Genomic DNA, 56,382 nt, shown 5'->3' with positions numbered 1-56,382 from the left:
TCGCCGTGAGGGGCATCGTGCCGCTGCTGATTCGCCGGGGATTGCATTGGTATCCAAAGCGAAGCAGAGGTCGCCGACCTGGCGGCTAGCTCGATCACTACGGCTGAGCGAAATCAACCACGAACTGTGTCACGCCCTGCGCCAACATGGCCTCGTAGCCGGCGTAGGCTCCGTTCAAATTCTCGACGTGCCCTGCTCCGCCGTCGATCGCATTGATGATCTGCTCGACCGTAATCAGGTGCCAGGCATCGTCCGTTCCTTTGAGCGGTTTGATATCGGTCGACGAAATCTCAGGTGGGTCTTTGGCTATCTGCCGCAGCAGTCGCTGCTGGTAGTCGAACAAAACCCGTTGATCTTCTTCACTTAACTTCAGCGAAAACCCGAGGCCTGTGTCGTACCCGGCCGCGATCGCATCGGCATAGCCGTCCACCACTTCTTGCCGTTTCGCTTTCACGGCGGCAAGGTTCGTGCCGTGGGTGGTGTCGTAAACTGCCAAGGCTTCGTCGGCGGTGTCGGCTTCGATGAGTTCATCTCCGGCCACCACCGGCGAAGGTTCCGGCAGGTCGCCGGCGAACAGCATCACCAGAGTGCCTTCACGAAAAATAGCGGTACCCATTAAGACGGACTCCAATAGTAGCCAAAGATGGTCAGTAAAGATTCGGTGGGAATGCGCGTCAGCGTGCCGGAACCGGTGTTGTAGCACCAGTGATAGACTTGCCCGCTGGCATTGGTCAAAAGGGTCACCGGCAGGTTCGTGTAGCTGAACGAACCGAGGACCGGATGGTAATGTTTACGCGGTCCATTGTTGGCCGTCGCCGATCCGTAGTTACCGTTGGCCATGTTGATGATGCAGCCGTTGGTGGCGTTGCCGACGATCGACTGGCAATCGACCGCCAGATCGGCCAGGCGTGGCGACTGCGTATCGACCAGCGTGCCCGAGGTCGGCGTGTTCGAGGCCAGGTAACTGGCCGCCGTGATCGCCGTTTGATACGTCACAAACCGATCGTGCGAACGCATCGACGTTTCGCGTAGTTGCGAAGAACTGTTCGTGCGATACAGGCCGATCGCTCGAAAACAGTCCCAACCGGTCGGCAGGCTGTTCACCTTGGAAAAGCCGGCGACGAACGAACCACCGTCCATCCCTGCCAGCACGTAGTAATCGGTACTCGCATCGAGCGAACTGCTGTCGACGCGATCCCCGGAATCGTCGATGGCAATCACCGTGGTTGATCCATTGGTGATAATCGCGGCCCCATCCGACGAAGCACAACTGCCTGCCCCAATCTGTAAATCGTGGGCCGTATCGGTATCGGAATGGATCAGCAGGCCGTCGATAAAATTGCCATGCACGCCAGCCGCGAAAAGCGTTTGCAGGTCGTCGATATCGCTGGTGTTGTTAGCCGTGACCAGGCCGACCGAATTCATGTAGCCGATGACGTTGACCCCGCTCACCGTCATCGTGCCGTCAATCGTCGCGTTGCCGGCCAGGTACAAGTGACGCGGCTTGATCGATGTCGTTCCGATGTCGCGAACGTTGTTGGTTTCCGGTACCAGATGTCCGCTGCCATTGACCAGCCAGCTACCGCTGACCGCTTTGGCCCAGGCCGTGGTGCCGTTGCCGTTGGTTTGCAGAAAGTAGGTGTTCGTCCCAGCGGTACCAGGCAACGTGACCGGCCCTGGCGTGAAGTCGGTGACGATCCCACCGGCAATGGCAACCTGGTCGCCGGTCGCGGTCGTGATCGTTCCGTCAGCGATCGCTTCGGCGAATGCGGCTTGCGTTGTGGTTTGAAACGTCTGCAGGTCGCCGATCTCCGCGGAATTCACCGCAATCGCAGCGGCGCTGCTGGCAATGTCGTCCGAGTTGCCCGAGATGGCGGACGTGTTCGCAGAAATCGCCGCCGTTGCAGAAGTCTCGAAGGCTTCCAGGCCACCGATCCGCGTCTCGTGACTTACGATGGCGGCGCTGTGGTTACCAATGTCGTCTGCATTGCCACTGATCGCGGAAGCATTCGCCGCGATGCTGGTCGCGAGGGACGATAGCGCCGCCGTATGCGAACTGATCGTCGTGCCGTGCGTGGTGACCGTGGCCTGAAGCGTGTCGACATTCGCTGCGACGGTCGTTACGCGGTTGTCCAGTGCCGTGGTAACCGCCGCATCAAATCCGCTGTCGGTGCTACTCGCTGAACTGGAAGCGTGGGAGACGCCACCACCGCCGCTGCTGGCCCCAGACAACAGCACCAGCGTTCCAGAAACGCCAGAAACCTCGATCTCGTGCAGCGTCGAGTTGTACATGAAGAAGAGTTCCCCCTCGGTCATGCGTAGCACGGTTGATCCGCTGACGGTCTGCCAGTGGCGATGCACTTCCACCGTTTCCCCTTCCACCAACTGCGTATCGGCTGGCTGGTCTTCCGCCCCAACGTCCAAAGCGTGGAAGTTGTAGTCGGAACCAACTTCGCTCAGGTCGTCCGTTGCCGCTAGTGCCTCGACCTGGTCCACCGTGTAGAACGCATCGGTATTGTTGATGCGGTTAGTGCGGCAGGTCAGCGTCAGGTTGCTGGGGATGTTGACGTTGGCATCCGCTTCGGTCGCACGAATGCGGGCCGTGAAGCATAACAGGTAATGCCCCGTGGTGTGGATGCGATGAAAGCCGCGCGTCAACAGACTTTGCGTTTCGCTCGAATAGGGCAGGCTCTCGCTCAGGCCGAACGGAACAAGCTCGGGGTTATCGCGGCCTCTGAGGGAAAGCATTGCACCCGGAGAAAGCGTCGCGAGCGTCTGACTATCCTTGATGATCGCACCATCGAGCACCCCACTTGGCGAAGCAGGCACAATCCAACCAACGCGAAACTGGTAGCCTGGCCGAGCCGCGTCTTTGAAGGTCGTTTGGGGGCAGCCGTCGAAGTCGATGAACTTGAAAGCCCCCGCGCCAGGAACAAGGTAGAACGGCGTCTGCGCCGGCGCGGCATCGATCGACAACCCATCGCCCCAGACTGGCGGTTGGTCCGTTGGGTAACCAATCAGGGCCTGCATCATGCCGGTTTGCGTACAGCGTCCCCGGCTCTTCGGTGAAATGGCCTGCGAGCCGTTCACGTAAAACAGACCCGCGTCGTGTTGATGCCGCGCCTCGGCGCGTGGTCGGCCCAGCCGCAGGGCGAAGTCGAGCTTGCTGCTGGAGTGGATCGCGTCGACCGTGTCGTCTTCGCCTGGCTGCGAACCGATCACGGCGAATGGGGGAATGACTTCGCTTGCCACGTTTTGAAATCGCAGCCAGCGCTGCGCGTCGGTGGCGCGACTAGGGCTGTCCATGTTGTACCCCCTTGGCTTGTTGGGCTTGCTGCTGTCGGTGCAGGTTCTGACGCACCCGTTCCAGGAAGCGTTTCTCTTGGTAGCTGGCATCCAGCAGAAGCTGCTCGCAGTTGAGCGAAGCGGTCGTCTTCGCGGCCAGCGAACCTTCGCTATCGATCCGCCACGTAACCTGGCGAATCGCCCCGTCTGGCTCGATCGGTTGCAGGCCCACGTACTGCGCGCTGGCAATTGGCTGCGATCGCATCTGGGCGAGCGTCTGATCAAGGTAATACCGCGCCTGACGCGTGAGCTCGTCTACGTTGTCGCGTACGCGCGAAGTCTTCTCGTCGTGCTTTACTTCCAAAGCAATATCGCTGCGATGCACGACCAGCGGGTTCTCGCGAGCCGACTTCCGCCCTCGCAAGAGGCTCCAGTGTTCGAGCCCGCGGGTCTCGCTGCGTCGCCAACAAGTGGCGACCCGCAAGCGAAGATCGGCCGCTTTGCGCAGCTGCTGGGTGCCGTTGTCGATGTACTGAAAGACCGGCTCGGCGAAACGCACGATGCCGCGGCGATAGTCGACCGTGAACGCGCGCTGGTAGCGCTGCTCGGGATACGATGCCAAGTTGGGGCTGGGGGGCTGCATGCTTGGCTTGGACGAGCCGAGTTCCCCCTTGGCATACGTGCCGTATACCCACGGCGGTCTTCGCTTACGGGTATCGTCCGGCAGCAGGTCGTCGTCGAGCTGATGCGACAGGAGCGGCAAGACTTCGTCGATGCTTCGCACACGATTGCCGCGCGTCTTGGCCACGCCAGGCAGGTAGTCAGGCACCTTGATGCGGTACATCTTGAAGATCGATTGCTGAGAAAGTTCCTGGCACCGCGGGTCGACGTTGTCGGTCCAGGCCGTTTCAAACGCCCATCCCTGCTTCGGCTTGTAACTGAGCTCGTCGATCGGTTTGATCTCGCCGTCGATGTCTTCGCCGACCGCTTCCAATTCAAAGTCGACCTGATAACGCGTGGGACCGGCCACCAGTTCGATCCCCAGCGGCAGCTCAGGCGGATCGTAGCTGGTGCGTCCTTGCAGCAGAAAGCCATTGATTGGCAGCGACTTGCCTTGCCCGGTTGGCTCGAGCGAGACGCGGCCGTTGGTCTTGAGCACCACCGTGCAGCCGACCGTTTCGGCCAAAGCTGCCAGCGCCGCGGCCGGGTTGGTAATGTCCCAGTCGACATAGGGGCGGGCATGGTTGGGCATTCGCGATAGATCCTCATGCGTCACGCCCATCGCGGTCAGACAAAGTTGGGCCAGTTCGCGCGGCGACTTTTGCGTGCCGGGCACGATCTGCGAGGCAGCTTCGGTACGCAGATTGTACTGCCCCGAGATGTACCCCAGCCGCCAGCGCCAACGCTGATCGAGGATCTCGAAGCGAATCACCTGCTCTCCGCTGGGCGAAAGCTCGACGTGCGCCGAATCGACGCGGCAGTCTGGCAGTTGAACCGTAACGCCGGTGCCGGGATCGAACAGCCGAGCCGTTCCCTGCATCGCAGGGGAGGCCATGCCGGCCACGCAGCGTACATGGATCTTGCCTGGCTGCGTGCCATGCGACAGCGTATAGCTGACCGAGAGGTAATCGGTGATGCCGGGGTAGGTGAACATTGGTTGGCTGATCATGTTACGACCTCGCTGCGGTGAAGTTCGTTCCCAGCTCCGGGAAGCGGGACGTCGATTGATAGTGAACGGTCAGGTCGGCGACGACTCCTTGCGGATCAAGCACATTGGCCGCATCGCCGCGACAGGTAATCGCATTGGTAACCGTCTTGTCGCGCAGATCGCCTTCGAAGCTGAGCGTGCCAGAGCCCCCAACCACCGTATTGCCGCCAAGCGTGCCGGTTGTGTGGTAGAAGACGTTCCCTCCTTCGATGTCGAGCTGTGCGATCCCATCGGTTCCGCCGATCACCACGCTTCCTGCCGTTACCAGCAGCGAGGTAATATCGCTTCCGCTGTTGGCAAAGCATGTGATCTGACCGCCGTGAGCGATCAGACTTCCCACCGCCGCGTTGTCTCCCAACAGCAACTCGACATCGCCTGCCGGATCGTCGGCGTAACCGACTTGCACGCTTGCCCACACGGCAGCTTGCCCGGCGTATTGAGCCGACGAAACGCTACCGCGATAGATGCGAAGCACGTTGGCCGCATGCGTGCCGAGAACATTCACTGCATACTCATCCAACGCCGCGGGCGACGCGCTGCCGGCTACCGTTACATCGGTTTGCCCGCTGCCGAGATCAAGCCGAATTCGCTCGCTACCACTGCCGGCTCCTTCACCGATCCGCACGCTGCTCGCGCTGATGCGCAGATGCGTGTCGCGGTATTCGAGGTAACCGGCCTGATTCCCATGCGGAAGGCCGATCGTACCGACGAAGCTGCCCCGCACCAGTAGCGCGGCGAGCGTTACCGACGATTGATTCAGCCCATACAGTACCGGGCGATCGCTTGCTTCCAGAATAGCCGTGTCGCCGTCGGTCGGCACGCTGCTGGTCGACCAGTTCGCGGCGTTGTCCCAAAACGCGGGGCCGGTGGGTGTGATCAGCGGGGAGATCGTCAGAGACTGGGTACCCGCTCCTACGAGATTCGTGCCGTTGGACGTGATCGCGGTAACGTTCTGTCCGGCAAGACTTCCGATGAACTCGACCAGCCACGGACCACCGGCCGGGCCGCTGACGTTGACGTCGCCACTGCCGATGCTGGCCGTCGACTGAAGCGCGCTCTTCACGCTGGCCGAAGTGGCGTTGTAGGGGATGTTGGTCGATTCGCTTTCGTCGTAGGTCAGCGTGAACGTGCCGCTGGTGACGCTGGCCGACATGGTCAGCAGAGCCTGTTCGTTTTGATTGGCCACGGCGGCTTGCACGGTGCTGATGGTGACGGTGCCTCCGGTCAGGTTCGCGCCGCTGGCGGTCATCTGCCCGACGTCCGTACCGGCCAGCGTTCCGGTGAACTCGATCGTCCATGGTCCGCCGTCGTCGCCGGTGACCGAGACCGCGCCGCTGGCGATGTTCGAGAGTGCTTCGAGCGCGGCTTCGACATCCGCGGCCGACTCGTCGAAGGTCAGGTTGCCGGTCGTCTGCCCTTGAAAACTCAGCGTGAACGTGCCTCCCGAAGGATTGCCAGGCAGCGTGACGGCCTGCACTTCGTTTGTCGAGTTGCCACCGTTGCTGACGATGGTGTGGCTCACGACGGCATCGAGGTCGTAAGTGATAATCGTCGAACGGGCGACCGTCGGCGCGAGCACGGCATGGCCTGCTTTCTCGGCGACGATCTCGACTTCGATCGTGTAAGTGCGGGTCGTGGCGGTTGTGGAACTGGTGCGAACCAACGACAGCGACGAACTGCTGGCCAGCCCGTACACATGCGCAAGAAGGCTCAGCCACTGGGCATCGGTTTGGGCGGAATGGACCGTGCCGGAAGCGGTCGCGTCGGGCTCGTTGGGCATCAGCGAGAACCCGATGGGAACGGTTTCGCTGAGGGCCTGGGTGCCGACGATCTTCAGCCGATGATTATCCCCTGGCTGCCCGGTGGTGGTGGTCGTGACGCTGACCGATTGCCCAGCCAGGCTCGCTCCGTTGCCGGTCAGCAGCGTCTGCGTGGTGGCGGCCAGGGTGCCGGTGAACTCGACCAGCCACGGGCCACCATTGGGGCCACTGACAGTGACATCGCTGCTACCGATGTTCGATAACGCTTTGAGTGCGGTCTCGATATCGGCGGCCGATTCATCGAGCGTCAGATTGCCGGTCGTTTGTCCTTCGAAGCTGAGGGTGAATGTTCCACTGGCCAGGCCTGCCGGCAGACTGACCTGCTGAATCATGTTCACGCCGTTTCCGCCGGATCGCAAGACTTCGACCGCTACCTCGGCGGTGCCGCCGTTGTTGGTTGTGCCGGTAACGACAAACGGGGTGCCGTCGGCCAGGCCCGTCAAGCGAAGATGGGCCGCGACACTGTCGGTGGCCGCTACGGCCGCGGCGGAAGGGAACTCGGCAATTGCCGCCGCTGCGATTGCCGCAGAGAGCCCTTGATAAACACTTTCCGGCGTGCCGGCGGTTGCCGTGAACGAAACTGTTTTGCGATTGATCGTCAGCGTGAACGTGTCGCCGACCTCGACATTGTCGACGGTCACCTTGTCGACCTGGGCCACGCCCTGCGCGTCGCCGCGCCAGATACAAATTGCCATGGTGGTTTCCTGGGGTTGTGCTTTTGTGTTGTGGTTAATGAGAAGAGAGGGAGGAACCGTGGATGAAGCGGATGAGGATCAGTCAAAACCAATCCCGGGTACCACGCTCAAGTCTGCTTGGGGGTGTCTCGAAAACGAAATCAATCACACGCGGTCGTAGGATGGCTACCAGTGTCTTCACCGGATAGCCATCTTGAACCCGGAAAGATGGCTATCGCCTAAGAAGGCGTAGCCATCCTACGACGATCGTTCGTGCTGAAAGCCACGCCCTAGCAGACTTGAGCGCGGCACCCGGATTCGTTTGATTCCGTCTTCTCTTATCCGCGGTTAGATTTCTCTCTTCGATCATGGTGCGATGCTGGGCAAACCAAACATCGGCAAGGCCGATTCGAACTGGTACTGCCAGCTGACGGTGAAGTTGCGGGTCGCGTTACCGACCCACTCCGGCGATCGCCGTGTGATGTGGGGTGCCTTGGCAAGGTTCGCCTCGCCGAAAATGGGTGGCGGCACGCTGGGGTACAACGCGTAACCGGTAGCGGTGCCGGACTGCGTGGCATGATAGGTCGTGGCGCGGCGCAACTGCTGCTTGATCGGAAAGCCGAGGGCCGTTTCGACGTGCGAGTAACGTGGCCCGCCGCCGGAGGTGCTAAGCGTTTCGGTGAAGTTCATCAACGCGCCGGTGCTTCCCGCGATCGGCACTTCCGCCGAGATCTGCACGGCGAATGAACGCCGCGTGGCATACTCAGGCCCGGCACCTTGGGGGAAGTCAGGCCCTTGCGTCACGTAGACTCCGCCGCGGGTATCACGCACTTTGAGCGTATGCTGCGACTCGGTCACGCCGTCGGAAAGCAGCAGCACAACGTCTTCGTTTTGCCGAGCGTAGGCCGCAGTGAACGCCGCGATCTGGGCATCGAGATCGGCCTGGCCACTGCCCAGCAGCATCCCTTGAATGGCCCACGTGACCGCGTGTGCCACCGGGACGCCGCCGCTGCTTACGATCGGCCGCTTGCTGATCGCAATTTGCGGTTCGCCGATGGGGTGCGTATACTCCCCTTTTCTTAGATACATGGTCTTTCCTTGGGTGTGAGTGTTGTTGTGGAGTATTTCGTTCAGCTCACCAGTCGCGTCACTGGCAAGATTCAGTTCTTAGAATCCGACGCGTCTTCCGAAGAAGAAGCGATCGGTCGTTTCGATTCATCGAAGTACGACGTGAAGGTCATCCCACCTGATCAGATCGAACAGGCCAGGCAGGCGTACTATGATCAGCTCCAGCAGGAGTTGGACGCTTTGAAGCAGAGAGCGAAGCAGCCGCTGCAGGTGTTTTTGGTCATGGTGGGGGTGATCGCGCTGCTATTCTTGGTCATGGTCGCGGTACTGATGAACGTGAACTCGAACCATTCAAACAGTGCCCCGAAGGATTCCGAAATGATCGACACCGAGAAAGCCCTGTCGATCAAGGTACTGCTGGACGATTGAAGCGGTCGTAGGATGGCTACCAGTGTCTTCGTTGGATAGCCATCTTGGACGCTGGAAGCTGGCTATCGCCTCGGAAGGCGTAGCCATCCTGCGGTGATCGTTCGTCCTGAAGGTACGCCCAAGAAGGCTTGAGCGCGGAACCCGGCGAAGAGCATTTCATCCGCCGTCGCAGATTGCGGCACCTGATGGGATGCGTATAATCTTTTAGTTTCCTTGGGTAAGGCAGTCATGGCTAAATACAAAGTTCGTCTTACTGACGTGGCTACTGGCGAAGTCCGCGATATGGATGTTGAGGCTCCTACGCCTGAAGGTGCCGTAGCGATGTACGATGCGTCGAAGTTCAAGGCAACGGTTATATTTGCTGAATCGAAGCCTCAGGCAACCTCGGCGATTAGTACTGCTGAAGGAAACCGAAACGCTGCAATCATGCTTGGAACCTTCGTGTTTCTTGTGGTGTCAGTTATTGTCATTGGTTCGGTTCCTCCGTCATCTGTACCCTTTGTAATTGGTGGCGGCATGGTAGGCTTATTTGGATTGGCTGTTCTCTATCTCCTTTGGAAGATATCAACCAAATAATAACAATCTCTACTATCTGTTCTTGTCCTCCTCAAAAGTTTCCACTTTCGTTGTTGTACTTCTGCTCCAGAATGGCGATGAATCGCTGAAGTAGACGCTCGTCACGTTCTTTGATTTGAGCCGCCGTCTCTTCTGCCAGACGCGAGGCCAACGTCTCCATTCGCTCGAGGTCGTCATTTAGTTGGACTTCGATCTCTCGTTTGTCATCCAATTCCAATTTAAGCTTGGTGGAATCACGGATGAGCTGCTCGACAGTATCATTTTCAGCGGCACCAAAGACCTGCGTAAAGCCAGCCGCGTCGGCTCGTGCGAGGTCTGCCTTCTGAGCGAATTCCGATGCCTGTTGGGTACCGACATTGCGAAGGAGAGAGCTTTCATCGCGAGTGAGTGCTCCACCGTTCTGGGCTTTGCGAAAGGCGGCAATTGTTTGTTGCTGAACACCTTCGTCCATCTGTCCGAACCGCTGGCGGGCCGAAAGCAACTGTAACTCGATTCGCTCTTGCTCGGACTTCTTCATTGCCAACTGGTGTTCGATTTCTTTGGTTTCCTCCTTCGCCGTTTCAAGGTGCTTCTCGTGTTGCTCTTGCAGGCGGCGGAGAGAATCTCTTTCTGCTTCTTCACGAGCACGGTTAGCGTCTTCGAGAATCCGTGTTTGTTCGGTCTGCTGAAGTTCGACTAACTCAGTCGCTTGCTTTTGAATGTCTTCCAGAAGATCCAACTGCTTTAATCGATCTTGCTGGTGAATATCGGCGGCCGTTTTTTCTATTTGGGCTCGCTCTTCGATGGCATCTTTCAGGATCTGCGTCGTTTCCGCTTGCGTTTGTTTCATCAACTCCGTGAAATGACGGGCGTTCTGTTCGGCGACGGGGGTTACATCAACGCTAATCGTGTAGTTGAGAAGAACCTGCACGTCAGGGTTACTCATCGAACGTATCCTTTCGGGGGTGAAATCGCGGCTAGTTGCAGAATCTGGAGTTGTTGCGACTGTTCAATCAGGCGGAAGACTTGATCCAGCTCGGCAAAATTGCGAGCCAGGATCGGATCGCTCTTCAAGCGGTCTGGTACACAGTGGAAATGGGTTGCCCGGGCCCGCCGCCACAGTTGGTAGGTGCGCCAGTTCTTATCCGTGAGCTTTAATCGCTCGGCGTGTTGGGGATTCTGTTTGGGGCACGATGAGCAAGGGGTTGGCACGCCTGAAGGACGGGGTTGGGGAACTTCCTGGCGGCTGGCACCCGTGCGAACCGTTTGCCGCTTGCCCGTCTTCAGGTCGTAAAGCCATTTCGCGCAGTCGCTGCAATCGATCGATGCCGCGCCGGGGTGCAGCAGCTGAAGCGCCACACCCTCGACTAGTTTTTTAGGTCGTCACCTTCACGGTAGGATTCCGGTTGCTGACCGGAATGGGGCAAGGGATCGGAAGGACGCGAGCCACAGATCGTTGCGTATAGCTTGTCGAACAAACTGGGCATCAATTTCTTTACATTCTGCGTCTTGATTTCCAACGGTATGTTCCACGTGGAAAGATGCGAGGCGATGGCCTGGGCCAGCACGTCGGTTGCCGATTTGCCGCTCGTTTCGCGGACAAGAGATTGCGCCACCTGGTCCCGTTCTTCGTGCGTCATGGGGCGGTAGGTTATGCACAAAGTGCCGTGAATACCTGAAACTTCAGCGATACAGGCTTCGTGGGTGTAGCCGTCGTCAATGAAAATTAGATTGTTCATGGTGTACTATTCCTTGAAAAAAAATTTGCGTCGTAGGATGGCTGCCGAAAGTTGGCAATCGCCTGAGAAGGCGTAGCCATGCTACGCAGTTGTGTTCGTGTTGGTGAACTGAATCAGCGGCACGGCATTGGCGAGATCCGTAAATGCTTGCAGTGTTACCTGGGGGCGGATGGACTGCATGCCGCTAATATCGACCGGCGTTTGCGGTTTTTGCAGAAGGCCGAAGTCGACCGTCATGCTGTCGGTGCCGTTGTTGTAGACCAACTGCGCGGCGCTGACGCCACGCGCGGCAATTTCGCGAAGGTGATCGTCGAAGACCGCGTTATGTTCGGTGGTGAAGGCTAGTGTGACGTTTTGCTCTCCTTCAGGCAGACTTGTTCGTGTCTGACTATTGTTGAAGTGCTCTAACTCCAGGCCGTTGTTGATCGTCAGCACCAGGTCGTTGATCTGGATGTCGGTATCGTCGAACGTCCAACTGGCGTGATGGTGGACGTACGGCAGCTTTTCGGAAAGAGTAGCGGAAATGGAAGGAAAGGTGCCAGCCGCGGCGGGATTATCTTGGATTCTGCCTTCTAATTGCAGTTCCAATTGCAACGGCTGCCCTTGGCTGCTGCGGAAGATGGCCTGGGCAACTTTCAGGCCTCGGTAGGTCTCTACGTAGAGGTCCTTGTCGATGGTTGCGACCAAGTCTGGCAGCGACTCGGCAAGATCGAAGACGTCGGCAACTTCCGTACCCCCGAGGATATACGGTAGCAGAAAATCGAGATCGTCCGGCCGCGGTAAGAGCACCACGTTGCCATTGACCGTGTAGGTCCCTTTCTGTGTGTGGTCGCCGATCGGTGCCCGCTGGCCGCGAATGCCGTTGGTGCGAATCAAGTTGTCCCGTTTGTTGAGTGTGCACGATTGGAACTCAAACTGCCGTGTGGCCAATTCGGTTGCGTGCTGTGGTCCCAGACCCAGTTGGGTGACATGTCCCATTGTTACCATGGTTTAGTTTCCTTGTTCGAGGACCCAGCACCGAATGGTGAGGGCCGAGGCGTCGATGTGATGTTTCCATGCGTCCGGCAAAACGACCGGGGCGTGTTCGACCGTGCACAGGTAGCATCCGTGTGCGGCCAAGGGGGATTGATGGTGAAAGTGCTGCCGAATCGCTGCCCTCCACGGCAGTAGCGTTTGCTGAGCCGTTTTGGTGAGCGCCCCGTTGCTGACTTTCAGTAGCGTGATTTGAAAGCCGTAGCCGATGTCGCGACTGCGGTTGGTGCCGTTGGTGCCTTCGGTTTCGGTGACCGGCGAAACGATCGCCCCGGCGGTCAGTTGGTTGTCGGCGGGGTTCAGCGGCACCGGCTGTTGGCGAATGTTGGCGGTGGTGAGGCCATCGAGTTCCAGTCCATTGATCTGGCCGACGATGGCATCCCACAGGGTTTCGCTGGTGGCTGGCATGCGTGTTCCTTTACTTGTCGCGGCGGCAGAAGCAGCGCCACTGGGTTTCGAAATGTGCCTGCCGCGTGCTGACGATCGTCCAGGTGCCGCCGCCTGGCCAGGTGATCTTGCCTCCTGGTTTGGGCCGAGCACCATCGAGCGAAACGTCCCACAGCACGAACGTGGCGAGTGTCGATTGCAGGACGACTTCATTGCCGACGCAGGCAAATTCGTCGGCGCGCGGGACGCACTTACGCGCCTTCACGCCGTTTGCCGTGGCGGTGGCATCTTGATAGGTGGCCTCGTCGACGTCGGCGAACGCGGTGTAGCCGTTTTTGTAAAGCTGGTACATCTGCGCGAGGGTCATATGAGTCGCCCTCGCGAGATCGTTTCGCGCGGTCCGGCGATGCGCTCCAGCGCGGCGTCGATGTCGGCCAGTTCCTGGTACAGACTTCGCCGCAGGCCGACATGGTCGACGTGATCGCCGGTACCGGCTGTATTGGGCAGGGCACCAACGCTGGTCGAAGTGAGCCCTGCCAACTGCGAAAGCACCGCATCGCGCCGCGTGAGCAGATCGGAAATAACTTCCGCTGGCGATTTGGTCATGGGGTTACCTGTTGTGAGTGGGAATGGTATTTTTGTCCCCTCTCCCCTGACGAGAGAGAGGACTAAGAATTGTTAGATGCGTACGACGATCGCGTTAAAGCCTTCAGTGCGCTGGGGGATGCCGGCTTGTTGGTAGGCCTGGCGGCGGGCATCGGTTTCGTCGACGGCTTGTAGGGTGAATGTGCGGTCGTCGCTGTTTCGCTTCTTGAGGGTGACGCGATAGGTCTTTAGCGGCGTGTGGCCTGGGTGGTTTTCGCGGAGCCACTTGCCGTACGCTTGGCGCTGGCTGGGCGAGGCGGTGGGTGCCCTGCCCTGCTGGACGTCTTCGCTGGCGGTGGAAAGATCGAGGTCGGTTTCGCTCAGGGCGATTGGTGGCACGGCGGCCGGTGGCGCGGCAGTGAGCAGCGCGGCTTCTTTTTCGGCTACGGCCTTTTCCCGCGCGGCGACTTTGTTTTCGCGATCAAGGAGATAGGCGTCGAGGTCGTTGTGTGCTTCGTGGTTGGTGTTTTTGTTTCTTGTCATGGTGATTGGTTCGCTTGGTGTTGGTTGACTTCCCCTCCGGTCCCTTCTCCCCTGAGGGGAGAGGGTTAGGGTAAGGGGTTGAAGATTGGTTTGGGACGTGAACCGGAAGTAATCTTTCGGTCGCCCTTCCAGGGCTAAGAGTTCATTGGTTTGAAGGACGCTCAGTGTTCTCTGTGCGCTCTGTGGCTTAACTTTTTTGATGTTGGGTAAGCACGCCCAAGAAGACTTGGGCGTGGCACCCGGGGATTTGAGGTGAAGGTTAGGCTGCGGTGTTCTTTTGCACGCAGCGGGGCTCGACGACGGCGACCTGGCCCATTTCGCTGCTCTTGGCTTTGAAGGCGATGTCGCGTTCGAAGTCGTCTTCGTTACCGGCCGGGGCGGTGACCGTTTCCGGGGCCCAGTTCTGCATGTACTTGAACGCCTTGGGGAAGTCGCCGTAGTACCAACTGCTGCTGGATGAAGTGCGGGCCTTCACGTAAGGGCTGGTGATCGGCGCGAGCATGCCGCGGTACGGGTTGTCGTAGGTGCGGGCAGCCTGGTAGCCGACATCGGTAGTGGGCTGCGTTAGCTGCTGCACCTGGGTTGCGTTTACGATCGACAGCGCCGTGTGGAACAACGCCCCAGGGACCACCAGTTGCCGTTTGCCGACGATGATCGGTTCGCCCGTGTCGGGGTCGACCATGTCTTCGAACAGCAGGTCGGCCGCTTCGATCGACTCGTAATCGACCAGCGGGTTCACCTGGAGGTTGTTCCAGTTGTGATCTCCGCTGTTGTTGCCGTAGGTGGCCACCATGCCGCGTCCCTTGCGGTGATAGCGATCGACCAGCCCGAAGATGGTGTCGAGAATTCGCTTCTCCCAGTTGACGGCCAGCCACTCGCTGCCGCGGTCGGCCATGCGGAGGACTTCGCCTGTCTTGTCAAAGAAGATCGCCTCTTTGGTCACCTCGACGATGAAGCCGCGCTTCTCGGTCGGTTGGGTTTCGATCCAATCTTCGCTCAGGCTGACGCGTGGGTAGCTGTCCCCTTCGTGCACGTGCTGGGCTCCGTCTCCCAATTGGCCGACGCCGGGCAGGCGTTCCCACTTGTCGCCGGTCGGTTCGATGGTCACCAGATGCCGCGCGATCATTTCGGGGCGGGTGAAGTGATTCATCAGCTTCTTGTGCATGAAGGTCTGATTGATGTTGGCGAACGCGCTGGTGTTGATGCTTTCGCGAACGAGGTTCACGCCGGTCGGTCGGCCGGCCATCGAACCGTCCCAACTGTGGACGATCTCGTGACCGTTGGATACCAGCGCACAGAAGGCGCGGCGAATCGAGTACTGCGACTCGGTGACTTCCCCTTGGATAATCGCCGTGCAGAGGTCACGTTCGGCACGGTTAGGGGCATGCGATTCATGCACGCCTTGGCGTCGTGCGTTCCGCTTGCGATCGCGCTCGGCCGCCGCGTATTCCCGGCCGAAGGCTTGCCAGTTCAGAAGTCCGTTGAGTGATAGCATGGTGTTTCTTTCTTGTTTTGTGATGTGTGTGTTGTGAACAATCCTGTCCCCTCTTTCCTGAGGGGAATGTTTGGGCTTAGCTGGACAGGCCCAACGCCCAGCCGATGGCGTTGATGTCGACGATCAACTCCGAGGCAGCGCCCGTCTTGTGGCCGACGATCGCTTTCATTTCGGTCGCGCCGCTCAGACTGATTTCAGGGGCGAACACTTCGCGGGCAAAGGTGCCTGGTCGGCGAACGATTTCTCCGCCGATACGGAAGACAACCTGGCCGTAGGCTGCGTCGCCGCCGGAGGGGAGGTACTCGATCTCGAAGGTCGTTTCGCTGCCATCGGCGGCAATCCCCGTATCGAGCGTCTGCTGCGTGGTACCAGCCGAGACTTCGCAGATCCAGGTGGTTCCGCCGTCGATCTTGTAGATGCCCGCGCCCCAGTAGTCGGCCCGCGGACCGGCACCGTCGTCGGCCAGGAAGTTGTCTTCGGTGGGTGCGTTCTGCACGCCGATCGCCAGGACGTTGTCGGTGTTTCCGCCACTGGGGGTGAACTTCAATTGCGATCGCAGAGCGAAGCCATGCTGCGAATCGAACTTGAAGATCTCTCCTTGCGTCGCGAGGAACACACCGTTGTTGTCGGCAGGCGTGGTGCTGCCGGTGGTCAGACGACCGTACCCGCCCCCAGCGGCGTCGGCGATGGTGAGCGCGGCGCTGGCGTTGGTTTTGGTAAGGTCGAGTTCGTTAGGAATTCCGAGAAAGTGCGTGAAGAACTCGGCAACGTTGCGCCAACCGCTAAGCGCGGAATTGGCAGACGTGGTGTAGGTGGTCATGGTGGTTTCTTTCTTGCAGATAACTTGTGAATGGGTTGAACGTCAGAAGCTTTCATCCGGAGCCCCAACGGGGCGACATCGATGCAGCGTGTTGTGAAGCAGGTGTATTGGTGTGTCTGCTATGTCGCCCCGTTGGGGCTACCGATTCCTGTTGGCTTGTCACCAGGGGCTTACACCCCTGGCTATTACATGCCGCCCTTTCAGGGCTAAGACGCGATTTTCCTTACCCTGGTAGGGTCGTAGGATGGCTACCGGCGTCTTCGTCGGATAGCCATCTTGGGCGCTGGAAGCTGGCTATCACCTAAGAAGGCGTAGCCATCCTGCGAGCATTGAGAAAGCACCCTCAAGAAGACTTGGCGTGGTACCCGAGGTTTGATGCGTTACCCTGGCAGATGCAGGCGGGCCAGGAAGTCGTGCTCGTCTTTGGGGGGCTGGTACTCGTCGGCCTCGTAGCTAGTGGCGGCGTGGATGGGGTGGGTGGTGCTTTCGAGAACCGCGGCCACTTCGCCGCCGTCGAGGTACTCGAGCATCGCCTCGCGCTGCTTTAAGGGACGCAGCATGCGGCGAAGCGAATCGCTGGGCGTGATGCGCAGTTCGCGGCAGACCGAGTCGATCAGCTGATCGTGCAGCGATTGAGTCTGTGGGCTGTACGATTCAGTCAGCGGCTGGTCGTCTTTCTCTTCAGGCGAAAGATCGAGCAGCTGCTTTTGCTGCGTGACGATCCGCTGAAGCTCGGCCACGATCGTGGGAAGATCGCTGTCCACGTCGTCGATTGCGTCGAGCACGATTTGCCGCAACGCATCGCGCAGCGAAGCCTCTTCGGATGCTTCAATCTCGCGATCCAGGAGTGGATCGCTGGCCCGTTCGGCGGCTTCCAGCACGCGGAACTTGCCGGGGAATTCTTGCAAAGGAAGTTCGCTCAGCACGCGGCGATACGTTTGCTTGGATCTGGTGTGTGCTGCTTGCTGCTGTTCGAACAGTCCTTCGCTGGTCGCCGGCCGCGTGACGAGGTCGACACTGTTGACCGCGGTGATCCGCTGCACCTGCTGCAGATCGCCGCTGGGGATCGCTTCGACCTGGGCATCGTGGGAAAGGCCGAAGTTGCGGGGGAACTTCTGGGCGCGTTCGACGATCGAAGCGGCCAGCTGGTGGGTGGTGACGTAGTGCAGATCGGCGAACAGTTCGCCATTTTGCATCCGCACGTTCTGCAGGTTGCCGAAGTGAACGTCGATCTCGCGCTCGTCGCCAGGCATCAGGCCGTGATTCAGATAGACGGTCACCCCTTCGTACAACGGCGCGGCCGTAGCGAGGACTTCTGGCGGGTAGATCCGCCCGTTCTTCGATCGATTGCCGCAGATCTTCACGTCGTGAATGATGCCGTTTTCGGTATCAACACGTAGCGGCTGCGTAGTGCTGGCATGGGACATGCGCAGGGGACTCCTTAGGAAAGGTATGGGATTGTGTGTTGGGAAACTCTTGTCCCCTCTCCCCCCAAGGGGCGAGAGGACAGGAAAGTGTCGTAGGATGGCTACCGTCGTCTTTGTCGGATAGCCATCTTGGGTGCTGGAAGCTGGCTATCGCCTAAGAGGGCGTAGCCATCCTACGAGCATTGGAAAAGCACGCCCAAGCAGACTTGAGCGTGGCATCCGGGCTAGGGAGCCTGACGGTCGCGTTTCTCGCGTTCTTCTTCGGGGTCGAGGTCGTACTTGGCGGCTAAGGTGTCTGCCGACATGAGGCCTCGGTCGTACAACTGGGCGTCGACCTCGAACGATTCGCGGCGCTGGCCGATCATCGGGCTGGTGCCGGTGACGATCAGGTTCACGCATTGCCGCAGGTCGTTCCAAGCCAGACCGTAGCGACGAAGGTTCAATCGCCCCAACTCGAAATGGATTCGCAGGACGCTCCACAGCATCCGCTCGTACGCTTTGCACAGCTTCTCTTGCTCGGCTTCAATGCGGCACACGAACGGGCTGCCTGCTTCCAAAATCGAGGCGTAGTTGTTGTTCGAAGCGTCGCCAGAGATCAAATACTCAGGCATGTTCCAGCGAACACCCACGCTCCGCAGGCCGGCTTGCAGCACTTTGACGAAGCCGTCGGACTGAGCGCCCCCCATCGGGCCGGCCTGGAACTTTTTGCCTTTCGTGTCGATGATCATCCCTTCGTGCCAATCGCTACGACGCTCGCTGGCGTAGCGGCCGCTGGCCGAAATGGATTGGCCTGCCGTACCATTAGGCCGCGCGAGACTTGCGCCGATGTGCGTGGGATCGCCAATCCCCAGTCCGCTGCCAGCGCCTTGGACCGCTTCGATGATCATGGCGATGGAAGCCTGAATCGCGGCCCCACGGCTCATGCGGTGGTTGAGTGCGACGGCGTCGGCCAGTTCGGTGACGACCGGGTAAAAGTCGGTCAGCCCGCGCTTCACATGCCGGGGCGTGTTGCTTTTGATATGCACCACGCGGGCAGGCGAATAGAACCGCCACGCACTCGGGTCGGCATTCCACTGAATAAAATAGCCGCGCGGTCGCGAGGCGTCGTGCGGATCGGTGGCGATGCCGTACTTCCAGTTGAGGGGCGTGGTCGTTTCCAATCGACGCTCGAGGTACGCCTTGTCGGCGGGTTCGGTGAGCCAGGCCGGCTCGGCGCGGCGAATGCGAACGCTGCCGGCGTCTTCTTCGAGTACCAGAATGATCTCGCCGTCGACATGCTGCGCGGCACACAGTTGCTGCTCGAAATCGAGTTGCCACTGGTTGTCGTCCAGCAGGTTGCGAATGATTCGCTGCACGTCGGCGATCAATGGTTGCGGCGTATTATGTCCACGGATCGGGGTGGCCTGGTAATCGAACCCGGTCCGCACGATGTAGCTGGTCAGCCCATCGACGATACCGGTTCCGTACGAGCTGTTGGCCAGCGAGCGAGCCGCCCCACGGAGTTCGGCCAGCTGCCACTCGGTACTGAACACCGGCCGCAAATCGCCGTCGGCCCGGTCGGTTGCGATGTCTGGCAGCACCGGCCCCGCTTGCCCGAAGGGAAGTTCCGCGAAGCCCTGCCGCACAGGGGCAGGCTCGGGAAACGATTCTTGAATGACGCGCGGCGGAGAGTGGGAAGTGTTCTCGACCAGCGCTAGTTCCTGACGCAAAAAGTGCGTCTCTAACCGTGCTCGAAGCTGGCTGGCCTCGTGCACGTAATCGGTAGAAGAATGGTTTGCGTGTGTCATGGGAGTGAATATCTTCGGAAAGCGCTTCCGTTAAAAAGTACCACCGGGAAATAAATTGGAAAAAAGTTGAGTGAGCCACCGAGAGGACGGAGGAAGTCGGAAATCTAACCGCGGACCTAGGCGGATGGGGAAAGGGATTGAAATTGTGTTGCCACAGTAATCGCCGTAGGATGTGACGGTGGAATACGAATGGCTGTCCGTGATGGAGAACTCAGAACGATGTCCACGAACAAAGTTTTTCCGCGTCTTGGGACGATGCTCGTTTCCGCGTCGCTGGTTGTTGGATTCTTAACGATTGTTGGAATGGCGCAGGACAAGGGCGTTCCTGACCGACGTGAGTCTGATGAAAGTCAGTTCACTTTACTGAAAGAGCTAGACCGTCGAGCGGCGGAGGCCATTCGCCATGCTGAAATGCCTGACGATCCCAAGAGTGCCTACCAGCTCTCAGGCGACTTGACCTACCAAGTTGTTAAGCAATACCTCGCGGGTAAGCAGTACGATCGAGCGATCGTGTTACAGGAATTGGGACACGAGCCCTTCCCGGATCAATATTTGCGTCTTCGCAATGATTTCATTTTTGGTTTCCTGCGAACAAAGGACGTCGAAAGTCTGCCCCATGTCTTGGCGGTGAACTGTCCGGCGGACCGGATGGGGTTAGGAGAATCGATCGAAAGTGCGTTAACGCTTCATCCCGCCGATTCAACGAAGGGAAAAGGCGTGCGAGTTCTCTGCGATGCTTATGCGATTTCCAAGTCGAAGGAGAATCGCAAGCGGTTGGCCACGGCACTACGGCGCGGAATGGAGCCGCTGGGTATTGCTGCCGAGGATGACGATCAGTTTGTCGCAATGGCTACGAAGTGGCTCGACGAACATAAAACCACGCACGAAGCCAATCCGGACTACCGACTCAAGGCCGGAGGTCCATACACCTTCCGAACTGATATTCCCTTGTTTGTCCCCATCGGTAGCGTCAAAAAGTGGGACGGGAAGACGGTAACTCCACCACTGTGAAGTGACTTGTTGTGGCTCAACTCTTCTTGATCGACGAGCACTAACCGGGCGACGGAAGCTTTGATGTGTTGTTTTGGTCGCCCTTCCAGGGCTTGCGATTTGTGTGGGCGGTCTACCAGGGGCTCACGCCCCTGGCTATTTTCTGCCGCCCTTTCAGGGCTAAGAGGCACGTGGAGACAACGACTCTCGGTGTTCTCTGTGAACTCTGTGAACTCTGTGAACTCTGTGGCTTAACTCTTCTCGATCGTTGAAAGCACGCGCAAGAAGACTTGGGCGTGGTACCCGGCTTAACGTTTCTCGATCGGTGTCGGTTTCGGCACGAAGAGAATTCGAATGACTAATGAGATCAACGCAAGCGGAAAAACAAGATACGAACTGGCCTCAACGCCAATGAGCAAACTTGAGACGCCCACGATGGAGGGTATTGGTGCTAACAATAGAAGGTCCCAGCGTGTGAATCGGCAGATTCCGCGATATTGCAGATAACACACGAGTGGGAGCAATCCAATTGTAAACCATGTGAGGTGAAGCCAACTTTGGTCAGGCGTTACTGTATTCTCAACAAACACGGCGAAATAGTTTGCCACTTGGAAAAGTACGTAGCCAACTCCGACGTCGATCATCAGTTGCAGGGCCGGGAATTCTTTCTCAATGCTCATAGGATGGAGAACTAAGGTGTTCGAGAACGTGGTTTGGATTCGTAAAGTTACTGTTCTTGCACCGCGGATGGCATGAGCCAATCTTTGGCCCACCGGGAGAGGAAAATCAACAGCATCATGACGAACATGATGTATTGATCGCCATAGAAGTAAACGACCACGGCGAGGACGATCGGGATCGGCAAGGCGAACAGTGCGTCCCACTTGTCGAAGTTGCCCACGCCGCGTAATTGCATGTAGCATAGAACAGGCACCATTCCGATCGTTCCCCAGATGGGATACATCCAGCGGGCGCTGGGCGTTACCGATTCTTGGATGACGCCTGCGATCGATAATCCGACGACGGCCAATAGCGTCGCGAACAGGGCATCCAAAAATAGTGTCCCGATTGGATATTTCTGCTGAAAGTTCATGGGGATGATGTCAGAGGCAAACAGGATGATATGCGGCGCTGCCAGTGGGCAACGAGTGCGTCCTCTAACATAGGGATCGCGCTGCCAGCTTTCAAATACATTTTCAGCAAGGAATTCTTCTTTCGGTGTTCTCTTTGAACACTGTGGCTTGTTCTTCCTTCTGTGTTGAAAGCACGCCCAAGCAGTCTTGGGAGTGGCTCCCGGATTCGTTTGATTCTTTCTTCTCTTATCCACGCCTATCTGCGCAGGTCCGCGGTTCTTAGTTCTTGGTCGCTGGTACCTGGTTCGCCCCTCACCCTAGCCCTCTCCCCTGAGGGGCGAGGGGACAGGAATTGGTTGCATCGAGTCGCCGTTTGTAGCGCGCGACGGTGTTGTAGCTGGTGCCGACGATGCGGGCGATGTTTCTCAGGGCGTAGCCTTCGCGTAACAGTCGTTCGATGCGCATTGCTTTGGCGTGTTCCAGGTTTCTGCGGTTCATAGGGTCGGTCCTCCTCCGTTGTTGATGTGGGCTAGTAGACGCAATCCGAGTTCCAGGGCGTCGGGGCCGTCGTCGTGGGGGCCGCAGGGGAACTCGCGGAGTTGCTCGACGAGTAGCTTTGCGCCGCGGCTGTTTTGTTTGAAGTGCAGTTCGCCGCGGGCCAGGTACGGCGTGAGCATCGCCCGGATGCGGGACGTTTTGTTTTCGGTGTTGGTCGAAGGGAAGATGTTCAGGTCGAGCCCGCGGTCGAAGGCCAGCGGTTTGATCATGTGCACGAGCAGCTCTTGAAACTGGTTGGCTTCAATGATCAGCCCGATCGGCCGCGTGGCGACGGCGACATCGGTGATACGCTGGGCAATGCGGCTGAGGTCGAGCCGTTCGATGTGGGCGTCGATGTAAACGTGCCCTGGGCGGCTCACGCACAAATCGACGATCGCGGTGTAGTCCGCCTTTTCGTTCCTTCCCTTGGAGGGATCGACGGCCAGCACGCGAAACCGGATTTCGTTTTGCGGCGGCCAATCATGGAACCAGAAGTTCGGGTACTGAAAGTAGTAGCCAGCGAACTCGGCCCCTTCGCTATCAAGGAACTGGGCGAGCATCTCCTGCTGATAGGCCCGGTCTCCCACCTCTCGGCGTAATCGTTCCATCTCGGCCGCCGTCACCAGCGGGTTGTCGGTCGAGGGACATTGCCACGAGCGATAGTTGACCGGATCGACCAGGGCCAGATCGAAGCGATCTTTCACCCAGTTCGGTCCGTTGGGAGACGTGAGGAACAGGGACCAGCCTTGCTTGTCGACCAACGCCGGCCGCAGCGCTTCGCGCCACGTATCGACCGAGCCGAACGCCGCTTCGTCGTACACGACGCCATCGAGACCATCGCCGCGGAGGCTGGCCGGCGAAGCGGCCGTGCGAACGGTCACGCTGCCTCCGGTGCTTAGCTGGATGCGGTGATCGGTTTTGTGGTATTCGAAGCCGGAACGCGCGAAGCACTTGATCAAGTCGCGCTCGATCTTCTGCGTGATGACAAACGTCGGCGCGACCCACCAGATGTTGCCTCCGTCGAGCGCCCCCTTGAGGTGCTGTGGATGCTGCGGATCGGGGTGCCCGTGACCCTTGACGCAGGCCGGCAAGCCAGCACCCGTTTTGCCCCAGCGTCTTCCACAGATGGCCGTTTTGTGGCGATGCGGATCGCGGATCAGTTGCTGTTGGTGCGGTAGTGGTTTAGGAAGTCGGATCAGCCGGGTCTGGTCGCGGATACTGTTCTTCTTCGCAGCTTGAACCTTCGTGATGCGACTGCTGAGCTTGTTCATGGGCCTTGTTATCAAAAAAGGTTTCGTCTTCGCGGACAATCACCGCGTTGGTGGTGTTGTCGTTGTTTTCCAGGGCTTTACGCTGCAGCGCGATCAGTTCGAGCTCGTGCGCGTGATCGATGACGGCGCGAATCTCTTTGGCGGCCGTCAGGCGAACTTTCGGGTCGACGTCGTCGTCATCGGCGATCTGCTGGGGAACGTTAAGGGCCAAGTCGTATGCTTTCTGGGTGATGTGGTAGCCGGGTTTCTTGGTGATGGCCGTAGTTGGGGGGGAATCGAGTGGCGCGAAACAGATCATGGGAAGTCTCCTGTTTGTCGGGTTGAGTTGCGAGTACGTGCCGATGGGGATTAGACACCGAGTTCACCGAGAGAATGAAAGTCGTAGGATGTCTACCGGCGTCTTCTTCGGATAGCCATGTTGGGACGCTGGAAAATGGCTATCGCCTGGGAAGGCGTAGCCATCCTACGAGCATGGGGAAGGTACGCCCAAGAAGACTTGAGCGTGGTGCCTGCGGCTTTTACTCGGACGCTTGCGACTGGCAGGCCGAGGCCATTTCTTGGAACTGTTGGCCTTGCGTTTTCAGGGCGGTTGAGACTTCATGGAGCGAGCGGCAGAGCTTTTCGTTTTTCTCTTTGTCGTTGGCCTCGATGCGGTCGATGATCCCTTCGTAGTGGCGCTGGGTGGTCAGGTCTTTGGCGTCTTGCCGCTTATCGAGTCGCGGGCGTTCGACCTTGACGTAGTAGTAAATCAGCCACGCCATGAGGCCGCTCGAACCGAGGGACGAGATCAGCGTGCCGAGCACGGTGTTGTCGGTCACGGCCAGTACAGCCAAGGCCGCCGAGAAGATCGGCGTGGCGAGGTATACCAGCACGTTGGTCAGCGTAGCGGCGAGTTGCTCGCCGAGTGTGGGAATGGTCATTGGTTGTGTTCCATGGGTGTTGGTGATGTCGTTGGCTGCTGGGTGGTGAACCAGTAGTCGATCAGCGCGGCGAGGATCGCTTTCACGGCCAGGCCGAGCAGCCACCAGGTAAGGGGCGAAAAGCCCAGTTCGCGGCGGAAGCGTGCATCGCGAAAGATACGGTTGACGTTGGTCGCGCGGTGCGTGCTTGTGAGTTCGTGCGGCCAATGCTCGAGGGCTGCCTCGATGACGCGGTCGCGAAAGTCCGCGGGAAAGTGCCCAAAGCGGCGGGCCATGTGGGCCTTGGCTTGGGTGGCGAACGCACGTTTGCGACGCTCTGCACGCGTGAGTTTTCGTTTAATGCTGACCAAGGATCCGCTCCTTCGTGGTCAGGCCGATCACGCGGCGGACGATTGTGTCTCCTTCGATCACCAGAAACGTCGGATATGCGCTAACGCCATAGCGGCGAACGAGGTCTTGCCGCGACGCGTCGACCACGTAGATGGTGTGACCTTGCTGGTGCAGTTGATTGGCCAGACGGTGCATCGGCCGGCAATAGAGGCAGTCGTCGCGGGTGAAGAAGTAGATGATCGGCTCGGTGTGAGTTTTGCGCGCGGCCGGGATGTTCGACGCCGGCAGTTCGATCGGGCGGTTGGCCTGGGTTTGACCAACATAAAGCCAGGTGCTGCCGGAAAGGAGACCGATGCCAAGGATCGTGTTGAGGAAAATGCGTTTCATGAAGTTTGTTCCGTTTAGGTTTCGCGTTGTGAAATAAAATCTTGTCCACTCGTCGCTGCGGGGAGAGGGGACAGGAATTACACCAGGGCGTCTTCAGGGAGGAGCAAGCTGGCGCGGGGTGCGTAGCAGCCGTAGCTGCGGATTGCGTGGCTGACGTAGCTTTCGGTGTCGTAGCCGTAGCCAGCGTCGCCCCAGGTGCCCCAACTGTTGGCGTACTTCAGCACGTATTGGCCGTCGCGTTTCATGGGGCGAACGGCGTAGATCGCGTGCCCTGCTCTGCCGTAGTAGACCGGCTTCCATTGCAAGAGCGCGCTGAAGAGTTCGTCGAACGAACCGATCTCGTTCCACTCGGTGAAGCGAAACCGGGCCGCTGTCTCTTCCCAGCCGCTGGGCAAGGTACCGCTCCACTGGTTTTCAGGCCACACATGCTCGCCGTACGCGGCGCGGTTTTCAGGCGTATCCAACGGAAGAACGCCGATCTCGCTGATCTGCCGCATGTTGGCATCGAGGGTCGAGCCACCATTTTTAGAGCCGACGAACTTGAAGACGCTCAGCGGCGAAAGGAGCACGCAGCGCCGCGCGCTGACTGCCTTGTTGCGGACGTACTCCAGGCAACTGGTCGACGAATGGGACGCACACGAACCGAGCGTCTGCCGCTTGATGCGGGCCACATAGCGTTCGGCTAATGCATAGTCGTGCTCGGCCAATAGTTGGTCCCATTGGCTGCGCGGGATGACGTTCTGCTCGTTGGCGAACAGTTCAAACGTGCTGCCAAACGTATTGCCGCGCGTCAGGGCATCGCCGCGGCCGGGTTGGTTGAGGAATTTTGTGTTCATGTCGATCACCGATTTTGGGTCGATTGGGGATGAGGGATTAGCCACAGAGGACACAGAGTTCACAGAGAGAAGTTGTTACAGGAGATCATTTTGCCTATTCATTTCCTCCCTCGGCGTTCTCTGTGGGCTCTGTGGCTAAACTCTTCAGGTTGTGGGAAAGCACGCCCAAGCAGACTTGGGCGTGGTACCCGGGGTGTGGTGCGTTACTTACCGCCGTGTTGTTTCCACAGGTCGAGGACCTGCTGCTTTGTTTGCGGCAATGGACCGCTGTAGAGGAGCCTGGCGAGCTTGCCTTCAGGCGTGAGCGTGCCAATGTGCAGACTGTCGCCGGGGTAGGCCTCGGTGAATGACGCGGCTGCCGTATGGTTGGCTTCGTAAGCGCGATAGACGGAACTGCCCCACGCGGTATCGTTTTGCAACTGGGCGAGTAGCGCATCGCGATTGGGGGTAGCGGTGCTGCTTTCGGTTACGGTGACGACGGCTCGCGGGCCAGCGGTCGGCGCAAGTAGGTTGGAGTCGAGCGAAGGTAAGCCGTGGGTGGCGACATGCCAGACGACTAGACAGGCCATGATCGGCGGCACCACGCGGTTGACTACTTCTCGCATCGCAAAACCTTTCGACAGATGAGGTCTTTGAAAACCTGGTCGGTACGCTCGGCCAGGTCGGCGTTGTTGTCACATGCATCGCGGGCCACGTGATAGGCATCGATCAGCGGCGTAGGGTCGTTGGTGTCGCGGTTTCGCCAAGCAAATTGCGGCATGCGCGGCAAGCGGCTGGCGATGCTCGACCAGTTGGCGGCGACCAGTAGCACGCCGCACGCACCGAGGCCGCCGAGGGTGAGGATGGTTGGGTGATCCATGGTTAGTTCTGCGGTACGAGGTGCGGATTGTTGGCGATGGCGCGCTCGCGGAGGATTCGTGCGCCTTGTTCAAGACTGCCGAGGATTCCCTGATCGAGCCAACCTTCAAGGAAGTTGGGCACGTTGGGGATATCGATCGGGGCGATGTACTGGGCGTACGCCGCGCGGCCAGCGGCGAGCTCCATCTCGAAATGTTGTTCGTCGCCGACGAACGTTTCGGCCAGGTGCTCGACGGCCTGACCGATCTGGCCGGCGAGGATCATTCCTTCGACGGCGGTGAATTTGCCATCAGCGATCGCGTTTTGATACGACTCGCGAATGGCCAGGACGTGTTGGGCTAAATGCCCCATGACTCGCTCCTTTAAAATGGAGTAGGTGAAGAAGAAATCGACGGTGCCGAGAAAGATTCCTGCCGTGCAGACGTGCAAACTTACAGATCAGGAATTGAGAAGGTCACCAGCAAAGACAAACGCTGCAGCGAATGGTGAAAGCGTGACCCGATTCATCGGCCGTCAGAGATACTGCCTGCGGGAAGCGTTCCCGAGTGAGATATAGATTACCTGCCAGTGTGTACTTATGTACAGGCATAGTGGGATGTTTTTTCGAACTTTTTAAATCGCGAAAAACGCCTGAATAATAGGGTTTGTAACTAGACTTAACGACGCGCGTGGGGTGTTGGATTTTGGGTGAATTGGAGTCGTTGGGAGGTAGGTTCTTAACCGCGGATGACGCCGGAGAATTAGTCGTAGGATGGCTACCGGCCTCTTCGTCGGATAGCCATCTTTGGGCGCTGGAAGATGGCTATCGCCTAGGAAGGCGTAGCCATCCTACGACGCGCTGGGTAAATGTTTTAGAATCGCATACTGGTCGGTCGATGGGAGCATTCAGAAGAGAAAGGCAAGCGTGCAGGTAACTCAGGCCAACAGTTTCGATGGCAATGGCGAGGCGCTGGTAATCGTCAATCAGATTGCTGCGGTGGTAGATGAGATCTTGCCGGGCGAACCTCCGTTTGGTGATCGAGAAATCCACGTGACGCTCGACGATCGCAAACGCGCCGTTCCGCATGTTCGCTGGGAGAAACAGGATCACGCCGCCGACGTTTATCGAATCACGCTCAAGGGGAAAGCGGATGCCTGGTATCAGGTGATCTACGAAGGGTTCTGCCGGACGCTGCCCCTGGCACCGGGGAACCTACGAGGTGTCCGCAAGGAATCGCATCAATGGCAAGAGCTGGCGTTTCAGTTGTCGCACGAACTGACGCACGTGAAACTGGGACCGGCCCGCAGTAATTTGCCGTTGGAAGTGCTGGCGACGTCCGTGTCTCTGGAGACGCTGCACCGGCTTGAATCGGTATGGAAAAAGCAGCCGCCGCGCATGAGCCAGGGGACATACCGCGCGAAGCGATCCTTTCGCGAGTTTCACAATGCGCTGGTGGATCACGCGAACGAAACGCTTCCGCGAGGTGATGACTTTGGGCCTTCGCTTCCTGCGGGGGCAGACAAAGAAACATTACTGAAACATTGGCGACGGCATGTCGACGCGCTTCCGCTGTGGGACCTGCGAAGTCGAGCGTGGCAGATGCTTGCCGCGGACTGGCTGCTGGACGAATGGCGAGCGGCCCAGCGGCAACGGGAGGAACTGATTGGTCTGGCGGTGCATACGTTTCCGTCGGCCTGGGACGATCGGACCTACCGCGACGACTTGCCGCTGGTTAGCGACGTGGTGCCCCTGTGGTGGCCGCAGTGGATGCGGTAGAGAACGCACGCCCAGGCAGACTTGGGCGTGGCACCCGGGTCTCTTCTCCGATCCGCGTCTATCTGCGAAACCCACCGGGGCGTGCCACTGGCCTCTGGCTAGTGCTCTTTCGACGGGAACGAGAATGGTGACCACTTGCTTGCTTCGCACTGGCCAGAGGCCAGTGGTACACGGCGTAAGCTGGGGGGCGGAGGGTGGTTGTTGCGTGTTTCCTACCTGTGAGCGCGCAAAAAAAAGTGGCGTTTACGTACATAACGTAAACGCCACTTGATGTTTTCCAGGAATCAGTGGTGTGATTCCGCGTAGGGGCGATTAGTAGCGACCGCCACGGCCACCGCCGCCGCCGCCACCACCACCGTAGCCGCCGCGGCCACCGCCGCCGCCACCACCGTAGCCGCCGCGACCACCGCCGCCGCCGCCACCGTAGCCACCTCGGCCACCGCCGCCGCCACCACCGCGATTTTCGCGTGGCTTGGCTTCGTTAACGGTCAGAGCGCGACCGCCCTGCATCGATTCGTGCAGACCATCGATGGCTGCTTGTGCATCAGCATCGGAGCCCATTTCGACGAAGCCGAAGCCCTTGCTGCGACCGGTGTCGCGATCGGTGATAACTTGTGCGCTTTCGACCGTGCCGTACTGGCTGAACATTTGTTCCAGATCGGAGCTGCTGATGTCGTAACTAAGATTTCCGCAATACAGTTTTTTACCCAAAGTTTGAACTCCCATTGAGTACCAGGCAGTGGCGAAAGCCGCGTCCCGAATGAAATAAGAAAGGTGGTTGATCGTTCAACCTACCAGGTGGTGCGGGCGAATGAGCGTCGGGGACCTACCCTCAGAGAAGGGGTGCAAACGTAATCACGATCGACTGACCAACCGCACGAAGTATAAGCTTTCTGTGAACAGATGGATAGGTCTATCTGGGGAAAGCGGAAAAGGTTTCGCGACTTCGAGCTTCGATAAGGGTTGGCAGCCCCCAATAAACACACGCCACGCCCGCGCCCAGGCAGGCATGACGACCCATTCTAACGCTATTTCACCTCGATGACGACCTTTTCACCAGATCGTTGGGCCTGACACGCTGGTCGTCCCGGTCGAGTCCAGCGGGGATCTGGCCGAACGGCATACAGCTCTTCATCTCCTTTCGCGGCAAGTATTTGGGAGCGTTGATCTTGGCCACTGGTTCTGCCACCGCGGGCCTGGACGTTGGGTTGTCGCAAATTTCGTGATAGATTGCGACGATCGCACTCGCGGTACCGCTATTGATCGAGATCGCCAAAGGCGGCGTGATATTCGATTCCACTCGACGAAGAACCGGTATGACCTCAGAGTTCAAGACCTACCCGAAGCTTTCCATCGTTAACGAACCGGTCGTGTACGTCATTGACCCTTGGAAGCTGGTAGCAACCGAGAAGAAGGTGGTACTCGAACCGCTGCCGGTGCCGTGGCGTGGGATACCAATTATATGTTGTCTTTTCATCGCCTTCTGCGGGCTGTTGTACGTGCCGGTTTGGGTGTGGGGCGAGCCTGAGAGTCGCGGTGGGATCGCCATCCTCTTTGCCGCATTCGCCGCGTTCAATTGCATTCTGATTTCGACGCTCGTTTACCATTCGTACCGTTGGGCACAGAAGAATGGTCCGCCGATATTGATTGATCTGATCGACAACACGTTCTCCGTTGCCCAGCATCAGCTGTGCGTGCCGCTGGATCAGGTCGCTTACCTGGAAGTACGTAACGACATGCCAGACGACCAGGGCAATTATCGATTCGAGGATGGCACCTCGGAACTGATCCTGGTTGTGCGCGGGGAAGAGGGGCCGAAGCGTTATCCGCTGATTGATTGCTCAACGAGTGAACATTACGACGCGCTGGCCCGCGAGATCGCCCAGCTGAAGATCGTGCCGGTGAAGCGGGTCAAAGGAGTGCGTGGCAGTAAACTGGTCTACGAGAAGTGGCTGACGCCGCAGCCTGATCACGAAGCCGAAATGACCGGTGACCATCCTTAGAAAGTTAACCCAATCGACATAATCTCAGCAAATGGTAAGCGGCTCGACCTGCAAGCAGATGGCCGATCGGATGAAGACTTCTGCCACCGTCGAACGCATCAGGCCATGAGATCGGTTTCCATTGAGTATCGAACATGAATACCCATCGTTCCCACGTGATTACTCGGATTTGCCTGCTGCTTGCCTTTGTGTGGTTGGTTCTGTTCAACGCGGCAGTCGCTTTTTGGGCGTGCGTTCCGCAACCATATAGTTGGCCTTTGCTGGCCGGTCATGCGTGCACGTTAGGGGTGGTGGTCGGCGGCGTTTCCCTTCCGCATTGGCTGCGATGGTTTTTGTTTGCCGGCAGTATGTTCTATTTTCGGTACGCCACGATCCAGAATGAAGGGGGATCCGATATATCCCCGCACATGCTCATCTTGGCAATTCCAATCTTGGCAACCGCCGTGGGAACGGTTTTGCTCATGTGGGTCACGTCGCTACTGAAAGCCGAGCCGGTCGTACGTATGCCACAATTTTCGATTCGCCAGATACTGCTTTTGATGGCGGGTATCGGGTTCGCTCTGGCCGCCTGGCTTCCTTACGTGTCGGCCATGCCGGTTATCGTTCAGAGGTTCAAAGAATCACCAACGGCATTTTACATTCATGAAATGATAGTACTGGGCAGTGTGGGACTAGCCATTCCGCTTACGGCGAAAACGTGGTGGGGAAAACTCATTGCCGGGATCATCACGGGCGTATTCATCTACAGCATTCCGAATTCTTCCCCTTTCGTCGAATTGCGAAATACCCGATTTTGGGCCAATTACGAGGCTATCGGATCCTTGCTAGAGCTTTACATGATGGTTATCGCGATCGTCGCATTGAATATTTACGTCGCCAGCTGGGCTGTTCATAGTCTGCAACCCATCAGGCCGATGGAAGAAGCCGAGGCAAATGTCAGCGAACCTGGTTCGAACTGACCCAGCATGATCGCACGTTTACCAGGCACCTGCTTCGAAACGAGAAAGCCATGCCCAGATCGCACGGGCATGGCTTCCCCTTTGCAGTTTGTAAGTTAGCTTAGCGGCCAATTTCTACCGCATGAACGTGATGCCCTGGGGCAACAGGTGGCGTCGGGGGAGTGATCTCCTCGACGTATTCGTACTTCACCAGGGTGCGTTCGCGGATCTCTTTCTGCAGCAGCATTTCATATTTCAAATGCTCGGCTCGCAGCTGGCGAACTTCTTCTTGCAGGGCCTTACGGGCAGCAATGTCACGGGCCAAGGTCGCTTCCAACTCGGCAACGTGGTGGTGATGGTCATCCTTATGAATGACGATCGCGGCCGGAGCGGCCGTCACGGCGACCGGAGCGCGGTAGGCTCCGCGAATGAAAATGTCGTCGTCGTAGCCGTGGTAGTAATCTTCGTACCAGTCCTGCGCGGCGGTCTGCAGATCGTCCCCGTCGCTGACGACTTCCGCGACGATCCGCGTGCGGTCGAACGAAGTGGAAGGGTACTCGTGCCCGACCATCGTCTTCCAAGGATTGGCAACAGCAAGACCAGGCAACAGCGCGACGGTCAAAACGGCAAGGGTTAAGCGATAACTCATATCGTGGACTCCTGTGTGAGTTGTGATTTGGTATGGCTTAACCAGTGCAAAGAAGATGCCAAAACTTGAAGGACATACGATTGACGAAGGTAGTGCGGTTTAATTTCACCGCAAATGCTGGTGTACGGCGTCCATTTTTTGCGAGTTGCAAATCGGGCGAATGGGCATTGTGCAGCGGGCGAGTTCGCGTAGAATCCAATGCTTGCCGGTAGCCATTAATGACGACCGTAAACTAGAAAAATGCATTTTTAGGCAGAATAATTCGCTCCATGACGCTTCAAAATCGACGACAGTTCCTCCAGACGTCTGCCGCTGCTGCTACGGTCGCGGCGACTCCCCTCTTTCTGAACGCGACTGACAAATCGGGCACCAAGCCGCTGCGTGTCGGTTCGGGCGAGTATGTTTACGAGTGCCAGCACGGCTGGGGCGAGCTGCCCAGCAGCATCCAATGGGGCGCGACGCACGACGTGGCGATCGACGCGGAGGGCCTGATTTACATCACGCACCAAAGCCCCGCCAAGGGACCAATGGACGCGATCGTGGTGTTCGATGCCGACGGCAAGTTTGTCCGCTCGTTCGGCAAAGAGTTCCACGGCGGCGGCCATGGTTTGGATCTGCGAAATGAAAACGGGCAAGAGTTTCTGTACCTGTGCGATGTGAAGAACCGCCAGGTGGCCAAGCTCGATACGGCCGGCGAAATCGTCTGGACCAAGGGCTTTCCTGTGGAGTCAGGCAAGTACGAAGGTGCTGGGAAGTACAGCCCAACGAACGTCGCCCTTTCGCCGGATGGTGGCTTTTACATTGGCGACGGGTATGGTTCGAGCTATGTGCATCAGTTCGATGCCAACGCGAACTGGGTTCGTAGCTTCGGCGGCCGTGGTAGCAAGCCGGGCGAGCTCAACTGTCCGCACGGGCTGTATGTCGACACGCGTCCTGGTCGCGAGGTTTCGCTGTGCGTGACCGACCGCGCGAACAACCGTCTGCAGTACTTCACGCTCGACGGCAAGCACCTGAGCTACGTCGACAACCTGGTTTATCCATCGTCGCTCGACATTCAGGGCGAAGTGATGCTGGTGGGCGAACTGGACTCGCGTCTGACACTGCTCGACAAAGAGAACAACGTGCTGACCTACCTGGACGACGATGCCGAGTGGCGTAAGACGGTCAACGCCAACGGCCGCAAGGTTCGTCAGAATCGCGACCAGTGGATCGCCGGTAAGTTCGTCCACCCCCACGGCGCGACGTTCGATGCCGACGGCAATATCTACCTGGCCGAATGGGTCGTCGGCGGACGCGTTTCGCTGCTGAAGAAGGTCGGCTAAACGCCAACCATAAATAATCAAATCGATTCGTTGGATGGCTACACCTTTCGAGGTGATAGCCATCTTTCGTATCAGGCCTCTCAATCAGGCAAAAGAATCGTGATGATCGCCTTGGTGAATTCTTCTATTACTTGCCAAGTTATTAGCTGGTATTGCTTGACATAAGAAATGGTAACACTTTAATGGTGCCTGAACTTACCAGAGAAAGAGCCATACGAAAGAGGCTACCCCATGTTGCGACTATCGATTCTCGCCGCCGCCGTATTTATCGTCCTTATCGGTATCTACGTTGTCGTTCAGGGTGTTCTCAAATTGAATAACGTGTCGGCGACTGATACGCCAGCGAGTACTAAGCGAGATGGGGTAGTGTTTGCCGTCGTCGGTGTTCTACTTGTGTTGGTGGGGATCGCATTCGGGTTCTTTGCCGACTCGCTCTTGATGCCTTAGATTCGTAGGATGGCGACGCCGTGTTAGGTGATCGCCATCACCCGTCGGTGGCTGCTAATTCGATTCCGCTTCCTCTTCCGACGCAGGGGGTTCATCGGCCAGGGCCCAGGCCAGCGTGTCGTCGATTTCCTTCTTGTCCCACTTCCACAGGCGGTGGATGTAGGTGTGGTTACGCTCTTTCCAGAGGGTTGCAATGCGGTGGGCGGCGGCGTGGTCTTTGAACTCGCGAGCAAACTGCAGGGCCAGGTTCTCGGCGTAGACATCGGGTGAACGTTCGCAGAGGCCGACCATGCCGCGCATCATGCGGTCTTTGTCGAAGCCGGCCTCTTCGACGAGCCCTCGCCAGGTGTAGAAGATATAGATCAGCCGTCCGACTTCGGCGTACAGGATATCCCCTTCGATGCCGCCGATATGGTCGGCCACCTTGGCGGCGAGTGCTTCGGAATCGCCGAGATTGCCACCCCAGCGCGGCAGCTTCGACATGGCGGCTTGTTTCCAGATGACATGGAACGTCGGGGCTTCCTTTATGGCGCGGTCGAGGTACGGGTCGAGCCGCGCGTCGGGCCAGTTCTGATAACGGGCAATCACCACCAGTCGCGAGAAGACTGCCGGCGGAATGTCTTCACGATCGAGCATCGGCTCAATCGTCTCCCAGCTCTTTTGCATGTACGTTTCCAGCGTTTCCCATGCTTCGGGGGCGACCTTGTACGCCGCGCTCTCGCCGCGGGCCGCGGTACCCATCGAGTAATATTTGCTGGCCAGCGCCAGGCGAATGACGTCGTTGTCGGGGTGCTCTTCAACCAACTTCTTCAGGTACTCGATCTGAGCCAGGTCATCGCGTGGTTCGTCGCGAAAGTTGGCCACTCTGCCGACCAACTCGGTGTAGGCGGTGGTCAGCTTGTTGTCGATGATCGGGTCTTCGCGATGCTTCCACCGCTCGCCGATTCCTTTGATTACGTCCCAACGTTTCTGGGATAACACCGAATGCAGGATCGAGTGGGTGCGATAGTACGACGCGCGGAATTCTTTGCGGTCGAGTTCATGCACGACGACGCGGCCGCCGGGACTTTGCTCGATGATCCGCTGCGTGTTGGGTGCCGGCAGCAGCATCACGTACGGATCGTAAGGACGCGGCACGGTGATCTGCGTGGTGTGTTCGGGAAACCAGACACCGCACACCTCGGCCCCGCTCCACGTGGCGATCCAGAGATAGTTGGCCACGTCGGGGTTTTCGAGCGTATCGATCCGGGCATCGGTTAGCCACTGCTGCGTCGCGAAGCCAAGCATATTGCCGGCATTCGAAGGCCCTATCCAGTATTCGCATCCGCAGAACACGCAGAAGATGCCTGGGCCACCGACGATGTTGGGGGGATTGCGATAAGGAAGATCGGCATGCCCCTCCCCTTCCGGCGTTTCCCAAATGACTTCATTGATCTTCTCGTCGGCGCGTTCGATTACCGTCGCCCAGCAGTCTTGGCCAAAGTTGCACACGCGCACGCGGCAATCTTTATCCAGGATCGGGTCGGCCCGCATGTCGACCACTTCCCCTTCCGGCGTCACGATCATTCGCTGACCGCGCACGCCTGAGATAAACATCAACTGGCTATCGAGCGAGAAGCCGATGTCGCCGATCTTCCAATCCATCTCGGCAAACGTATGCAGCAGTTCGCCGGTATCGGCCAACCACACTTCGACAAACTTCCGCTGGTTGGCAAAGGCCACGTAGCGGCCATCGCGTGACATCTTCAGCACCCCTTCCATTGCCTGACCGGCCGCGGTGAACTCGGCCAGCTTCGAAGAGCCGTTCAAGTTCCAGGTCGAGAACTTCTTGTCGCGCTGGATGAAGACCATCCGCGCGCCATCGTCGGAGATGTCCATATACTCTTTGTGCCGCATCGGCGTGCGAAACATGCGGACAATATCAAACTTCGGTGCCGGCACCTTCTGCGAAAGCCGGTCGACGATGTCGATGATTTCCTCAGTCGTTTCCTGCTGAGCAAATAGCGACACGGGGGATAGCGCGATCGCCAGCAGCAGTCCCACGCAAGAAAGCAGGCGTAACGATTTCATTAAAAAGTCTCCGGTAAAGAATCGACCAGCAGCAGAAGCCGAACGGCAGCAGGCTTCTTGCCAGAGGTATTTTAGAGTAAGCACATGGAGGTTGAAACCTTTAAATGAGTGTGGCATCGCTTCGGGGCGAAGGAGGGGCAATGGGGCGATTCGATGAGTCATGAGGTTCTTTCGTGATGACATGGAAGACTGACGATATATGTGACAATTGATTCGCGGCTTGTGCATACGTTTGTTACGATGTGGAGTGTTCGTTTTGATGGATCGGTTTGGGCGGGAACAATACCTTGGTGCGATTCAATCCAATGATTGGCAGCCGGCGAGGAATTTCCCTGGTCGAAACGCTAGTGGTGCTGGGTATCTTGGGGCTACTGCTGGCGATTCTGCTGCCGGCGGTACAGGCCGCTCGCGAGTCAGGCCGGAAGCTAACTTGTCAGAACCATCTGCGGCAGATCGTGCAGGGCATCGCCAATCATGAATCAGCCAAGGGGGCGTTACCGTCGCTGTACAACAACACGGCGTACCCTCAGCCGCGTGCGATCACGGATGAGTTCCACTTCCATAGTTGGCGATCGGCGCTCTTGCCGCAGATCGAACAAACGTCCCTCAACGATCAGTTGGACCGATCCCTGTTCGCGACCGATCCCGCCAATCAAGCCGCGCTAAACGTGGAAGTGCCGATCTTTTTGTGCCCCTCCTCGATACCTGCCAGCCGCTTCGTGCCAGATATCTACGGTCCGCCGGCAGTCGCTGACACGCTTTCGCAGCAGATCATCGGCACGGCCGCACGCAGCGACTACGAGGTGATCGGAGGTGTTTCGTACAAGCCGTCGGGGACCATCGATTTGCAGCACGTCAAGTTTGGTGCCTGGGGGGAACCGCGATCGTACAGTCCGCTACCAGCAAAGAATGCCTATCGCAAGGCGCGACTGCGCGACCTGAGCGATGGCCAGTCGAATACGCTGCTGGTTGCCGAACGTGCCGGTCGCCCAGACTGGTATCGCAGAAGCAAGCCGGTGGATGTCTATCCCTACGAGGTTCCGAACAGCGGCATGGATCATCACCAGGCTGCCTGGGGCATCAGCACGCACTTTTGGTGGCTGATCTTATGGCACGAGCAAACAATCAACGAAAGCAATTCCAACGGCATCTACAGCTTTCACGCCAGCGGAGCCAACGTCGGCCTGGCCGATGGCTCGGTCCGCTTTCTGCCAGAGACGATCGACCAGGAATCGTTGAACGCGCTGATAACGCGTTCAGCAGGCGATGTGGTTTCGCTGGACTGAGGTGCTGTCGTGGACTTGTCTGACTCGTTGTTAACGCCAGCCTGTGGTATGCACTTCCTGCCGGCGATCCCACAGGTTCAGCCTGATGGTCCGCTCTTCGTCCATCATCTTCCGCACGCGGCACAGCACGCACGGCATGATCACCTTTCCGCCGCAGCCGGGGCAGCGCTGGTAGCTCAGGTTTTCGTTCTGCAGTGGGTGGACGCCGTCGCGGATTTTCCGGGCCGTTTGGCAGCCAATGTGAAACTTGCGAACGATCGTCCGCAGGCTCATGCCGTCGGCAAACGCATCTTCGATCGCGTGAACCTGCTGGGGCGTGTTGGTGTAGTTTCGCATGGTGGTTTCCTTACTTGGTGATGGATGAATGGGGATTAGCCGCAGACTTCACAGAGGACACGGTGGGAAGAAAGAAGAAGGAATGACCACGGATTTCACGGATGAACACGGATAGGAATAGAGTTGGGTACCTGGTGCCTGGCTGGCACGCCCAAGCGGACTTGGACGCGGCACCCGTTCTTCTCGGTTCGTTATCGGTGTGCATTCGTGAAATCCGTGGTTCATTCACTCCCTGCTTGGTGCTCTCTGTGTCCTCGGTGGCTAACAAACTTCTGCCGGACTGGCGTAACGGAAGGTCGCGACGGCTCGGCCGGTGCTGATTTTCCAGTGAGGATTGTCGCGGTACATGCCACTGCGCTGGCGGCCGGTCTTCAACAGCTTTTTGAACTGCCACTTTGTCGAACGATTGCAATGGGCGATCACGGCCGGATGGCTGCCGCTGATGTTCACGTGGGTGGCTCCCTCTTCGGTTAACAGCCCGGCGAGTTCATCGAGCATGCGTCCGCCGAGCCCAACTCCCTGGTAGGTTGGCAGCGTGACCAGCCGCGATACCCGCAGGTGATGCTTGCGGAAATTGTTCAGCGTGGCCGCGAAGACGGCTGGCTTTCCTTCGACCAGGCCAACCCAGCAGCGAGCCGCTGGATTCAACTGCCCGTCGAGATAGTGATGCGGCGCAAACAAGGGCCAAAGTTCTCGGCTGCAGCGGTGGATGGCAAGGTCAAGCTGCCCTTGCCGAAGACACCTCCGCGTCAACTGGCCGTCGTTCATGTCGAGCACCCAATCAGGCCGCAGCCAATCGATCACGTCTCGATGGCATGTTACGGCCACCAGCTTCTTGGAAAGCTGGCCACGATCGATTGCCCGCCGCAAAGCCATGCAGCCAAAGCGAGCCGCCGCGCGGTCGACCACGCTGGTGAACTCGTCAAACGCGATCACCTTTCCAGGCGAAAGCATGCCGCGGGCGACATCCGCGCGAAACTGCTGACCGGTCGATAGGCGACCGTATGGCTGGCACCAGGCAATCGGCGAACTCAAGCCAACCGTCGTCAACGTATGGGTGATGGTGCGCGTTTGAATATCGGCAGGGAAGCCGTCGATCAACGCCTGATCGCGTTTCCAACTCAACCGCTGAACCAGACGCTTGCCGTACGCGGCCTTGGCCACGGTCGACTTGCCGCTGCCAGAGTCGCCGACGATCATGCCGATTTGCCAGTCGTCGTCGAGACTGGGGAGTTGAACCTGGAACTTATGGGTCAGTTTGTTTTCCAGCGGCACATCGAACATGCCGGCCAGTTGCCGCACGCGAAACGATTCTGGCACGGGGCACTCGACTAAAGTATCAATAGTTTGCATGACAATCCTCTTTGCTGCATCTCTTCGTAAAGTTCACGTTGTTGCAATTCGCCATCGCACTGGATGACGACCTGAAACAGTTCCGGACAGGCCGGCGCTGCTTCGCAGGGTGGGTCTGTTTTTAAAGTGGTTCTCATTTCGCTTGTCTTGGGAGGGAGGAAGTTAGCCACTGAGGTCATCGAGCAGAAAGAAGAAGATGAACCACGGATTTAACGGATGGGAAATAAGGAACGGTTTTACGCTGCTGGCTCGACCGGTAATGGTTGCCAGTTACCTGGCTGGCACGCCCAAGCGGACTTGGGCGTGGTACCCTTTCTCGTCTGACTCTTATCCGTGTTCATCCGTGTAATCGGTGGTTCATCCCCACTCTCTTTCTCCGTGCACTCGATGTCCTCTGTGGCTAATCACTTTCGGCCGAATGCGCAGGCTGCCGATCGCAGAGGCAGGCATTCGTCGTCAAAAGGCTGTGGATCTCGGCCAACGCGTCTTCGGACACGCCGAAGAGGTCGTCGATCAGGTGCGGCAGGTCTTCGTCGGCATAGACATCGAGCCGATGGACAGGAATGCTGGAAGAGAACCGTCCGTGACGCACGATATCCAGGCAGTAGATATCGTCTTCCAGGTCGCTACGGACAGTGGCCGGATAAACCTGGGCCGCTTCGCGATACTTGACCTGTTGGCCGTTTTGCAAGGGTTGTCGGGAACTCATGGGAGTGGCTTTTCGCTAATAGTTTGAAAATGAAGTGGAAGTTGAGGGAACGCAGGCTGGTCGCCTTAGTGGCCGCCGCGGGCCAGTTCTTCGCGAAAGGACTCTTCACGCGAGAAGACTGCTTGTTCAACCTGGGCAATGGCCTCGTCGAGCAGTTGCTCTTCGCTGAGCAGCCCGCCGACGAGAATGGCCGCGGCAATTTCATTTCGCCACGCCGGTAGCACGTCGGCCGGCAGATCGGCGGCCTCGGTCAGGTCGTTGGCAAAGTCAAGCACGTCGATCTGCACAATCGCGGCGGACAAAATATGCCGCCCTGTCACTTCGACGTGGACCACCAACTGAGCCCAGAAACAGCCGCGAGACGTGTCGATATCGTCGAGCTCGAACGGAATTTCAACGGCATCGGTCATAACGTTCCTTTGCATTTGCGGTCGGCGCATGAAAAAAGCAGCCGGCGCACTGGGGCCCAGAAACATCCGTTTCGGCTGCTGGAGTGAGGAGCGATCCTTCGCTCGATGTCCGTTGATTCAGGAATTTGAGGTTGGTTGATGAACGACTACATGGTTTGTCCTCTCTGGTTAAAAACCGAGGTGCTTGGGGTCTCATGCCCTAAAAGCGTGACGCTTTGTGTGACGCTTTAATTAGGATATAAAAAGCGTGACGCTTTGTCAAACACTTATGGGCTATATTTCAGAAAGAAAGCAGGTAAGATAGCGTGAAGCATTGCCGCAAGCTCTTTCCCCGAAAGCAGTAACCAAAATGCCGCCAAAAAAGAAATCTTCCGCCGCCGCTGGCCAGTCGTCCGCCGAAAGCAAAATGTCTGCCACGAAGGAAAAGGAAACAGGGGCAACCACCAAGACCGTGCCCTCGATCACAGAGCAAAAAGATAGCTTGGGCCGAGAGATCGCCAATCGCAGCGAGACGATGAATGCTGAGCAAATCGAGGCCTTAGCCCAGGAGTTTTACAAGGTCTACGAGGTCCTGCACGACTGCGCGTCGTTTATGAGCCTGAAAAAGGTCGAAGAAATCCAGGCCATCGTCTCTGGCCTCCGAAAGAAAGCCAAAGAGTCCCAGAAACTAGCCAACAGCCAAATCGGCCGAAAACTAGACGCCATGGCGATCGAACTAGGCCTGGAAGACCGACTTCGCACGCGATCGAAGTAACGCGTCGCCTAAATACGTAAGAAAAGCATGACGCTATATCACGGTTCGAAAGCAATTCAGATACGCAAATCAAATTGCTGACGGGCAAAGATCGGGATTAAAAAGAGTAGGCCAGGCAGGACTTGAACCCCAGCAAGAAAGGTCGAGGAATACAGTTCTTTCGGAACTAGGCGGCGCAGAATCCGGCGCACTCCCCGCTCATACCAGGGAATTGTCCCCATCTCCTCACCCACAGCGAACTCCGCCTGGAACCAATCTCGCAAACCGACGCCGCCCATCAGTCTCGGGGTGTGGTTCGTATTTGCCGAACGGTTGATCGTTCCCATGATTGGCTGATCTGCATCGCCTAGGAAAAACTCAATCGTCTCCCCGTCTTGGCCCAGAAGTATCTCCGCTCCCTGACGGGATCAGGGCACCTGGTCTCTCGGTCTCACCTATCTAGCCCAGTATTTGAATCCCCCCCAGTCTCGGGTAAACTCTCAACTGCCTATTACGCAACTCCTCGCATCAATCGGCCCGGCATCGCTGGCCATGGTCGCGTCCCCTCAACATGTCGAAGGAATCGACTTTCCCCATGGCGAAGAAGAAGTCTTCTACGAAGTCCAATGGCAGTGCCGCAAACATCGGCTTCGAATCCAAGCTCTGGCTCGCTGCCGACAAGCTCCGCAACAACATGGATGCGGCCGAGTACAAGCACGTCGTGCTCGGGCTCATCTTTCTCAAGTACATTTCCGACGCCTTCGAGGAGATGCACGCCAAGCTGATTGCTGGCGAAGGTGAGTACGACGGGGCCGATCCCGAAGATCCCGACGAATACCGGGCCGAGAACTGTTTCTGGGTTCCGCCGGAAGCTCGTTGGAAGAAGTTGCAGGATAACGCCAAGCAGCCCACCATTGGTAAGCTGATCGACGATGCCATGGTGGCCATCGAAAAGGACAACCCGCGGCTGAAAGGGGTGCTGCCCAAGGACTTTGCCCGGCCGACCCTCGACAAGCAGCGGCTGGGGGAACTGATCGACCTGGTCGGCACCATTGGCCTGGGAGATGCCGAGAACCGCTCGAAGGACATTCTCGGCCGGGTTTACGAATACTTCCTTTCTGAGTTCGCCAGCGCCGAAGGCAAAAAGGGAGGCCAGTTCTATACGCCTCGCTGTGTCGTTCGCGTGCTGGTCGAAATGCTCGCCCCGTACAAGGGACGCGTCTACGATCCGTGCTGCGGCAGTGCCGGCATGTTCGTGCAAAGCGAGAAGTTCGTCGAAGAGCACGGCGGACGCATCGGCGATATCGCCGTCTATGGGCAAGAGTCCAACCCCACCACGCGCCGCTTGGCCCTGATGAACCTGGCCATTCGCGGCATCGAAGGGGACATCGGCCCCGAGAACGCCGACACCTTCCGCCGAGACCTACACAAAGACCTGAAAGCCGACTACGTGCTGGCCAATCCTCCCTTCAACGATTCCGACTGGCACCGCAGCGACGAGGACGTCCGCTGGAAGTATGGCGTGCCGCCCAAAGGGAACGCCAACTTTGCCTGGGTGCAGCACTTCATTCATCACCTTTCTCCCGAGGGCTTCGCCGGCTTCGTCCTGGCCAACGGGTCGATGAGCAGTAACCAGTCAGGCGAAGGGGAAATCCGCAAGGCGATTGTCGAAGCCGACCTGGTCGACTGCATGGTCGCTCTGCCAGGGCAGTTGTTCTACAGCACGCAGATCCCCGTCTGCCTTTGGTTTCTGGCTCGCAACAAGAAGGACAAAACGCGTCGCAAGCGAGCCGGCGAAACCCTCTTCATCGATGCCCGCAAGCTAGGCCAACTGATCGACCGCGTCCACCGCGAACTGACCGACGAAGAACTCCAACGGATCGCCGACACCTACCACGCCTGGCGCGGCGACTTGAAGTTCACCAACCCCAAAAGCAAGCTGAAGAAGTACGAAGACATCCCTGGCTTCTGTAAGAGTGCCACCAAGGACGAAATCGCCGAACACGGCTACGTCCTTACCCCGGGCCGCTACGTGGGTGCCGAAGCACTAGAGGAAGACGACGAGCCGTTCGATGAAAAGATGCAGCGGCTCACCGCGGAGCTGTCGGAGCAGTTCGCCGAATCGGCTAAGCTGGAAAAAGCGATCAAGAAGAACCTGAAGGGACTTGGCTATGGCCTATGATCCGAACAAACCGTTCAACGATCTTCCTCTGCTGCCGCCGAAAGGGGAACTGGAAACCAAGCCGGTCCTCAAAAGTTGCATCGCGGCCAATACGGCCCTGGCAGAACTGAAAGGGGCCGGAGGGCTCATTCCCAATCAAACGATTCTCATCAACTCGATTCCTCTTCAGGAAGCCCAGTCGAGTTCCGAAATCGAGAACATCGTCACCACCCAGGACGAACTGTTCCGCGCCGCGGCCGGCACCGAGGACTCGTCCGACGATCCGATGACCAAAGAGGTCCTTCGCTATCGGTCCGCGCTCAAGCTGGGGGGTGAACTCCTTCAGCAAGGCCCCTTTCAACTTTCGGTGTTGCAGCAGATCTGCTCGAACCTGAAAGGGGAAGAGATGCCTTTCCGCAGCGACAAGCTCGTCAGGCTGACCAATCCCGCCACCAAGGATGTCATCTACACGCCGCCACTTTCCCAGGCCGTCATTCAGCAGAAGCTCGAAAACCTGGAAACGTTCCTTACCGCGCCGTCCGATCTCGATCCCCTCGTCCAGATGGCGATCGCCCATTATCAGTTCGAGGCCATCCATCCGTTCGAGGACGGCAACGGACGCACAGGCCGCATCCTTAACTTGCTGCTGCTGGTCGATCGTGGCCTGCTTGAGATACCTGTCCTCTACCTCAGCCGCTTCATCATCCAAAACAAGCAAGGCTACTACGCCGGCCTGCTCGCCGTGACCGAAACCCAAGAGTGGGAGCCGTGGCTGTTGTACATGCTCGACGGCGTCACGCAAACGGCCCGCTGGACCACGGCCCGCATCCAGGCCATCCGCCAACTATTCGACCAAACGTGCGATCAGGCCCGCGAGAAGCTCCCCAACCGTGTCTACAGCAAAGAGCTGATCGAACTGATCTTCGAGCAGCCGTACTGCAAAGCGAAGTTCGTCGTCGATCGCGGCCTGGCCAAGCGGCAAACGGCCGCGGATTACCTTAAAGAGATGGAAAAGGCCGGCATACTAACCAGCGAAAAGGTAGGCAGGGAAACGATTTACCGCAATCCGGCCCTCCTCGAAATCCTGAAAAAGGGAAATGTCGACGATATCGACATGCAGTAGAAATATGTCGATATATTGGCATTTCATCGACACGTTGATCCAATAGGTCGAAATCATCGACCTATCCGAAAAACATGTCGAAGCCCCCAGCAAATGACCAAACGTGTCCCCATTTCAAGAAAACGTGGACATATTCAGCGGACATGTCCACGTTTTGGACATGTCTTTCCAAGCTAACTGACCAAGGAAAAGCACCATCACCAGGCCATTCATCCCCATCTATCCGCCACCCAAACCGGTGAAGCTGAACGTCCATATACCGGACGCATCGGCCAACCTGTTCGCTCGGATCATCCGCAATCCGCTGGCCCCCAACCGGCCCATGCGGGAGACGCGGTGTGCGGAGATGCTGTGCTCGGTCCTGCTGAACTGCCCCACGCTTCGCCATCACATCTTTCAGCAGTGGGCGGCCCTATGCGACTGGAAGGTTCTTCCTCTCGATAAGCTCGTCTACGAAATCGAGACCGAGCAGGCCGTCGGCGGCAAACGAGACGACCTACGGATCGTCGGGTATCGCTCCGAGGATGAATCGCAGACGCCCGTTCTGTTATGGACCATCGAAATCAAAGTGCAGGCCGGCATTCATCATTCGTCGCACGAGTCGTACGACGAAGAGGACGAGCCGGTCGAAGTGATCACCGAATCGGTCACGCAACTCGAAAACTACGACCGCTGGCTGGAAGCTCAAAACGTAACTGCCGATCGCAAGGCGGGTCTCGTTCTGGCGATGCCATCCTACACGCAGAAAGTGAACGAACTGATCGAGGCCGGCAAGCTGAAGCCTCGCTGGCATTGTCTCCGCTGGACCGATCTGGGCGGTTGGATCGAGCAGCAATTGGCAGACAAGTCCTTGCCGGCCGAAGAGCAGCTACTTGCCGAGCACCTCCTGGGCTTTGTTTTGAAATACCTTCAGGACCCAAGCGAAATGACCGAACATCGCATCGACATCGAAGACCTCGCCCTGATCCGAGCCTACGCCCAGCAGGGGAATGCTTGTGCCAAGCGTATCCACAACCTGGTGTCGCCGGTGCTTCAGATCTTCGATGAATCAGGCATCACGCTCTTTAAGCAGACCCACCAAAAGGCACTTTTCCGGCCCAGCGTCCGCAGCGTCGTCTATGGCTATTTGAAGGAAAACGGCAAAAGCAAACCGGCCGCCGAGCTAATCCTCTGGGCAGGCATTCACCAAGATCAGGCCAAGGTCTGGATCGAAGTACAACCCAGCGCCTCGATCAGCACTCAGGTTCGCGCCGTGGTATCCGACCACCTGGAAGCCTTACAAAGCCGAAACCCTGCCTGGCAGATACCTGCTCCGGAAGAATCGACGTGGCGTGTCGTCCATCTTTGCAAGCCATTGGCTTGGTTGCTGGTGGAGGATGATCAGCCGGGGGCACTTGCCGAGTTTGTTCGGGGTGGGTTAGAGGATTTGACGGTGACTGGGGTTGTTGATGCGATTCAAGCGATTGCTTCACCTGAATGAAATACGATTAGTCTCGATGACATTCGAATGTACCACGTTGTGCAGCACTCTTTGAAACTCCAATTATGAACTACGACCCAACCATTGGAATCGGTCCCGATCACTGGGAGTTTATTACTCTTGGTGAAGTCTGTTCTCGTGGCGGCGGAAATATACAAACAGGTCCGTTCGGCAGTCAGTTGCACGCTTCCGACTACGTGCCCGTTGGCGTTCCCGCGATCATGCCAGTCAATATCGGAGACAATCGCCTCGTTGAGGACAACATTGCTCGAATCACGGAAGCCGACGCAGAGAGACTTAAGAAGCATCGTGTCATACCTGGCGATATAATCTACAGTCGCCGCGGAGACGTCGAGCGTCGGGCCTTGGTTCGCGACGATGAGAATGGCTGGTTCTGTGGAACTGGATGTCTCAAGGTACGCCTTGGGAAAGGCGTAGTTGATCCGCTATTCGCTTCTTTCTATCTTGGACACCCATCTGTTCGTCAGTGGATCGTACGTCACGCCGTTGGCGCGACGATGCCGAATCTCAATACAAAAATAATGGAAGCCATTCCGTTTGCGCTTCCCCCACTCCCCGAACAAAAAGCCATCGCCAACATTCTCGGGACGCTGGACGACAAGATCGAACTCAACCGGCGGATGAATGAGACGCTAGAGTCGATGGCCCGGGCGTTGTTCAAGAGTTGGTTTGTCGATTTCGACCCGGTCCGCGCCAAGATGGACGGCCGCCAACCGCCCGGCCTCTCCCCGGAAGTGGCGGCATTGTTCCCCGATAAGATGGTGCATGTGGATGGGGAGTTGATTCCGGAGGGGTGGACTTTCTCTACGATTGATGAATGTACGTCTCTCATCATTGACCACCGCGGCAAGACACCCAAGAAGCTCGGTAGCGACTGGTCGCAAACTGGCATTCCCGCAGTCTCGGCAAAGAACATCAAGGATGGAAGGCTGATTCGTCCTGACACATTCAAATTTGTAGACGAAGATCTTTACGCTCGATGGATGAAGGACGAGCTTCAAGCTGGCGACATTCTTATGACATCAGAAGCGCCTCTCGGAGAACTTTATTACCTTGCGACTGATTCGCGGATCTGCTTAAGCCAACGGCTGTACGGAATACGTGCCAACCCAAGTGTTTGTACGCCAGCGTATCTGTACTATTGGTTGTCTTCGGAAGAATCACAGTTTGACCTGGATTCACGTGCAACAGGAACGACTGTAGTTGGAATTAGACAAAGTGAACTCCGAAAGGTGCGTGTGCTTATTCCGTCGCTTGAGATCCAGCATCGTTTTCATGAGATCTTGACTCAAATCCTTAATCAGATCGACTCCTTAGAGAAACAATCAATTGCTCTCGCGAACACCCGCGATACCCTTCTGCCCAAACTCCTTTCCGGCGAAGTACGAGTATCGGATGCAGAAACAGTCCACAGTGACAATGTGATATAGACATTCAGCTTTCACTGATTCACCTAACTCAAAAGCAATCTAAATCCAAGAGACGGCCAATCTACGAGATCCGGGATGAGCAACGACAACACAACCGAACTTGGAAGGCGAATACGTGCACTACGAGAATCGCATAATCTTTCTCAGAAAGAATTGGCGGTAAAACTTGGCGTACATCAGCGAGATATTTCGTCACTAGAAACGAGCCCTTTCCTCGGCCGGACGGACATTTTGGCCACCCTCGCAAGACACTTTAATATCTCGATTGAAGAGCTTACGGGGAGAACTGAGCAGCAGGACGAAGTGGAGCGTCCCAACCCGCCACCGGCAGGCGATCCTAATGCAGTTTCACCTCGGAATACCTCTCCGCCAGCTCCAGCAATTGAACCCGACACATCCAGGCAGAATCCGCCGAAAGAGTTGTCCGCTGGTTCACCGATGTTTATCAGCGGAGCCGGACCTGGGCAATCTTCACCAAACTCAACTCGTGATTCAGAAGATGAGGAGAACCAAGACGCATCGCGAACAGACAGTGTAAAGGTAACCCCTGAACCCGCGTCAGGCGAAATGTCTGCATCGATTGGAGCCATAAAGTTTTCGGCCGAAGGAACGGTATCGCCACCTAAGCCAGGTTCGATTACTGGACACATGCTTTCTGTTCGTCGCGAGGCAAGCGATGATTCAGCATGTTTAAATATCAGAGGATGCGCTCATGCACTTGCAACATTTTTTGCAAGCGTCGAGAAAGACCTGTTCTTCGCAATCTTTGGGCCATGGGGTCGCGGCAAATCATTTTTGATGCGATTCGTCACTGCGCAATTGGAGGATAATGGCTATTCAGTCATATCATTTAGTGCTTGGCGATTTAGAAAAACGCCAGAACTCTGGGTCTACCTCTATGAAGTAATTCGTGACAGACTCGGGAGCGAAAACTGGTTAGGTGGCCTAGGCTTGCGAATGAGAATTGGCGTAATGAGGCATGGTTATTGGCAGCTAGTTTGGCTCATAGTTGCCCTGGGATTGGCCATTTTGCCGCTAGGTGCGATTTACCTTAACTATGCGCTGACAATCTTTAATGCCGTCGGGATTCTGGGATGTGTTGTTCTCGTCAATTTCTACATGGGTGGGGCTTCTTTTTTACGCGCACTTAATTCTGAATATCTAGCGCTCAATAAACATGACGAGAAACTTGGTGTACAGGGGTTGATCGGTGAGGAAATCGTCAACGTATTTCGTGGTTGGTTACCGACTGACGAGGAAAAGAAGCTATTTGACTCCGCGTTTAACAAAATCCTTATAGTGTCCGGTGTATTTTCGCTGATTGTTTTGCTTCCGTTTGTGCTTGTACTAGTCGGAGTTGAATTGAACTTCGCACTCCCGCAATGGCAGTACTTCCTTCCACCGTTTGTCATTTGGTGTTTCGCTGTTTCTGTTTTGTGCTGGTCGATTCGAGCGGGCATTTCCAAGACCTCAAAGGTAATGATAGTCGTTGATGATCTTGACCGTTGTGACGCTGATGACCTGCTAAGTATTGTTGAAAGCCTGAAAGTCGTGCTCGACGACCCAAGACTCCATGAACGAGTACAAGTTGTGATGTTGATCGAAGAGGAAATACTTAAAAGAGCAATTGTCAAGAAATACGAGAAACTCGTGCAAGTCGACAACAACTCGCCGTCAAGTAATTCGGAGATTCAACGTCTCGCCCGAGAACACATTGAAAAGCTTTTCCTGTGCTATTATCGCCTGCCAACTCTTGTTCCGAGCAATGTCGGAGATTTAGTTGATGCGTTTATTAAGGAAGGATCGGAACCCGACTCTTCCAAGTACGAAGGCAAGTCAACACGAGAAGGAGTCGACGTTCGTAGTGACCAACAAAAGGCACTTGACGAGCAACCGAAAGAACCAGAAGGAAATCTGACGTTCTACATATTAAATCCCAAGAACGCTTCGGTTTACAACGAGAGAGATGAGCAGGCCCTTCGCAAAATCCTTAACCATCACTTTGCTTCAGGCGACTGCTTGAATCCATCGCCTCGTTCCATCCGCTGCTGGCTTTTCAAGTTTCAACTTGCACGACTACTACACCGAGTTCAGGAAGAGCATGATGTTAAACCAGAAAAACTTGCTACTGCATTAATGGAAGTCTACTGCGGCAATCCTAAAGCCCTCGACAACGATGGCACAATGCATTCACTGAAACCAATTGTCGAAGCGGTTGCTTAGACAATGCCTCGTCAACAACTAGTATCCTGTCCCTGAAAAAACGGCAATTCAATGCCCATCAAACATCCACTTGGACGGCTTGAACCAGTCCAACTCCGGGAAGCTTGGCTCTCAGAAGCCGGCGACTTTACCCCCTGGCTGGCTGAAGAAGAAAATATCCAGCTACTGGGCGAGACGATTGGAATCGAACTGGAAGTCGAGGCCCAAGAGAAAAGCGTCGGTCCGTTTCGCGCTGATATCCTGTGTAAGGATACAGCCAACGACCAATGGGTTTTGATCGAAAACCAATTGGAACGGACCGATCACACGCATCTGGGGCAACTCATCACCTACGCTGCCGGCTTGAATTCGGTCACGATCGTGTGGATCTCCCAACGATTCACCGAAGAACACCGGGCAGCTCTCGACTGGCTGAATAAAGTAACCAGCGAGGAAATTCGCTTCTTTGGCTTACAAGTGGAACTGTGGCGGATTGGCCAATCAGCGATTGCCCCCAAGTTCAATGTCATCAGTTCTCCCAATGATTGGACCAAGAGTGTTTCGCGTGGTGCCAAGGCAGCCCAGGAACAATCAATGACACCCGCGAAGGAACGCCAGGTGGAGTTCTGGACCGGATTTGTCGAGTATGTCGAAGAACACGGGGCAAGCTTCAAAACTACGAAGCCGCTACCCCAGCATTGGATGAATATCTCGGTCGGCCGTAGTGGCTTCAAGCTCAATGCGATCGTCTCGCACTACGACAGTGCGGCCCAGAGTTATGAGAAGCACGAACTGAGAGCGGAGCTTGAACTGACCGATGAATACGCCAAAATCTATTTCGCCCAGCTTGAGGCCATGAGAGACAAGCTTGAAGCCGAAGTCGGCGAAAAGCTGCTCTGGTACAATCCCGAAAACAGGCAGACTTGCCGTGCTTATTTGCGAACGACGGTTGACCTGAACGACAATGCCCGCTGGCTGGAGTACTTCGAGTGGCTGCGAGTCAAACTCGATCGTCTCCACCAAGTGTTCTTTCCGAAGGTCAAGCTCCTGCAGACTACGCTTCCTCCGGAACTTGCCGAGGCCCCAACAACTGATCCTGATTCGCTCCCTACCTAGCGCGGTCCCATGTCAACCTTCAATGAATCCACCGTCGAACAGGCCGCCCAAAGCTGGTTTGAAGAAATCGGCTATGCCGTGGTGAACGGCCCTGACATTGCCCCAGGCGAGCCGGCGGCCGAGCGAGATTCGTTTGCCGATGTCGTCCTGGTGGATCGACTTAGGGATGCGATCGATCGCCTAAACCCTACCATTCCTGAGGAAGCCAAAGAGGACGCCTTGCGTAAGGTGCTACGGCCGGAGTCTCCTTCACTGGTCGGCATCAACCGGCGCTTCCACAAGATGCTGCGAGACGGCGTGGAAGTCGAGTATGCCCGGGAGGATGGCTCGATTGCCGGCGATCATGTACGGCTGGTCGACTACGGGGACGATCCTTTCGAGAACGACTGGCTGGTCGTCAACCAAATGACCGTGGTCGAAAACCACCACGATCGTCGGCCCGACCTGTTGGTGTTTCTCAACGGCCTGCCGCTGGCGATCATCGAACTGAAGAACGCCGCCGATGAAGACGCGACGATCTGGACAGCCTTTAGCCAACTAGAAACCTACAAGCACCAGATCCCATCGCTATTTCACTACAACGAGTTGATGGTCGTATCAGACGGCCTTCAAGCCCGGCTCGGCTCGCTGACCGCCAGCAGCGAATGGTTCAAGGTGTGGCGCGACATCGACGACGACGGCCAGTCAGCTGCGGCCCAGCTTGAGTTGGAAGTGCTGATCAAGGGAATCTTCGCGCCAGACCGGTTTCTCGATCTGCTGCAGCATTTCATCGTTTTCGAGGAAGACACCGATAGCGATCGAATCACCAAGATCATCGCCGGCTATCACCAGTTCCACGCTGTGAACCAGGCTCTCGATTCGACGATTGCCGCTTCGCGTCCTGAAGGGGACCAACGCGCCGGCGTTGTCTGGCATACGCAAGGATCGGGCAAAAGCTTTTCGATGCTGTTCTTCGCCGGCCGGGTCGTCGTTCACCCTGCGATGAACAACCCAACGCTGGTGGTTCTGACCGACCGAAACGACCTGGACGACCAGCTATTTGGCCAGTTCCACCGCTGCTACGAGTTGCTGCGGCAGAAACCAATTCAAGCTGAGGATATCGCCCACCTGAAGCAGCTCTTGCAGGTTGCCAGTGGCGGTGTTGTGTTCACCACGATCCAAAAGTTCCGCCCCGATGAAAAAGGGGATCGGATGCCGCTGCTATCGGATCGGCGGAATATCGTTGTCGTTGCCGACGAAGCTCACCGCAGCCAATACGACCTGATTGATGGTCTGGCTCGCAACATGCGTGATGCGATGCCCAACGCGTCGTTCATCGGTTTTACCGGAACGCCCATCGAGCAGAACGACGCCAACACCCGGGCCGTGTTTGGTGATTATGTTTCTGTCTACGACATCCAGCGGGCCGTCCGCGATAAAGCGACGGTGCCCATCTACTACGAAAGCCGAGTGGCCAAGCTCTCGCTGAGTGAAGCCGAGCTGCCCAAGATCGACTCCGAGTTCGACGAAATCACCGAGGGGCAAGAACAAGATACCCGCGAGAAAATCAAAACCAAGTGGGCCGCCCTGGAAGCTTTGGTCGGTACCGAGAAGCGTTTGAAGGTGGTGGCCGAGGATATGGTCGACCACTTCGAAAAACGCCTGGAAGCAATGGACGGCAAGGCGATGATCGTCTGCATGAGCCGGCGAATCTGTGTCGACCTGTACAACGAAATCATCAAGCTTCGTCCCGATTGGGCGAGCCAAAAGCACGACGAAGAAGTCGAGGGCCAGCAGGACACGGCCGTCAAAATTATCATGACAGGCTCGGCCAGCGATCCGGTCGACTGGCAGCAGCACATCCGCACCAAACGCCGGCGAAAGGAACTGGCGACACGGTTCAAGAATCCGAAGGACCCGTTTCGGATCGTTATCGTTCGCGACATGTGGCTGACGGGTTTCGATGCTCCCTGCATGCATACGATGTATGTCGACAAGCCGATGCGGGGGCACGGACTCATGCAGGCCATCGCCCGAGTGAATCGTGTGTTCAAAGATAAGCCGGGCGGCCTGGTGGTAGATTACCTGGGCTTGGCCGATCAACTCAAACAGGCCCTGGCCACCTATACCGAAAGCGGAGGCAAAGGCAGCCCATCGATCGATACGGCAGCAGCCGTTGCCGTGATGCTCGAAAAATATGAAGTCTGCTGCGATATGATGCACGGCTTCGACTGGTCGAAATGGACGACTGGCACGGCTTCGGAGCGAATCAAACTTATTCCTGCCGGCCAAGAGCATGTGTTACAGCAAGAGGAGGGTAAGTCGCGATTCTCCCAAGCGGTCACGCAGCTATCCCAGGCCTTTGCGTTGTGTGCTTCCCACGAAGAAGCAATGCGAATCCGTGATGACATCGCCTTCTTTCAGGCCATCCGTTCGGCATTGGTGAAACCGGTTGGTGAACGCAAGTCACCAGAGGAAATCGAGCACGCTGTGCGGCAATTGGTTTCCAAAGCCGTTTCGGCCGACGACCAAGTTATCGACGTCTTCACTGCTGCCGGCCTGAAGAAGCCTGACATCTCGATTCTGTCCGACGAGTTTCTCGCAGAGGTCAAAGGCCTGAAGCATAAGAACGTCGCCGCCGAGCTTTTACAAAAGCTCTTGAAGGATGAGATCAAAGAGCAGTCGCGGCGAAATGTAGTGCAATCCCGCCTTTTCAGCGAGAAGCTTCAGCAGACGCTCAACGGATACCACAACCGGGCAATAGCCACGCAGGAAGTGATCGAAGAGCTGATTGAGCTTGCCAAGGAAATGCAAAAGGCGAAAAACCGAGGGGAAGAGCTAGGTCTCAGCAACGACGAAATCTGCTTCTATGACGCCCTGGCTCAGAGTGAAAGTGCCGTCGACGCGATGGGAGTCGACGAGTTGAAAGTGATTGCGGCTGAGCTGGTTACTAAGGTTCGAGGTAGCGTGACCATCGACTGGCAGCACCGGGTATCCGCGCGGGCCAAGATCCGTGTCTTTGTTCGACGGATTCTCCGGAAATACGGCTATCCGCCTGACCTGCAAGACGAGGCTACAAAGCTCGTCTTGGAACAGGCGGAAGCATTGTGCTCTGACTGGATGACTTAGTGCGACGTACTTAAGGATGCGAGACCGTGCAAGAAGTTAATGATGCCCACTAATTGGGGCGACGTTCACCGCGAATAACCGACGACCACTTCGCTAAGGCATTAAAGGGGGCCAAAAAAGCGGCGCAGAATCCGGCGCAGTCAGTGCACGCCAACCATCGCAGCGATTCGCAGAAGTTTGACCCAAGGGAGCGGAAAGCCCCAGAAACACGAGCCAAAACGAAATATAGCGAAGCTGCGAAAAATAAAAAGGTAGGCCAGGCAGGACTTGAACCCGCGACCAAGGGATTATGAGTCCCCTGCTCTAACCAACTGAGCTACTGGCCCAAAGTGTTGCAGAGAAGTGATTTGTGGCCTGTGTTGATTTCGGCTCAAAACTGCTCTGACACCTCGTTTGACACCCGAGGCAGTTGAGAGGATCGCCTGGGAATCTTAATTCGTTCTGGCAGGCTCTCCCTCTTTTCGGGTGTCGAATGTGTAAGTCTAACGACGATAAGCCTTTCAGACCATACCTGGGGGATTGTTTCTTCGGGCATGAAGCCGCTGGGGCAGTAAATGCCCGGTTTTTTACAGGGGGCAAAGTGATGCGTGTGGATTAGCTGGGGGCGTGGGGCTCTTGGTTTTCGTCGGCCACTGGTGAGGCGACCGTTTCGGATGGCGACAGCAACGCGACCATCGTGATGGCTATCCCCAAGAGGGCAATCGGCGTGAACTGATAATCGGCGGGCATCTGGTCGACGGCCAGGCCAAGGATGGGGGCGATCACGGCGATGCCGATGGACTTGGCCTGCGATTCTACACTCAGAACCGTGGCCATGGCGTGTTCGTCGGCCTGATCGGCGACACGTCCAATTAAGATGGGACGCCAGATGTTCTGCATGACGGCCAGTACCACGAAGCTTACGATTGCCAGTCCGGTCCAGGTGGTTATCGTCGCGACGAGCAGCAGTACGAACGCCGCTCCATAGGCTGCCCACAGGTAACGTGAAGCTTTCAGCTCGTTGCCCAGGGCCAAGGTAATTGGTCCAGAGTAGCGGGATGCGAAGCTTCCCAGCACGTACAACACGGCATAAACCGCGGCGATTAAAATGGCCGTTCGCTGGGTCGTCTCCCAGGCAGCAAACAAGGGCAATGCCAGGGCAATATTCTGGATCAATGGCTGAAGGTAGTCTTTGCTCGCTCCGTACATTCCTTCGTAGGCCATCGATTCGGTGATCGGTCGTCGAAGGTTTTGGGAAGTGAAGCACTGCAGCGTCGCTTGCCATAAAAGCAACATTGTGCCTGCGCGATCAGGCTTCTTGTCTGTCGGGAAATCGAGCGACTTGGGGTAACTGAGAAAGTTAACGATATTCAAGGCAGCGGGAATCGCACTGACCCAGAAAATCACGGAGTAGTCTTCCAGCCAGAAGACAAGCACCGCCGCGGCAACAACGGAAATGGCCGAGCCCATCTGCGACCAACTGCGGGTGATGCCGTAGACGTGGGTTTTTTCCTTTTCACGCCCTTGGCTTTTCAGCCAGGCAAAAATGATTGCCTTGTGCGTTCCGGTGCGGAAGGCCTCGCCAACCGCGAAGGCGAACATGGCGACAAACAATGCCACGATCGACGTGGAAAAGCCGAACGTCAGGAAGGCCGCCACATAAGCGACGTGCGACAAGATCATGGCCCAACGCCTGCCAACGGTGTCGGCCACGGCTCCGGTGGGAATTTCGAGCAGGGCAACGCTGACTTCGCGAAAACCAATCAGCAGACCGATCATGGCAAACGAGAGCCCCTTATCCAGGAACGCTAGAATCCAGAACGGCGCGAAATAGCGCTGATTCTTCAGAAAGCCGTACAGACAGAAACGAAAAATCAAGTGCGTGCTCGTTTATCGATTGGGGAATGGGGGATCGCGTTTCTTATGGTTGATTCTACCTGGAATTTCACTTCCAGAAGTACGCCCAGCGGATGGGGCCTACCGAGAAACATTGCCGGCTCGGCCAACAGTTAAGATAATTCAACCTATATATCGGATCGAAGTCAGACGAAGTGCCAAACATGTTTTCGCTGGACGAGCCACAATGAAATCTCTCAGAATATTGTCCATGTTCGCGGTTCTGCTACTGGTGGCAGGTGTGCTGTTCGTTTCCCAGGCCGAGAAACAGCGCCCGGCGGCGACGCCTGCTCTGGATGCGATGCCAGAAGTCAATACATTTTCGATTGTCGCGTACGATCCCACGACAGGCGAATTAGGAATTGCCGTTGCCAGCAAGGTACTGGGTGTGGGGTGTATCGTCCCTTGGGGGCAAGCTGGACGTGGGGCGATCGCCACGCAGTCGGCTGCCAACACGGCGTATGGGCCTGAGGGGTTAGAACTGCTTAAGGAGAAGTCGGCCGAAGAGGTAGTGCAGCTACTGACCAGCGGCGACGAAGGGCGCGCCATTCGCCAGTTGGGAATCGTCGACGCGCAGGGCCGTGCGGCAAGTTTTACCGGCGACCAGTGCAATGCCTGGGCGGGGCATATTGTGGGTGAGCACTTCACCGTGCAAGGGAACTTGCTCGCCGGCGAAAAGGTCGTTCAGGACATGGCCGCCAGGTACCGTGAAGCAAGTCAGAAAGGGGAAGGTGAACTGGCCGACTGGTTGATGGCTGCGCTGGTTGCCGGCGACGATGCCGGTGGAGACCGCCGCGGCAAGCAATCGGCTGCTCTGATGGTTTATCGGCAAGGGGCTGGATACGGTGGGAACGATCGTTACATCGACCTGCGCGTGGACGATCACGAGCAGCCTGTCACGGAACTGGCCCGACTGTTGGAAGTACATAAGTCGTTCTTCGCCGGCGCTCACCGGCGTGTAAAGGCCAGCGCGATGCAGTCGAACGATTGAGCACTACTTCGGGGTAATTCGGATCGCCTCCCCCTGGTTGGGCAGAAGCGAGATCGTTAACTCGGTAGTGGAATCGACCGGCTGATTCTCGATACGTACCTTCGTTTTGGTTTCCAGGCTCGGGTCGTCGAAATAGCGGCGGGCCTGGTATTGGGTGCCAGGGTTGAGGAACTTCAGCGGGAGGCTTAGTTCTCGCTTTTCATTTGCATTCATCGCACCGACATACCACACGTCGCCACTGCGGCGAGCAATTACAGCGTACTCGCCGATCTCGCCATGAATGACCTTGGTTTCGTCCCAGACGGTT

Annotated in this window: 55 protein-coding genes and 1 tRNA gene (1 of these 56 cut by a window edge); 18 read left to right on the top strand and 38 right to left on the bottom strand. The window is 57.2% G+C overall.

Annotated elements, in window-relative coordinates; genetic code table 11:
• Window positions 1-97 precede the first annotated feature (97 nt).
• The 5 genes from C5Y96_RS10840 to C5Y96_RS10820 form a co-directional block, all read right to left on the bottom strand.
• Window positions 98-616 (bottom strand): hypothetical protein, encoded by a 519-nt coding sequence (locus tag C5Y96_RS10840; RefSeq protein WP_105353013.1) that lies wholly within the window; start codon window positions 614-616, stop codon window positions 98-100.
• Window positions 616-3,306: a hypothetical protein gene (locus C5Y96_RS10835; RefSeq protein WP_105353010.1), complete on the bottom strand. Its 2,691-nt coding sequence runs from the start codon at window positions 3,304-3,306 to the stop codon at window positions 616-618. Before C5Y96_RS10835 ends, C5Y96_RS10840 begins: the two co-directional genes overlap by 1 nt.
• Window positions 3,293-4,954 carry a hypothetical protein gene (locus tag C5Y96_RS10830; RefSeq protein WP_105353008.1) on the bottom strand — a complete coding sequence of 554 codons (1,662 nt, stop codon included), beginning with the start codon at window positions 4,952-4,954 and terminating at the stop codon, window positions 3,293-3,295. Before C5Y96_RS10830 ends, C5Y96_RS10835 begins: the two co-directional genes overlap by 14 nt.
• Window position 4,955: 1 nt before the next feature.
• Window positions 4,956-7,508: a hypothetical protein gene (locus tag C5Y96_RS10825; protein ID WP_105353006.1), complete on the bottom strand. Its 2,553-nt coding sequence runs from the start codon at window positions 7,506-7,508 to the stop codon at window positions 4,956-4,958.
• A 345-nt stretch (window positions 7,509-7,853) separates the two neighbouring features.
• A complete protein-coding gene (locus C5Y96_RS10820) occupies window positions 7,854-8,576 on the bottom strand; it encodes a hypothetical protein (RefSeq protein ID WP_105353004.1) in 723 nt (240 codons plus the stop codon).
• 15 nt (window positions 8,577-8,591) lie between these two features.
• On the opposite strand from C5Y96_RS10820, the gene C5Y96_RS10815 reads away from it, so the two are divergent.
• Both C5Y96_RS10815 and C5Y96_RS10810 read left to right on the top strand, forming a co-directional pair.
• The gene (locus C5Y96_RS10815) at window positions 8,592-8,984 is read left to right on the top strand and encodes a hypothetical protein (protein ID WP_158261175.1); all 393 of its coding nucleotides are present in this window, start codon (window positions 8,592-8,594) and stop codon (window positions 8,982-8,984) included.
• Window positions 8,985-9,212: 228 nt separating this feature from the next.
• Window positions 9,213-9,560, top strand: coding sequence for a hypothetical protein (locus tag C5Y96_RS10810; protein WP_105353000.1), 348 nt, complete (start codon window positions 9,213-9,215; stop codon window positions 9,558-9,560).
• A gap of 31 nt (window positions 9,561-9,591) precedes the next feature.
• Here C5Y96_RS10810 and C5Y96_RS10805 read toward each other — a convergent pair whose 3' ends face one another.
• The 12 genes from C5Y96_RS10805 to C5Y96_RS10750 form a co-directional block, all read right to left on the bottom strand.
• On the bottom strand, window positions 9,592-10,485 hold the full coding sequence (locus tag C5Y96_RS10805) for a hypothetical protein (RefSeq protein ID WP_105352998.1): 894 nt from the start codon (window positions 10,483-10,485) through the stop codon (window positions 9,592-9,594).
• Window positions 10,482-10,898 (bottom strand): hypothetical protein, encoded by a 417-nt coding sequence (locus C5Y96_RS10800; RefSeq protein ID WP_105352996.1) that lies wholly within the window; start codon window positions 10,896-10,898, stop codon window positions 10,482-10,484. Before C5Y96_RS10800 ends, C5Y96_RS10805 begins: the two co-directional genes overlap by 4 nt.
• 8 nt (window positions 10,899-10,906) lie before the next feature.
• Window positions 10,907-11,278 (bottom strand): hypothetical protein, encoded by a 372-nt coding sequence (locus tag C5Y96_RS10795; RefSeq protein WP_105352994.1) that lies wholly within the window; start codon window positions 11,276-11,278, stop codon window positions 10,907-10,909.
• Between the two features lie 81 nt (window positions 11,279-11,359).
• Window positions 11,360-12,265, bottom strand: a complete 906-nt coding sequence (locus C5Y96_RS10790; protein ID WP_146115613.1) for a phage tail tube protein — start codon at window positions 12,263-12,265, stop codon at window positions 11,360-11,362.
• A 3-nt stretch (window positions 12,266-12,268) separates the two neighbouring features.
• Complete coding sequence (locus C5Y96_RS10785) at window positions 12,269-12,718, bottom strand: hypothetical protein (protein ID WP_105352990.1); 450 nt, start codon at window positions 12,716-12,718, stop codon at window positions 12,269-12,271.
• 10 nt (window positions 12,719-12,728) lie between these two features.
• A complete protein-coding gene (locus C5Y96_RS10780; protein WP_105352988.1) occupies window positions 12,729-13,064 on the bottom strand; it encodes a hypothetical protein in 336 nt (111 codons plus the stop codon).
• Window positions 13,061-13,303 carry a hypothetical protein gene (locus tag C5Y96_RS10775; protein WP_105352986.1) on the bottom strand — a complete coding sequence of 81 codons (243 nt, stop codon included), beginning with the start codon at window positions 13,301-13,303 and terminating at the stop codon, window positions 13,061-13,063. The genes C5Y96_RS10780 and C5Y96_RS10775 overlap by 4 nt, the downstream gene beginning before the upstream one ends.
• A gap of 72 nt (window positions 13,304-13,375) precedes the next feature.
• Complete coding sequence (locus C5Y96_RS10770; protein ID WP_105352984.1) at window positions 13,376-13,825, bottom strand: hypothetical protein; 450 nt, start codon at window positions 13,823-13,825, stop codon at window positions 13,376-13,378.
• Window positions 13,826-14,084: 259 nt separating this feature from the next.
• Window positions 14,085-15,320, bottom strand: a complete 1,236-nt coding sequence (locus tag C5Y96_RS10765) for a hypothetical protein (RefSeq protein WP_105352982.1) — start codon at window positions 15,318-15,320, stop codon at window positions 14,085-14,087.
• A gap of 76 nt (window positions 15,321-15,396) precedes the next feature.
• Window positions 15,397-16,140 carry a hypothetical protein gene (locus C5Y96_RS10760; protein WP_105352981.1) on the bottom strand — a complete coding sequence of 248 codons (744 nt, stop codon included), beginning with the start codon at window positions 16,138-16,140 and terminating at the stop codon, window positions 15,397-15,399.
• 380 nt (window positions 16,141-16,520) lie between these two features.
• A complete protein-coding gene (locus C5Y96_RS10755) occupies window positions 16,521-17,567 on the bottom strand; it encodes a hypothetical protein (protein WP_105352980.1) in 1,047 nt (348 codons plus the stop codon).
• A gap of 224 nt (window positions 17,568-17,791) precedes the next feature.
• Entirely contained in the window at window positions 17,792-19,354 is a 1,563-nt protein-coding gene (locus tag C5Y96_RS10750) for a phage portal protein (protein ID WP_105352979.1), read from the bottom strand.
• Between the two features lie 219 nt (window positions 19,355-19,573).
• Between C5Y96_RS10750 and C5Y96_RS10745 the strand changes: the two genes are divergently transcribed.
• On the top strand, window positions 19,574-20,365 hold the full coding sequence (locus C5Y96_RS10745) for a hypothetical protein (protein ID WP_146115612.1): 792 nt from the start codon (window positions 19,574-19,576) through the stop codon (window positions 20,363-20,365).
• 706 nt (window positions 20,366-21,071) lie between these two features.
• Here C5Y96_RS10745 and C5Y96_RS27070 read toward each other — a convergent pair.
• The 10 genes from C5Y96_RS27070 to C5Y96_RS10685 all read right to left on the bottom strand — a co-directional run bounded on the left by C5Y96_RS27070 (window position 21,072) and on the right by C5Y96_RS10685 (window position 26,907).
• Entirely contained in the window at window positions 21,072-21,671 is a 600-nt protein-coding gene (locus C5Y96_RS27070) for a hypothetical protein (protein WP_146115611.1), read from the bottom strand.
• A gap of 240 nt (window positions 21,672-21,911) precedes the next feature.
• Window positions 21,912-23,225 (bottom strand): terminase large subunit domain-containing protein, encoded by a 1,314-nt coding sequence (locus C5Y96_RS10725; RefSeq protein WP_105352972.1) that lies wholly within the window; start codon window positions 23,223-23,225, stop codon window positions 21,912-21,914.
• Window positions 23,137-23,523 carry a hypothetical protein gene (locus C5Y96_RS10720; RefSeq protein ID WP_105352970.1) on the bottom strand — a complete coding sequence of 129 codons (387 nt, stop codon included), beginning with the start codon at window positions 23,521-23,523 and terminating at the stop codon, window positions 23,137-23,139. The genes C5Y96_RS10725 and C5Y96_RS10720 overlap by 89 nt, the downstream gene beginning before the upstream one ends.
• A gap of 220 nt (window positions 23,524-23,743) precedes the next feature.
• Window positions 23,744-24,145, bottom strand: a complete 402-nt coding sequence (locus C5Y96_RS10715) for a hypothetical protein (RefSeq protein ID WP_105352968.1) — start codon at window positions 24,143-24,145, stop codon at window positions 23,744-23,746.
• Window positions 24,142-24,495, bottom strand: a complete 354-nt coding sequence (locus tag C5Y96_RS10710; protein ID WP_105352966.1) for a hypothetical protein — start codon at window positions 24,493-24,495, stop codon at window positions 24,142-24,144. Before C5Y96_RS10710 ends, C5Y96_RS10715 begins: the two co-directional genes overlap by 4 nt.
• Window positions 24,482-24,862: a thioredoxin family protein gene (locus C5Y96_RS10705; protein WP_105352964.1), complete on the bottom strand. Its 381-nt coding sequence runs from the start codon at window positions 24,860-24,862 to the stop codon at window positions 24,482-24,484. The genes C5Y96_RS10710 and C5Y96_RS10705 overlap by 14 nt, the downstream gene beginning before the upstream one ends.
• A 77-nt stretch (window positions 24,863-24,939) precedes the next feature.
• The gene (locus tag C5Y96_RS10700; protein WP_146115610.1) at window positions 24,940-25,698 is read right to left on the bottom strand and encodes a hypothetical protein; all 759 of its coding nucleotides are present in this window, start codon (window positions 25,696-25,698) and stop codon (window positions 24,940-24,942) included.
• Between the two features lie 203 nt (window positions 25,699-25,901).
• A complete protein-coding gene (locus C5Y96_RS10695) occupies window positions 25,902-26,303 on the bottom strand; it encodes a hypothetical protein (RefSeq protein ID WP_105352960.1) in 402 nt (133 codons plus the stop codon).
• Window positions 26,291-26,557 (bottom strand): hypothetical protein, encoded by a 267-nt coding sequence (locus tag C5Y96_RS10690; protein ID WP_105352958.1) that lies wholly within the window; start codon window positions 26,555-26,557, stop codon window positions 26,291-26,293. Before C5Y96_RS10690 ends, C5Y96_RS10695 begins: the two co-directional genes overlap by 13 nt.
• Before the next feature lie 2 nt (window positions 26,558-26,559).
• On the bottom strand, window positions 26,560-26,907 hold the full coding sequence (locus tag C5Y96_RS10685; protein ID WP_105352956.1) for a hypothetical protein: 348 nt from the start codon (window positions 26,905-26,907) through the stop codon (window positions 26,560-26,562).
• A gap of 553 nt (window positions 26,908-27,460) precedes the next feature.
• Between C5Y96_RS10685 and C5Y96_RS10680 the strand changes: the two genes are divergently transcribed.
• Window positions 27,461-28,312, top strand: a complete 852-nt coding sequence (locus C5Y96_RS10680) for a hypothetical protein (RefSeq protein WP_105352954.1) — start codon at window positions 27,461-27,463, stop codon at window positions 28,310-28,312.
• Between the two features lie 312 nt (window positions 28,313-28,624).
• On the opposite strand, the gene C5Y96_RS10675 is transcribed toward C5Y96_RS10680, so the two are convergent.
• Window positions 28,625-29,023, bottom strand: a complete 399-nt coding sequence (locus tag C5Y96_RS10675; RefSeq protein ID WP_233198906.1) for an RNA recognition motif domain-containing protein — start codon at window positions 29,021-29,023, stop codon at window positions 28,625-28,627.
• A gap of 605 nt (window positions 29,024-29,628) precedes the next feature.
• On the opposite strand from C5Y96_RS10675, the gene C5Y96_RS10665 reads away from it, so the two are divergent.
• On the top strand, window positions 29,629-30,315 hold the full coding sequence (locus tag C5Y96_RS10665) for a hypothetical protein (RefSeq protein WP_105352948.1): 687 nt from the start codon (window positions 29,629-29,631) through the stop codon (window positions 30,313-30,315).
• Between the two features lie 134 nt (window positions 30,316-30,449).
• A complete protein-coding gene (locus C5Y96_RS10660; protein WP_105352946.1) occupies window positions 30,450-31,274 on the top strand; it encodes a hypothetical protein in 825 nt (274 codons plus the stop codon).
• A gap of 100 nt (window positions 31,275-31,374) precedes the next feature.
• Here C5Y96_RS10660 and C5Y96_RS10655 read toward each other — a convergent pair whose 3' ends face one another.
• A complete protein-coding gene (locus tag C5Y96_RS10655) occupies window positions 31,375-31,902 on the bottom strand; it encodes a hypothetical protein (RefSeq protein WP_105352944.1) in 528 nt (175 codons plus the stop codon).
• A 269-nt stretch (window positions 31,903-32,171) separates the two neighbouring features.
• On the opposite strand from C5Y96_RS10655, the gene C5Y96_RS10650 reads away from it, so the two are divergent.
• Complete coding sequence (locus C5Y96_RS10650) at window positions 32,172-33,224, top strand: twin-arginine translocation signal domain-containing protein (RefSeq protein ID WP_105352942.1); 1,053 nt, start codon at window positions 32,172-32,174, stop codon at window positions 33,222-33,224.
• A 231-nt stretch (window positions 33,225-33,455) separates the two neighbouring features.
• The gene (locus C5Y96_RS10645) at window positions 33,456-33,671 is read left to right on the top strand and encodes a hypothetical protein (RefSeq protein ID WP_105352940.1); all 216 of its coding nucleotides are present in this window, start codon (window positions 33,456-33,458) and stop codon (window positions 33,669-33,671) included.
• 54 nt (window positions 33,672-33,725) lie between these two features.
• Here the strand turns inward: C5Y96_RS10645 and C5Y96_RS10640 are convergent, their stop codons facing one another.
• Window positions 33,726-35,741, bottom strand: a complete 2,016-nt coding sequence (locus C5Y96_RS10640; protein ID WP_105352938.1) for a WD40 repeat domain-containing protein — start codon at window positions 35,739-35,741, stop codon at window positions 33,726-33,728.
• Between the two features lie 290 nt (window positions 35,742-36,031).
• Here C5Y96_RS10640 and C5Y96_RS10635 point away from each other — a divergent pair, with 290 nt between their 5' ends.
• A complete protein-coding gene (locus C5Y96_RS10635) occupies window positions 36,032-37,027 on the top strand; it encodes a DUF1559 domain-containing protein (protein ID WP_146115609.1) in 996 nt (331 codons plus the stop codon).
• 30 nt (window positions 37,028-37,057) lie between these two features.
• On the opposite strand, the gene C5Y96_RS10630 is transcribed toward C5Y96_RS10635, so the two are convergent.
• From C5Y96_RS10630 to C5Y96_RS10615, 4 genes are all read right to left on the bottom strand, one after another.
• Window positions 37,058-37,363: a hypothetical protein gene (locus C5Y96_RS10630; protein WP_105352934.1), complete on the bottom strand. Its 306-nt coding sequence runs from the start codon at window positions 37,361-37,363 to the stop codon at window positions 37,058-37,060.
• A 261-nt stretch (window positions 37,364-37,624) separates the two neighbouring features.
• Window positions 37,625-38,716 (bottom strand): GNAT family N-acetyltransferase, encoded by a 1,092-nt coding sequence (locus C5Y96_RS10625; protein WP_114322172.1) that lies wholly within the window; start codon window positions 38,714-38,716, stop codon window positions 37,625-37,627.
• Between the two features lie 400 nt (window positions 38,717-39,116).
• Complete coding sequence (locus C5Y96_RS10620) at window positions 39,117-39,425, bottom strand: hypothetical protein (RefSeq protein ID WP_105352930.1); 309 nt, start codon at window positions 39,423-39,425, stop codon at window positions 39,117-39,119.
• A 65-nt stretch (window positions 39,426-39,490) separates the two neighbouring features.
• Entirely contained in the window at window positions 39,491-39,835 is a 345-nt protein-coding gene (locus C5Y96_RS10615) for a hypothetical protein (RefSeq protein WP_105352928.1), read from the bottom strand.
• A 349-nt stretch (window positions 39,836-40,184) separates the two neighbouring features.
• Between C5Y96_RS10615 and C5Y96_RS10610 the strand changes: the two genes are divergently transcribed.
• Window positions 40,185-40,589: a hypothetical protein gene (locus C5Y96_RS10610; protein ID WP_105352926.1), complete on the top strand. Its 405-nt coding sequence runs from the start codon at window positions 40,185-40,187 to the stop codon at window positions 40,587-40,589.
• A gap of 56 nt (window positions 40,590-40,645) precedes the next feature.
• Here the strand turns inward: C5Y96_RS10610 and C5Y96_RS10605 are convergent, their stop codons facing one another.
• The gene (locus C5Y96_RS10605; protein WP_146115608.1) at window positions 40,646-40,915 is read right to left on the bottom strand and encodes a hypothetical protein; all 270 of its coding nucleotides are present in this window, start codon (window positions 40,913-40,915) and stop codon (window positions 40,646-40,648) included.
• 248 nt (window positions 40,916-41,163) lie between these two features.
• On the opposite strand from C5Y96_RS10605, the gene C5Y96_RS10600 reads away from it, so the two are divergent.
• The 7 genes from C5Y96_RS10600 (at window position 41,164) to C5Y96_RS10565 (ending at window position 53,209) form a co-directional block, all read left to right on the top strand.
• Window positions 41,164-42,750 carry a type I restriction-modification system subunit M gene (locus C5Y96_RS10600; protein WP_105352922.1) on the top strand — a complete coding sequence of 529 codons (1,587 nt, stop codon included), beginning with the start codon at window positions 41,164-41,166 and terminating at the stop codon, window positions 42,748-42,750.
• Window positions 42,740-43,852 carry a Fic family protein gene (locus tag C5Y96_RS10595; protein ID WP_105352920.1) on the top strand — a complete coding sequence of 371 codons (1,113 nt, stop codon included), beginning with the start codon at window positions 42,740-42,742 and terminating at the stop codon, window positions 43,850-43,852. The genes C5Y96_RS10600 and C5Y96_RS10595 overlap by 11 nt, the downstream gene beginning before the upstream one ends.
• A 238-nt stretch (window positions 43,853-44,090) precedes the next feature.
• Window positions 44,091-45,332 (top strand): hypothetical protein, encoded by a 1,242-nt coding sequence (locus C5Y96_RS10585; RefSeq protein WP_146115607.1) that lies wholly within the window; start codon window positions 44,091-44,093, stop codon window positions 45,330-45,332.
• 65 nt (window positions 45,333-45,397) lie between these two features.
• Window positions 45,398-46,783 carry a restriction endonuclease subunit S gene (locus C5Y96_RS10580; RefSeq protein WP_105352914.1) on the top strand — a complete coding sequence of 462 codons (1,386 nt, stop codon included), beginning with the start codon at window positions 45,398-45,400 and terminating at the stop codon, window positions 46,781-46,783.
• 75 nt (window positions 46,784-46,858) lie between these two features.
• Complete coding sequence (locus C5Y96_RS10575) at window positions 46,859-49,006, top strand: P-loop NTPase fold protein (RefSeq protein WP_105352912.1); 2,148 nt, start codon at window positions 46,859-46,861, stop codon at window positions 49,004-49,006.
• Between the two features lie 51 nt (window positions 49,007-49,057).
• Window positions 49,058-50,101 carry a DUF4268 domain-containing protein gene (locus tag C5Y96_RS10570; protein ID WP_105352910.1) on the top strand — a complete coding sequence of 348 codons (1,044 nt, stop codon included), beginning with the start codon at window positions 49,058-49,060 and terminating at the stop codon, window positions 50,099-50,101.
• A 9-nt stretch (window positions 50,102-50,110) separates the two neighbouring features.
• Window positions 50,111-53,209 (top strand): type I restriction endonuclease subunit R, encoded by a 3,099-nt coding sequence (locus C5Y96_RS10565; RefSeq protein WP_105352908.1) that lies wholly within the window; start codon window positions 50,111-50,113, stop codon window positions 53,207-53,209.
• A 252-nt stretch (window positions 53,210-53,461) separates the two neighbouring features.
• Here the strand turns inward: C5Y96_RS10565 and C5Y96_RS10560 are convergent.
• Together C5Y96_RS10560 and C5Y96_RS10555 are read right to left on the bottom strand one after the other, a co-directional pair.
• Window positions 53,462-53,535: transfer RNA gene (locus C5Y96_RS10560), tRNA-Ile, on the bottom strand.
• 268 nt (window positions 53,536-53,803) lie between these two features.
• Window positions 53,804-55,066: an MFS transporter gene (locus tag C5Y96_RS10555; RefSeq protein WP_105352906.1), complete on the bottom strand. Its 1,263-nt coding sequence runs from the start codon at window positions 55,064-55,066 to the stop codon at window positions 53,804-53,806.
• A gap of 229 nt (window positions 55,067-55,295) precedes the next feature.
• On the opposite strand from C5Y96_RS10555, the gene C5Y96_RS10550 reads away from it, so the two are divergent.
• On the top strand, window positions 55,296-56,075 hold the full coding sequence (locus C5Y96_RS10550; protein ID WP_199188678.1) for a DUF1028 domain-containing protein: 780 nt from the start codon (window positions 55,296-55,298) through the stop codon (window positions 56,073-56,075).
• 3 nt (window positions 56,076-56,078) lie between these two features.
• Here C5Y96_RS10550 and C5Y96_RS10545 read toward each other — a convergent pair whose 3' ends face one another.
• Window positions 56,079-56,382, bottom strand: the 3' end of a protein-coding gene (locus C5Y96_RS10545; RefSeq protein ID WP_105352904.1) for a glycoside hydrolase family 97 protein. 1,631 nt of this gene lie beyond the right edge of the window; the window shows 304 of its 1,935 coding nt (coding positions 1,632-1,935); its start codon lies off the right edge, out of view; its stop codon occupies window positions 56,079-56,081.

It is taken from the genome of Blastopirellula marina, from assembly GCF_002967715.1.
GTDB classification, from domain to species: domain Bacteria; phylum Planctomycetota; class Planctomycetia; order Pirellulales; family Pirellulaceae; genus Bremerella; species Bremerella marina_B.
The sequence above is the reverse complement of the archived record's forward strand: the minus strand, read 5'-3'. Positions and strand labels throughout refer to the sequence as shown.

What these genes read in the sequence shown, in the direction of transcription:
- C5Y96_RS10840 (WP_105353013.1), bottom strand. Translation starts at nt 616, where the DNA reads ATGGGTACCGCTATTTTTCGTGAAGGCACTCTGGTGATGCTGTTCGCC.
- C5Y96_RS10835 (WP_105353010.1), bottom strand. Translation starts at nt 3,306, where the DNA reads ATGGACAGCCCTAGTCGCGCCACCGACGCGCAGCGCTGGCTGCGATTT.
- C5Y96_RS10830 (WP_105353008.1), bottom strand. Translation starts at nt 4,954, where the DNA reads ATGATCAGCCAACCAATGTTCACCTACCCCGGCATCACCGATTACCTC.
- C5Y96_RS10825 (WP_105353006.1), bottom strand. Translation starts at nt 7,508, where the DNA reads ATGGCAATTTGTATCTGGCGCGGCGACGCGCAGGGCGTGGCCCAGGTC.
- C5Y96_RS10820 (WP_105353004.1), bottom strand. Translation starts at nt 8,576, where the DNA reads ATGTATCTAAGAAAAGGGGAGTATACGCACCCCATCGGCGAACCGCAA.
- C5Y96_RS10810 (WP_105353000.1), top strand. Translation starts at nt 9,213, where the DNA reads ATGGCTAAATACAAAGTTCGTCTTACTGACGTGGCTACTGGCGAAGTC.
- C5Y96_RS10805 (WP_105352998.1), bottom strand. Translation starts at nt 10,485, where the DNA reads ATGAGTAACCCTGACGTGCAGGTTCTTCTCAACTACACGATTAGCGTT.
- C5Y96_RS10795 (WP_105352994.1), bottom strand. Translation starts at nt 11,278, where the DNA reads ATGAACAATCTAATTTTCATTGACGACGGCTACACCCACGAAGCCTGT.
- C5Y96_RS10790 (WP_146115613.1), bottom strand. Translation starts at nt 12,265, where the DNA reads ATGGTAACAATGGGACATGTCACCCAACTGGGTCTGGGACCACAGCAC.
- C5Y96_RS10785 (WP_105352990.1), bottom strand. Translation starts at nt 12,718, where the DNA reads ATGCCAGCCACCAGCGAAACCCTGTGGGATGCCATCGTCGGCCAGATC.
- C5Y96_RS10780 (WP_105352988.1), bottom strand. Translation starts at nt 13,064, where the DNA reads ATGACCCTCGCGCAGATGTACCAGCTTTACAAAAACGGCTACACCGCG.
- C5Y96_RS10775 (WP_105352986.1), bottom strand. Translation starts at nt 13,303, where the DNA reads ATGACCAAATCGCCAGCGGAAGTTATTTCCGATCTGCTCACGCGGCGC.
- C5Y96_RS10770 (WP_105352984.1), bottom strand. Translation starts at nt 13,825, where the DNA reads ATGACAAGAAACAAAAACACCAACCACGAAGCACACAACGACCTCGAC.
- C5Y96_RS10765 (WP_105352982.1), bottom strand. Translation starts at nt 15,320, where the DNA reads ATGCTATCACTCAACGGACTTCTGAACTGGCAAGCCTTCGGCCGGGAA.
- C5Y96_RS10760 (WP_105352981.1), bottom strand. Translation starts at nt 16,140, where the DNA reads ATGACCACCTACACCACGTCTGCCAATTCCGCGCTTAGCGGTTGGCGC.
- C5Y96_RS10755 (WP_105352980.1), bottom strand. Translation starts at nt 17,567, where the DNA reads ATGTCCCATGCCAGCACTACGCAGCCGCTACGTGTTGATACCGAAAAC.
- C5Y96_RS10750 (WP_105352979.1), bottom strand. Translation starts at nt 19,354, where the DNA reads ATGACACACGCAAACCATTCTTCTACCGATTACGTGCACGAGGCCAGC.
- C5Y96_RS10745 (WP_146115612.1), top strand. Translation starts at nt 19,574, where the DNA reads ATGTCCACGAACAAAGTTTTTCCGCGTCTTGGGACGATGCTCGTTTCC.
- C5Y96_RS10725 (WP_105352972.1), bottom strand. Translation starts at nt 23,225, where the DNA reads ATGAACAAGCTCAGCAGTCGCATCACGAAGGTTCAAGCTGCGAAGAAG.
- C5Y96_RS10720 (WP_105352970.1), bottom strand. Translation starts at nt 23,523, where the DNA reads ATGATCTGTTTCGCGCCACTCGATTCCCCCCCAACTACGGCCATCACC.
- C5Y96_RS10715 (WP_105352968.1), bottom strand. Translation starts at nt 24,145, where the DNA reads ATGACCATTCCCACACTCGGCGAGCAACTCGCCGCTACGCTGACCAAC.
- C5Y96_RS10705 (WP_105352964.1), bottom strand. Translation starts at nt 24,862, where the DNA reads ATGAAACGCATTTTCCTCAACACGATCCTTGGCATCGGTCTCCTTTCC.
- C5Y96_RS10700 (WP_146115610.1), bottom strand. Translation starts at nt 25,698, where the DNA reads ATGAACACAAAATTCCTCAACCAACCCGGCCGCGGCGATGCCCTGACG.
- C5Y96_RS10695 (WP_105352960.1), bottom strand. Translation starts at nt 26,303, where the DNA reads ATGCGAGAAGTAGTCAACCGCGTGGTGCCGCCGATCATGGCCTGTCTA.
- C5Y96_RS10690 (WP_105352958.1), bottom strand. Translation starts at nt 26,557, where the DNA reads ATGGATCACCCAACCATCCTCACCCTCGGCGGCCTCGGTGCGTGCGGC.
- C5Y96_RS10685 (WP_105352956.1), bottom strand. Translation starts at nt 26,907, where the DNA reads ATGGGGCATTTAGCCCAACACGTCCTGGCCATTCGCGAGTCGTATCAA.
- C5Y96_RS10665 (WP_105352948.1), top strand. Translation starts at nt 29,629, where the DNA reads ATGACCTCAGAGTTCAAGACCTACCCGAAGCTTTCCATCGTTAACGAA.
- C5Y96_RS10660 (WP_105352946.1), top strand. Translation starts at nt 30,450, where the DNA reads ATGAATACCCATCGTTCCCACGTGATTACTCGGATTTGCCTGCTGCTT.
- C5Y96_RS10655 (WP_105352944.1), bottom strand. Translation starts at nt 31,902, where the DNA reads ATGAGTTATCGCTTAACCCTTGCCGTTTTGACCGTCGCGCTGTTGCCT.
- C5Y96_RS10650 (WP_105352942.1), top strand. Translation starts at nt 32,172, where the DNA reads ATGACGCTTCAAAATCGACGACAGTTCCTCCAGACGTCTGCCGCTGCT.
- C5Y96_RS10645 (WP_105352940.1), top strand. Translation starts at nt 33,456, where the DNA reads ATGTTGCGACTATCGATTCTCGCCGCCGCCGTATTTATCGTCCTTATC.
- C5Y96_RS10640 (WP_105352938.1), bottom strand. Translation starts at nt 35,741, where the DNA reads ATGAAATCGTTACGCCTGCTTTCTTGCGTGGGACTGCTGCTGGCGATC.
- C5Y96_RS10630 (WP_105352934.1), bottom strand. Translation starts at nt 37,363, where the DNA reads ATGCGAAACTACACCAACACGCCCCAGCAGGTTCACGCGATCGAAGAT.
- C5Y96_RS10625 (WP_114322172.1), bottom strand. Translation starts at nt 38,716, where the DNA reads ATGCAAACTATTGATACTTTAGTCGAGTGCCCCGTGCCAGAATCGTTT.
- C5Y96_RS10620 (WP_105352930.1), bottom strand. Translation starts at nt 39,425, where the DNA reads ATGAGTTCCCGACAACCCTTGCAAAACGGCCAACAGGTCAAGTATCGC.
- C5Y96_RS10615 (WP_105352928.1), bottom strand. Translation starts at nt 39,835, where the DNA reads ATGACCGATGCCGTTGAAATTCCGTTCGAGCTCGACGATATCGACACG.
- C5Y96_RS10610 (WP_105352926.1), top strand. Translation starts at nt 40,185, where the DNA reads ATGCCGCCAAAAAAGAAATCTTCCGCCGCCGCTGGCCAGTCGTCCGCC.
- C5Y96_RS10605 (WP_146115608.1), bottom strand. Translation starts at nt 40,915, where the DNA reads ATGGGAACGATCAACCGTTCGGCAAATACGAACCACACCCCGAGACTG.
- C5Y96_RS10600 (WP_105352922.1), top strand. Translation starts at nt 41,164, where the DNA reads ATGGCGAAGAAGAAGTCTTCTACGAAGTCCAATGGCAGTGCCGCAAAC.
- C5Y96_RS10595 (WP_105352920.1), top strand. Translation starts at nt 42,740, where the DNA reads ATGGCCTATGATCCGAACAAACCGTTCAACGATCTTCCTCTGCTGCCG.
- C5Y96_RS10580 (WP_105352914.1), top strand. Translation starts at nt 45,398, where the DNA reads ATGAACTACGACCCAACCATTGGAATCGGTCCCGATCACTGGGAGTTT.
- C5Y96_RS10575 (WP_105352912.1), top strand. Translation starts at nt 46,859, where the DNA reads ATGAGCAACGACAACACAACCGAACTTGGAAGGCGAATACGTGCACTA.
- C5Y96_RS10570 (WP_105352910.1), top strand. Translation starts at nt 49,058, where the DNA reads ATGCCCATCAAACATCCACTTGGACGGCTTGAACCAGTCCAACTCCGG.
- C5Y96_RS10565 (WP_105352908.1), top strand. Translation starts at nt 50,111, where the DNA reads ATGTCAACCTTCAATGAATCCACCGTCGAACAGGCCGCCCAAAGCTGG.
- C5Y96_RS10550 (WP_199188678.1), top strand. Translation starts at nt 55,296, where the DNA reads ATGTTCGCGGTTCTGCTACTGGTGGCAGGTGTGCTGTTCGTTTCCCAG.